At 50.2% G+C, this 57,230-nt stretch carries 60 protein-coding genes (1 of these 60 running past the window's edge); 4 read left to right on the top strand and 56 right to left on the bottom strand.

Features of this window, described 5'->3' with window-relative positions:
• The 4 genes from FGS84_RS07100 to FGS84_RS07085 form a co-directional block, all read right to left on the bottom strand.
• A protein-coding gene (locus FGS84_RS07100; RefSeq protein WP_138307051.1) for a cation diffusion facilitator family transporter crosses the window boundary here: on the bottom strand, positions 1–237 show its start. It extends 669 nt beyond the left edge of the window; only the first 237 of its 906 coding nucleotides appear in the window; it begins with the start codon at positions 235–237; the stop codon falls past the left edge of the window.
• Positions 238–390: 153 nt separating this feature from the next.
• On the bottom strand, positions 391–1,215 hold the full coding sequence (locus FGS84_RS07095; protein WP_138307049.1) for a hypothetical protein: 825 nt from the start codon (positions 1,213–1,215) through the stop codon (positions 391–393).
• Positions 1,216–1,455: 240 nt separating this feature from the next.
• Complete coding sequence (locus tag FGS84_RS07090; protein WP_138307047.1) at positions 1,456–1,917, bottom strand: Hsp20/alpha crystallin family protein; 462 nt, start codon at positions 1,915–1,917, stop codon at positions 1,456–1,458.
• Between the two features lie 84 nt (positions 1,918–2,001).
• Positions 2,002–2,421, bottom strand: a complete 420-nt coding sequence (locus tag FGS84_RS07085; protein WP_138307045.1) for an Hsp20/alpha crystallin family protein — start codon at positions 2,419–2,421, stop codon at positions 2,002–2,004.
• A 655-nt stretch (positions 2,422–3,076) separates the two neighbouring features.
• Here FGS84_RS07085 and FGS84_RS07080 point away from each other — a divergent pair.
• A complete protein-coding gene (locus tag FGS84_RS07080) occupies positions 3,077–3,310 on the top strand; it encodes an HPr family phosphocarrier protein (protein WP_002567698.1) in 234 nt (77 codons plus the stop codon).
• A 69-nt stretch (positions 3,311–3,379) separates the two neighbouring features.
• Here FGS84_RS07080 and FGS84_RS07075 read toward each other — a convergent pair whose 3' ends face one another.
• The 12 genes from FGS84_RS07075 to FGS84_RS07020 form a co-directional block, all read right to left on the bottom strand.
• Positions 3,380–3,586, bottom strand: coding sequence for a hypothetical protein (locus tag FGS84_RS07075; protein ID WP_243129890.1), 207 nt, complete (start codon positions 3,584–3,586; stop codon positions 3,380–3,382).
• A gap of 187 nt (positions 3,587–3,773) precedes the next feature.
• Positions 3,774–4,646: a YitT family protein gene (locus FGS84_RS07070; protein WP_138307043.1), complete on the bottom strand. Its 873-nt coding sequence runs from the start codon at positions 4,644–4,646 to the stop codon at positions 3,774–3,776.
• A gap of 4 nt (positions 4,647–4,650) precedes the next feature.
• Positions 4,651–5,397 (bottom strand): copper homeostasis protein CutC, encoded by a 747-nt coding sequence (locus tag FGS84_RS07065; protein ID WP_138307041.1) that lies wholly within the window; start codon positions 5,395–5,397, stop codon positions 4,651–4,653.
• Between the two features lie 50 nt (positions 5,398–5,447).
• Positions 5,448–6,623 (bottom strand): Sapep family Mn(2+)-dependent dipeptidase, encoded by a 1,176-nt coding sequence (locus tag FGS84_RS07060; RefSeq protein WP_138307039.1) that lies wholly within the window; start codon positions 6,621–6,623, stop codon positions 5,448–5,450.
• A 4-nt stretch (positions 6,624–6,627) separates the two neighbouring features.
• Positions 6,628–7,608, bottom strand: coding sequence for a N(4)-(beta-N-acetylglucosaminyl)-L-asparaginase (locus FGS84_RS07055; protein WP_138307037.1), 981 nt, complete (start codon positions 7,606–7,608; stop codon positions 6,628–6,630).
• Positions 7,609–7,623: 15 nt separating this feature from the next.
• Entirely contained in the window at positions 7,624–8,148 is a 525-nt protein-coding gene (locus FGS84_RS07050) for a GrdB-related putative oxidoreductase (protein WP_138307035.1), read from the bottom strand.
• Positions 8,149–8,221: 73 nt separating this feature from the next.
• Positions 8,222–9,556, bottom strand: a complete 1,335-nt coding sequence (gene celB / locus FGS84_RS07045; protein ID WP_138307033.1) for a PTS cellobiose transporter subunit IIC — start codon at positions 9,554–9,556, stop codon at positions 8,222–8,224.
• Positions 9,557–9,624: 68 nt separating this feature from the next.
• Positions 9,625–9,945: a PTS sugar transporter subunit IIB gene (locus FGS84_RS07040; protein WP_138307031.1), complete on the bottom strand. Its 321-nt coding sequence runs from the start codon at positions 9,943–9,945 to the stop codon at positions 9,625–9,627.
• Between the two features lie 81 nt (positions 9,946–10,026).
• Positions 10,027–10,365 (bottom strand): PTS lactose/cellobiose transporter subunit IIA, encoded by a 339-nt coding sequence (locus tag FGS84_RS07035; protein ID WP_138307029.1) that lies wholly within the window; start codon positions 10,363–10,365, stop codon positions 10,027–10,029.
• Positions 10,366–10,506: 141 nt separating this feature from the next.
• The gene (locus tag FGS84_RS07030) at positions 10,507–12,426 is read right to left on the bottom strand and encodes a PRD domain-containing protein (protein WP_138307026.1); all 1,920 of its coding nucleotides are present in this window, start codon (positions 12,424–12,426) and stop codon (positions 10,507–10,509) included.
• 91 nt (positions 12,427–12,517) lie between these two features.
• Positions 12,518–13,612 carry a MupG family TIM beta-alpha barrel fold protein gene (locus FGS84_RS07025; RefSeq protein ID WP_138307024.1) on the bottom strand — a complete coding sequence of 365 codons (1,095 nt, stop codon included), beginning with the start codon at positions 13,610–13,612 and terminating at the stop codon, positions 12,518–12,520.
• Positions 13,613–13,757: 145 nt separating this feature from the next.
• Positions 13,758–14,015, bottom strand: a complete 258-nt coding sequence (locus FGS84_RS07020; RefSeq protein WP_027642437.1) for an HPr family phosphocarrier protein — start codon at positions 14,013–14,015, stop codon at positions 13,758–13,760.
• A gap of 172 nt (positions 14,016–14,187) precedes the next feature.
• Between FGS84_RS07020 and FGS84_RS07015 the strand changes: the two genes are divergently transcribed.
• Positions 14,188–14,913 (top strand): ATP-binding protein, encoded by a 726-nt coding sequence (locus FGS84_RS07015; RefSeq protein WP_138307022.1) that lies wholly within the window; start codon positions 14,188–14,190, stop codon positions 14,911–14,913.
• A gap of 39 nt (positions 14,914–14,952) precedes the next feature.
• Here FGS84_RS07015 and FGS84_RS07010 read toward each other — a convergent pair whose 3' ends face one another.
• Both FGS84_RS07010 and FGS84_RS07005 read right to left on the bottom strand, forming a co-directional pair.
• Positions 14,953–16,851, bottom strand: coding sequence for an LCP family protein (locus FGS84_RS07010; RefSeq protein WP_138307020.1), 1,899 nt, complete (start codon positions 16,849–16,851; stop codon positions 14,953–14,955).
• Between the two features lie 59 nt (positions 16,852–16,910).
• Positions 16,911–17,312, bottom strand: coding sequence for an NlpC/P60 family protein (locus tag FGS84_RS07005; RefSeq protein WP_347563803.1), 402 nt, complete (start codon positions 17,310–17,312; stop codon positions 16,911–16,913).
• 726 nt (positions 17,313–18,038) lie between these two features.
• Between FGS84_RS07005 and glmS the strand changes: the two genes are divergently transcribed.
• The gene (glmS, locus tag FGS84_RS07000) at positions 18,039–19,865 is read left to right on the top strand and encodes a glutamine--fructose-6-phosphate transaminase (isomerizing) (protein WP_138307018.1); all 1,827 of its coding nucleotides are present in this window, start codon (positions 18,039–18,041) and stop codon (positions 19,863–19,865) included.
• 141 nt (positions 19,866–20,006) lie between these two features.
• Positions 20,007–20,264 carry a hypothetical protein gene (locus FGS84_RS06995; RefSeq protein ID WP_243129889.1) on the top strand — a complete coding sequence of 86 codons (258 nt, stop codon included), beginning with the start codon at positions 20,007–20,009 and terminating at the stop codon, positions 20,262–20,264.
• 98 nt (positions 20,265–20,362) lie between these two features.
• On the opposite strand, the gene FGS84_RS06990 is transcribed toward FGS84_RS06995, so the two are convergent.
• From FGS84_RS06990 to FGS84_RS06805, 38 genes are all read right to left on the bottom strand, one after another.
• Positions 20,363–21,022, bottom strand: a complete 660-nt coding sequence (locus tag FGS84_RS06990) for a cytidylate kinase-like family protein (protein WP_138307016.1) — start codon at positions 21,020–21,022, stop codon at positions 20,363–20,365.
• Positions 21,023–21,192: 170 nt separating this feature from the next.
• On the bottom strand, positions 21,193–22,077 hold the full coding sequence (locus FGS84_RS06985; RefSeq protein WP_347563806.1) for an RluA family pseudouridine synthase: 885 nt from the start codon (positions 22,075–22,077) through the stop codon (positions 21,193–21,195).
• Between the two features lie 93 nt (positions 22,078–22,170).
• Positions 22,171–22,680, bottom strand: coding sequence for a signal peptidase II (gene lspA, locus FGS84_RS06980; protein ID WP_138307012.1), 510 nt, complete (start codon positions 22,678–22,680; stop codon positions 22,171–22,173).
• On the bottom strand, positions 22,680–23,774 hold the full coding sequence (gene aroB / locus FGS84_RS06975) for a 3-dehydroquinate synthase (protein WP_138307010.1): 1,095 nt from the start codon (positions 23,772–23,774) through the stop codon (positions 22,680–22,682). The genes lspA and aroB overlap by 1 nt, the downstream gene beginning before the upstream one ends.
• A 98-nt stretch (positions 23,775–23,872) precedes the next feature.
• The gene (locus FGS84_RS06970; RefSeq protein ID WP_138307008.1) at positions 23,873–24,382 is read right to left on the bottom strand and encodes a cell division protein SepF; all 510 of its coding nucleotides are present in this window, start codon (positions 24,380–24,382) and stop codon (positions 23,873–23,875) included.
• A 47-nt stretch (positions 24,383–24,429) separates the two neighbouring features.
• Complete coding sequence (locus FGS84_RS06965; RefSeq protein ID WP_138307006.1) at positions 24,430–25,110, bottom strand: YggS family pyridoxal phosphate-dependent enzyme; 681 nt, start codon at positions 25,108–25,110, stop codon at positions 24,430–24,432.
• 14 nt (positions 25,111–25,124) lie between these two features.
• Positions 25,125–26,525: an HlyD family efflux transporter periplasmic adaptor subunit gene (locus FGS84_RS06960; RefSeq protein ID WP_138307004.1), complete on the bottom strand. Its 1,401-nt coding sequence runs from the start codon at positions 26,523–26,525 to the stop codon at positions 25,125–25,127.
• Between the two features lie 128 nt (positions 26,526–26,653).
• Positions 26,654–27,073, bottom strand: a complete 420-nt coding sequence (locus FGS84_RS06955) for a hypothetical protein (RefSeq protein WP_002567724.1) — start codon at positions 27,071–27,073, stop codon at positions 26,654–26,656.
• 89 nt (positions 27,074–27,162) lie between these two features.
• Positions 27,163–28,161, bottom strand: coding sequence for a D-alanyl-D-alanine carboxypeptidase family protein (locus tag FGS84_RS06950; protein ID WP_330640936.1), 999 nt, complete (start codon positions 28,159–28,161; stop codon positions 27,163–27,165).
• Positions 28,140–28,535: a methylglyoxal synthase gene (gene mgsA / locus FGS84_RS06945; protein WP_002567726.1), complete on the bottom strand. Its 396-nt coding sequence runs from the start codon at positions 28,533–28,535 to the stop codon at positions 28,140–28,142. Before mgsA ends, FGS84_RS06950 begins: the two co-directional genes overlap by 22 nt.
• Positions 28,536–28,556: 21 nt before the next feature.
• Complete coding sequence (locus tag FGS84_RS06940; protein WP_138307002.1) at positions 28,557–29,678, bottom strand: FtsW/RodA/SpoVE family cell cycle protein; 1,122 nt, start codon at positions 29,676–29,678, stop codon at positions 28,557–28,559.
• Positions 29,679–29,680: 2 nt separating this feature from the next.
• Positions 29,681–29,965 carry a cell division topological specificity factor MinE gene (gene minE / locus FGS84_RS06935; protein ID WP_138307000.1) on the bottom strand — a complete coding sequence of 95 codons (285 nt, stop codon included), beginning with the start codon at positions 29,963–29,965 and terminating at the stop codon, positions 29,681–29,683.
• Between the two features lie 16 nt (positions 29,966–29,981).
• Complete coding sequence (minD, locus tag FGS84_RS06930) at positions 29,982–30,773, bottom strand: septum site-determining protein MinD (RefSeq protein WP_002567729.1); 792 nt, start codon at positions 30,771–30,773, stop codon at positions 29,982–29,984.
• 77 nt (positions 30,774–30,850) lie between these two features.
• Positions 30,851–31,519 (bottom strand): septum site-determining protein MinC, encoded by a 669-nt coding sequence (locus FGS84_RS06925; protein WP_138306998.1) that lies wholly within the window; start codon positions 31,517–31,519, stop codon positions 30,851–30,853.
• Between the two features lie 21 nt (positions 31,520–31,540).
• The gene (locus FGS84_RS06920; RefSeq protein WP_138306996.1) at positions 31,541–34,462 is read right to left on the bottom strand and encodes a penicillin-binding transpeptidase domain-containing protein; all 2,922 of its coding nucleotides are present in this window, start codon (positions 34,460–34,462) and stop codon (positions 31,541–31,543) included.
• Entirely contained in the window at positions 34,455–34,988 is a 534-nt protein-coding gene (mreD, locus tag FGS84_RS06915) for a rod shape-determining protein MreD (protein WP_138306994.1), read from the bottom strand. Before mreD ends, FGS84_RS06920 begins: the two co-directional genes overlap by 8 nt.
• A complete protein-coding gene (gene mreC, locus FGS84_RS06910; protein ID WP_138306992.1) occupies positions 34,985–35,830 on the bottom strand; it encodes a rod shape-determining protein MreC in 846 nt (281 codons plus the stop codon). Before mreC ends, mreD begins: the two co-directional genes overlap by 4 nt.
• 14 nt (positions 35,831–35,844) lie before the next feature.
• A complete protein-coding gene (radC, locus tag FGS84_RS06905; protein WP_138306990.1) occupies positions 35,845–36,540 on the bottom strand; it encodes a DNA repair protein RadC in 696 nt (231 codons plus the stop codon).
• 44 nt (positions 36,541–36,584) lie between these two features.
• Positions 36,585–36,836, bottom strand: coding sequence for a DUF4321 domain-containing protein (locus tag FGS84_RS06900; protein ID WP_002567735.1), 252 nt, complete (start codon positions 36,834–36,836; stop codon positions 36,585–36,587).
• A 93-nt stretch (positions 36,837–36,929) separates the two neighbouring features.
• Positions 36,930–38,225 carry a methionine gamma-lyase family protein gene (locus FGS84_RS06895; protein ID WP_138306988.1) on the bottom strand — a complete coding sequence of 432 codons (1,296 nt, stop codon included), beginning with the start codon at positions 38,223–38,225 and terminating at the stop codon, positions 36,930–36,932.
• 29 nt (positions 38,226–38,254) lie between these two features.
• Positions 38,255–39,214 carry a tRNA (adenosine(37)-N6)-dimethylallyltransferase MiaA gene (gene miaA, locus FGS84_RS06890; protein ID WP_138306986.1) on the bottom strand — a complete coding sequence of 320 codons (960 nt, stop codon included), beginning with the start codon at positions 39,212–39,214 and terminating at the stop codon, positions 38,255–38,257.
• Between the two features lie 16 nt (positions 39,215–39,230).
• Entirely contained in the window at positions 39,231–41,225 is a 1,995-nt protein-coding gene (mutL, locus tag FGS84_RS06885; protein ID WP_138306984.1) for a DNA mismatch repair endonuclease MutL, read from the bottom strand.
• Between the two features lie 82 nt (positions 41,226–41,307).
• Positions 41,308–41,943 carry a YcxB family protein gene (locus tag FGS84_RS06880; RefSeq protein ID WP_138306982.1) on the bottom strand — a complete coding sequence of 212 codons (636 nt, stop codon included), beginning with the start codon at positions 41,941–41,943 and terminating at the stop codon, positions 41,308–41,310.
• Between the two features lie 144 nt (positions 41,944–42,087).
• Complete coding sequence (gene rimM / locus FGS84_RS06875) at positions 42,088–42,600, bottom strand: ribosome maturation factor RimM (RefSeq protein ID WP_138306980.1); 513 nt, start codon at positions 42,598–42,600, stop codon at positions 42,088–42,090.
• A gap of 155 nt (positions 42,601–42,755) precedes the next feature.
• Positions 42,756–42,983, bottom strand: a complete 228-nt coding sequence (locus tag FGS84_RS06870; protein WP_002567740.1) for a KH domain-containing protein — start codon at positions 42,981–42,983, stop codon at positions 42,756–42,758.
• Between the two features lie 19 nt (positions 42,984–43,002).
• Positions 43,003–43,245: a 30S ribosomal protein S16 gene (rpsP, locus tag FGS84_RS06865; protein WP_002583195.1), complete on the bottom strand. Its 243-nt coding sequence runs from the start codon at positions 43,243–43,245 to the stop codon at positions 43,003–43,005.
• A gap of 102 nt (positions 43,246–43,347) precedes the next feature.
• Positions 43,348–44,724: a signal recognition particle protein gene (gene ffh, locus FGS84_RS06860; RefSeq protein ID WP_138306978.1), complete on the bottom strand. Its 1,377-nt coding sequence runs from the start codon at positions 44,722–44,724 to the stop codon at positions 43,348–43,350.
• Positions 44,725–44,769: 45 nt separating this feature from the next.
• Positions 44,770–45,114 carry a YlxM family DNA-binding protein gene (gene ylxM / locus FGS84_RS06855; RefSeq protein ID WP_138306976.1) on the bottom strand — a complete coding sequence of 115 codons (345 nt, stop codon included), beginning with the start codon at positions 45,112–45,114 and terminating at the stop codon, positions 44,770–44,772.
• Between the two features lie 83 nt (positions 45,115–45,197).
• Positions 45,198–46,787, bottom strand: coding sequence for a hypothetical protein (locus tag FGS84_RS06850; RefSeq protein ID WP_207671111.1), 1,590 nt, complete (start codon positions 46,785–46,787; stop codon positions 45,198–45,200).
• Between the two features lie 343 nt (positions 46,788–47,130).
• A complete protein-coding gene (locus tag FGS84_RS06845; RefSeq protein WP_138306972.1) occupies positions 47,131–47,994 on the bottom strand; it encodes a MerR family transcriptional regulator in 864 nt (287 codons plus the stop codon).
• A gap of 80 nt (positions 47,995–48,074) precedes the next feature.
• Complete coding sequence (locus FGS84_RS06840; protein WP_138306970.1) at positions 48,075–48,401, bottom strand: PH domain-containing protein; 327 nt, start codon at positions 48,399–48,401, stop codon at positions 48,075–48,077.
• Between the two features lie 97 nt (positions 48,402–48,498).
• Positions 48,499–48,762, bottom strand: a complete 264-nt coding sequence (locus FGS84_RS06835) for a DUF4177 domain-containing protein (RefSeq protein WP_227146903.1) — start codon at positions 48,760–48,762, stop codon at positions 48,499–48,501.
• Positions 48,763–48,827: 65 nt separating this feature from the next.
• Positions 48,828–50,186, bottom strand: coding sequence for a citrate/2-methylcitrate synthase (locus tag FGS84_RS06830; RefSeq protein WP_138306967.1), 1,359 nt, complete (start codon positions 50,184–50,186; stop codon positions 48,828–48,830).
• Positions 50,187–50,292: 106 nt separating this feature from the next.
• The gene (locus FGS84_RS06825; protein ID WP_138306965.1) at positions 50,293–53,679 is read right to left on the bottom strand and encodes an SbcC/MukB-like Walker B domain-containing protein; all 3,387 of its coding nucleotides are present in this window, start codon (positions 53,677–53,679) and stop codon (positions 50,293–50,295) included.
• On the bottom strand, positions 53,664–54,446 hold the full coding sequence (locus FGS84_RS06820) for a DUF4194 domain-containing protein (protein WP_207739869.1): 783 nt from the start codon (positions 54,444–54,446) through the stop codon (positions 53,664–53,666). Before FGS84_RS06820 ends, FGS84_RS06825 begins: the two co-directional genes overlap by 16 nt.
• An 8-nt stretch (positions 54,447–54,454) precedes the next feature.
• Positions 54,455–55,837: a Wadjet anti-phage system protein JetA family protein gene (locus tag FGS84_RS06815; protein ID WP_138306961.1), complete on the bottom strand. Its 1,383-nt coding sequence runs from the start codon at positions 55,835–55,837 to the stop codon at positions 54,455–54,457.
• A gap of 178 nt (positions 55,838–56,015) precedes the next feature.
• Positions 56,016–56,678, bottom strand: coding sequence for a helix-turn-helix transcriptional regulator (locus tag FGS84_RS06810; RefSeq protein WP_138306959.1), 663 nt, complete (start codon positions 56,676–56,678; stop codon positions 56,016–56,018).
• A 108-nt stretch (positions 56,679–56,786) separates the two neighbouring features.
• Positions 56,787–57,161, bottom strand: a complete 375-nt coding sequence (locus FGS84_RS06805) for a MerR family transcriptional regulator (protein ID WP_138306957.1) — start codon at positions 57,159–57,161, stop codon at positions 56,787–56,789.
• Positions 57,162–57,230 lie beyond the last annotated feature (69 nt).

Here is a 57,230-nt window from a genome sequence, read left to right as displayed (position 1 = left end):
GTACGGATGGAGACTGTCCCCCTTTCTTCCGGCCAGGCGGAACCCCAGTACTACCATCAGGGATTGAATGGAATCCATTAGATTGTCAAAGCTTTCAGCCAGCACAGCTACATTTCCGCATAGGGTGCCGGTCAGGTATTTGCATATAAAAAGCAGAACATTTCCAAGGGCGGAAAAAAGACCGGTCTTCATCCCCAGGTTTTCCCTGGAAATGTTCTGTGTCAATGCCTGTTCCATAAAAATCAACTCCTCTCAACTGCGAATCAGTGAAATCAATTGTGTGCAACAAAATACATAAGGTACCTGATGTAAATATAGCAGGTACCTTATGTATTTGTCAACACTAATATTTTCCTGGCTTATTTACAATAATACCATATCTCCGTTCGTTCATTTATTGTGTTTTTGTCTGCGGGATTTGCGGTCCGAAAACATAAATAGTATCAGGGTGATGAATAAAAGACAGCCTGTTATTACTACGGCCACGGATTGTATGAAGGAAGAAAATTCGTAGTATTGCTCCATCTCCTCTCCTTCTATCCATCCGCTGTATAAATCAAGGGCATTTCCAAGGTATATGTCCTCCGGTACATCCCGGTCTGTTATGCGGTATGCCTTTTTTTCTTTTTCATTCAGAAAGCGGGCTGCCCCCTCGTCCCAGTAATAGCCCACGGGAAGCACCACCCTGCCTCTGGCAGGAATGCGGGTAATTGCATTGTCCACCAGGGCCCAGGTTCTGGAACCATCCTTAAATGTAATCAGGTAATACTGGGCATAGTCCGCATAGGGCCGCATCCAGAAGGTGGTCCACCAGCTCCGCGTAATGGCGGGCGCAGTGATTCCATAGGTACGGCTGCGGCTGCCGTAATAACCGCGCTGGGTGGAAGGCCGTGACCTGTGATTGATTTGTTTATATATGCCGGTTGCTTTAAACATGGATGCATCTGCTTCCCATGCTCCGATGTAGTTTTTCTGCAAATCCGCTGCTGACATCATGTATCCGGTTGGCTCCGTACAGGGGTAACCTGCCCGCTGCAATAAGCCGGAAGTACTCTCCTTGTCTCCTGTCAGCACTTCTTTTGCAGATACAGGTTTGGCAGACTGGTAAAGGATGCCTTCAAAATTCAGCCGCGGAGCAATGGTGAGCCAGAAAAAGAGCATAACAGCCTCTGCCAGAAGCACCCATAAAAGCCTGCATTCCTTTTTCTTTTTCATTTGCCCCATTCCTCCTGTCAGACCTTTTTAGGCATATCCGGAGACAGAAGGCTTATCCCTTTCCCTGCCGGATGGTATTTGTCATTCACATTATACCATATAATGAAAAGACCGGACATAAAAACCGAACCCAGCAGTGCCAAAGATGCGATACGCTGATGCCATATCACAATCACTGGCGCTGCAGGGTCCGGTTTCATTCATGCCGGGGTATCCCTTTTATAAATATGCATTTCAGAATTATCCTTCTATGGATATATATTTTTTCTCTTCTGCCAGGGGTTTTGTTTCCTTTTTCGGAATGGAAAGCCTCAGGATACCATGCCTGAATTCGCCCTTAATGTCCTCGTCGGTCACATCCTCGCCCACATAGAAGCTTCTCTCGCAGGCACCGGCATAGCGCTCCCGGCGTATATATCTGCCGCTGCCCTTATCCTGTTCATCTTTGTCCAATCCCTTGGAAGCGCAGATAGTCAGGTAGCCGTCTTTCAGGGATGCCTTGATTTCATCCTTCTTAAAGCCCGGCAAATCCATTTCCAGCTCATATGCTGTATCCGTTTCACGGATGTCGGTTTTCATCAGGTTTTTGCTTCTGCGGCCATATAATTTCTTTTCCAGTTTTTTCATATCCTTATCATCGAAAAATGGGTTCCTGAAAAATTCATCAAACATATCTTCACCAAACATACTGGGCATTAACATACATCATTCCTCCTTTGCTTTCTGTGCGGCTCCCGGAAATGATTCCGGGAGCCATGTATGTTCAGGTCATCAGCCATATATCTGCTAACCTTCAATTGCAATATACTTTTTCTCTTCCACGGCCGGTTTTGCTTCTTTCTTAGGAATCACCATCTTCAGGGTGCCGTCTTCGAATTTAGCCTTGATATCCTCCTGGGTCACTGCATCACCAACATAGAAGCTTCTGCTGCAGGAGCCGGAATAGCGCTCCCTGCGGATGTAGGTTCCGCCGGAATCCTTTTCATCCCTGGCGGAATCTGTGGTGGCCTGGATGGTCAGATATCCGTCCTTAAGTTCTGCCTTTACATCTTCCTTTCTGACGCCGGGCATGTTCATGGTTATCTCATAGCCGCTTTCCGTATCCTTGATATCTGTATTCATCATATCGAATGTCTTGCGGCTGCCGAATGAGTAATCAAAAAAGTCATCCAATAAATTTTCTCCAAAAATACTAGGCATCAACATATGTCATCTCTCCTTTATTTTATAATCTATGTGGTTGTTATATAGTGTACGGGAACTGGGTGGGGAGAAAGTCAGGAAGCATATGTCATTGCATCCCTTCTTTTCTTTCCTCTTCCTTTGTTCTATATGTAATATAACACGCATTGTTAGCAATGTCAATAGATGAGTGCTAATTTCACATTTTTTTCATAACTTCATAATTGCGTAAATTTTTCTTACGAAAAAGCTGTTTCACCCATCCTCACGGAATCTTTATATATACCTCATGATTTGGATATGGAATCTTTAGGCTGCCTGGTGCTACGATAAAGCCAGCAAAAGAACTGAAACACATGTGAAGGAGGTGTATTATATATGAATAAGGAATTCAGGCGTGATATGGCTGGTATGGGAATCATGTTTTTAATCATGCTGGGAGCAGTTGCGCTCCGCGCATATATCTGGCTGTAGTCTTATCTGTAATGAACGGATGCCATAGGGATTCAATGTTTTTTTCCTGTTTTTTCCTTAAGTCAGACCGAAAACATGAAATATTACAGGAAATCCAAAAATCTTACCATGGAAAAATCCATGCAGGACTCCTATACTTATAACAACACCATAAGACAAATCTGGCATGGAACAGAGCCAGTGATATGCAAAGGAGTGTAAGATTATGACAAGTATGTTAGTTAAGTTTGAACAGCCGGAACAGGTGGTGGATTTTGTAAATACACTGAGCCATTATGACTGTGATGCAGATATTAAGTATGGCAGCCGTATGGTAGATGCCAAGTCCGTTCTGGGGGTTCTCTATCTGGCGGTATCCCGTACCGTGGAACTGATACTCCACATTGATGAGGATGGCTCCGGGGACATAAAAAACAGACTTGCGAAATTTGCCGTATAAACAGAACCGAAATCAGAAAATCAGCCGGCTGTGCCAAAGCCGGCTGATTTTCTGATTATGGGTCCGGAACTATCTGCTCCAGTACAGTATCTCGCCGCCATACTCCATGGTCAGATACTGTGTGTTATCTTCCGATATAAGGTGAAGAGTCAGGCTGTTCTGACTGTCACCATGGTCTTCATAGGGTGTGATGGCGGCCGTTATGGTCCCGCCTGATTCTGCGGACACGTCTGCTTCCGAACACTGCCCCTCTCCGCCGACGCCTATGCCTATCAACTTAACATCCCTTTCATATATCTTAATTTTTACGAAGGGTAGTTTGGAATGACAATCCCTGGCATACCCCTGAACCAAACAAAAACGCAAATAGTTGACATAAAAATTTTATGTCAACTATAAAGGGGTTATGTCAACTCAACGGACATTTCCGGTCAGCCCATACGGTTCTGCTCCACAGCAGCATCTATTCAATGGGTGCCTGGTAAAATCCGCCATAAAAGTTTTCCGTTTTAATCATATTTACAATCACATGGGAATCCTGCTCCCGCATGAGATGTACGATGTCGTTTACCTCATAGGAGGACACCACGGTGTGAAGCAGGTACATTTTTTTATGGCTGTAACCGCCCACTGCATCCACGCAGGATATGCCATGCCTGTACTGTTTTACATACTGGTCTATGATTTCCTGCGCCTTGGTGGTGGTAATCTGCAATGTCACCCGCTCGTACCTGTGATGGAAGGCAGAGATGGCCTTGGTGGATACGAACTGGAACAGAATGGAATAGCCGGCATACAGCCATCCGAACATGTATCCGAAGATACAGAGTATCACACAGTTGCCTGCAAACACATATTCCCAGATAGACCGTCCTGTCTTATTGGATACATAGAGTGCAATAAAGTCCGTACCGCCTGTGGAGGCATTTCCTCTTAAAGCAATGGCAATGGACAGCCCGTACAGGAAACCGCCGAAGACCACATCCAGGAGCACATCGTTAAACAGCGGTTCAAAGCTGCATATTTTAAGAAAAAAGCTGGCCATGAATACCTGAAGCATGGAATAAAAGGTAAAACGCATGCTGATGCTTTTGCTGCAGAGGATGGCCACCGGTATATTGAGGACCAGCATACCAAGGGAGGTGGAAATCGTATGTCCGTAGAGGGATGCAATCCTGTCTATCAGGATGGCCACTCCGGTAAATCCGCTGGACAAAAGGTTAGCCGGCCGTATAAAAGCCTGAATCACATAGGTCTGCAGCAGGGCGGACGCTGTCACGGCCAGGATGGTTATGAGCCTTCTCACCAGCATGTTCTTTTTGTATTTTGCTATCATGGCCCTATCTCCCTAACGCTCCAAGACTGTCCAGGAGCTGACGGACCAGGGCTTGTGACACCACATCATAACTGTTCTCATGGGGCGGCTCTGCAAAGCCGTAGGTCACTCCGTTGGAAGTGGTGGTAGGGTCTGTCATCCAGTCCTTGCAGGAGCTGTGGACCTGCCTTATTCCGGTTTCTTCCATGAGGTTCCTGGCATTGGAGACATTGATGCCGCTTCCGGCCAGAATCTCAATGCTGTTCCCATATGCTGACTGAAGGGCACCCAACAGTGCCTTTCCCTCCACCGCCTTTGGCTTTAACCCGCTGGTCAGCAGACGGTCGGTTCCCAGTTCTATCAGGGTTTCTATGGATTCATAGGGATTGGAGGTGCAGTCAAAGGCACGGTGAAAAACGGCTTCCTTTCCATGGCTGTGGATAATGGATATCATCCTTGCATTCCTCTCCCTGTCAATGGAGGCATCCTCCCTCAGACAGCCAAAGGCAATGCCGTCTGCGCCATGGCGCACCAGGTTTTCACACTCCCTGAGCATTACACTGAAATCCTCTTCGCCGTAACAAAATCCGCCGCCCCTGGGCCGGACCATGGCGATTACCTTTACATTGCAGTGCTCCTTCACAAGCTCCAGGGATGCCAGGGAAGGCGTAAGCCCGCCCATGTGCAGGGCGCAGTTCAGTTCAATCCGTCCGGCGCCTCCGGACGCTGCCTGTAAGGCGTCATAGTAGCTGCCGCAGCATATCTCCAACATATTAAAACCTCTCCTTCTTCCTGTCCGTCCTTACGTTACCTGCCAAAGACCTACAGCTGCGCCAGACGGTACAGGGCCAGTGCATATATTTTTGCGTTGGTTACCAGGTCATCCACGGTCATCCATTCATTGGGATTGTGGCTGATTCCCTTTTGTCCCGGAAAACTGGGGCCGAAGGGGACGATACCGGGCATGGCCTTGGCATAGGTGCCGCCGGTGGTGGTCACCGGAGTGCCGTCCATCCCCGTGACCCGCTCATAGCTGTCCTGCATGGCTTTTACCATAGGCGTATCCCTGGCAAATACCACAGGGTCATAGTTTTGTACCAGCTCTGCCTTCAGGCCGCTGTTCTCCGCCTTTTCCGTTATGGTTTTCATGATTTCCTGAATGGTGGTGCCTCCCGGATAGCTTAAGGTGGCGTCAAATGACACCCGGCCGTCTTTGTCCCCGCAGTCAGCATCTTCGCAGCAAACGTCTCCGCCGGGCCGTAATCCCAGCTTGTAACCGCGCATCTCCATCATACCATATTCTTCATGGTAGTAGTCAATACCCAATCGGTCGCCCGTATTTCCGGCACCGATAAAATAATTGTTTACAAAGTCGAAAAATGTCCCCAGGCGTTCCTTGGTGCCAAGGATGCGGACCACAGCCCTTCCCCGTTCGCTGTAAACCACAGGATATTTACAGTCCGGCGTAAATCCGTAAACAGGAGGTTTTTCTTTTGTCAGATAGTAGGAAAGGTCCTTAAATCCCGTTTCCTCGTCGCATCCGAAAATGATACGCACCGGATGCATGAGAGGAAGTCCCAGCGCCTTGACGGCAGCCAGCCCGTACAGGCAGGCCATAACAGGCCCTTTATTGTCCAATACTCCCCTGCTGTAAATGATTCCGTTTTCCATATGGCCGCTGAAAGGAGGTTCCTTCCAGCCCTCTCCTGCCGGCACCACATCCACATGCCCCATGGCGCAGACATAGTCTTCTCCCCTGCCATAGGAGGCATATCCGATGTATCCGTCCAGATTTATGGTTTCAAACCCCATCTCCCTGCTGATGGAGAGGGCCAGATCCAGGGCTTTCTTTACGCCCGGACCAAAGGGAGCCCCGTCCTGGGCCTCCCTTTCCACACTGTCAATGCGCACCATTTGGCGTACATGTTCAATTAACTGGTTCCGGTTTCCATCAATATAGTCCAGAAGCTTCCTGTCAATCTGATTTAGTTCATCCATATTTCTATTCCTCTATGGGCGCCATACGCGTCTTCATATAGTTTTCCATCCATTCATCCGATGCCTTTTCATAGGTGCAGCGTCCATCCTCCCCACGGCTCACCAGATACACGGTGGGCGCCAGGTCCTCTGTGACCACGGCAAAGGAGAAGCCGTCTATGTTGGTTGCCACGCCCCATTGGCCCTTTGGATTCATGGCTATCAGGGATAAATCCCCTGCCTCGCCCCTGCGCTCCCTAAGCTCTGCGTCCAGGCGGTTGACGGCTGTCTCGCAGGCTTCCTGGGGATGCATGCCCTCGCCCATAAGGCGGACGATTTCATAGGAGATACAGCCCTTCATCAGGTCCTCGCCCAGTCCGGTGGCGCTGGCCGCGCCCTTTTTGCTGTCAGCATAGAATCCGGAGCCGGATATGGGAGAGTCTCCTACCCTGCCCTTTTTCTTCATGAAAAGTCCGCTGGTGGAGGTGGCGGCCGTCATCTTGCCGGTCATGTCCAGGCAGGCCATACCAACGGTATCGTGGCCCGAGTAAGGCTTAAGCTTCTGGGAGGCAGCCTGGAGGGCTGCCTGGGCAGACATCTCCTTTAAACGCTTTCTGTAGTGGGCCCTGGCGCGGTCCGTCAGCATGTTCTTGCGCTCAAAGCCCTCCTTATGGGCAAATTTTTCAGCTCCCTCCGCCACCAGCAGGCTGTTGACCTTTTCATGGCTTAAGCGTCTGGCAATGGAAACAGGATTGGCAAAGTCTTTGATGGCCGCCACAGCGCCTATGTCCAGGGTATTGCCGTCCATAAAGGCGGCATCCATCTCCACTTCCATCTCCTCGTTGGGAAGCCCTCCGTAGCCAACGGATTTATAGTAAGGAAAATCCTCCACCTCCCGGATGGCAGACTCAATGGCGTCCCCTGCGTCCCCGCCGTCCTTCAGCATTTCGGCTCCCTTGGTGATTCCCTCCACTGCCATGCGCCAGGTTGCAATCATACCCCACATCCTACATATCCTCCTCTATCTGAAACAGAATTTATTTTCCAGTTCCTCAGTACTGCTGCCGTCAGCCAGTGCCTTTGCCAGCGTGCACATGTTCTTGAGCGCATCGTTCAGCCCCATGCCGCCCTTTTTCGGGGTTTCCACAATAGCCACCTTATCCTTGTAGGCAGCAATGGTGTCCTGGTTCTCAGCAGACATGGCTGCAAACGCCTTTGCCTTTGTGGTGGCGTTGATATCACAAGCAACCTTGGCGCACATACAGGCATAGTCAGCGTAGTTAAAGGCAGGACCGCACATGACCACATCCGGCTGCAGCTTGTTTACCATGGCGCAGAGCTTGCGGCTGACCTCCTCCGGGTCAGCCAGAAAGGTTCCGTTGCCGCAGCACAGGCAGGCTGTCACATGGCCGTCCACCTGTTTTAAGAAGGGCTCCATCATGACTGCGGGACCAATAGGTTCTTTTTTTCCTGTAAGCGGGACCATGGTATCATCTTTTGTTCCAAGACCAGACTGTATCTGGTCGTATATCATAATAATCTTCATTATCTTCACCTCATATTTGTTGTATCCCCACAGGGATTATCAGAGAATGGCCGGGCCGTTCAGGGCAGCCATCCTACAGGTCATCAAAGGAAAGGTCATCAAAATCAATGTCATCGTCATCGGATTTTTCAGATGCCTTGGCTTCGTCTTCCAGGTACTGCCTATCCATCATCTTAATGAACGGCATGTAGATAAATACGCCCATTATGAGCAGCAGCAGCTGGAGCACAGCTCCCTGCCAGCCCGTGGCCAGGAATCCGGATAATACCACAGGCATGGTCCATGGAATGGCGACGCCCGTGCAAAGGGGAACCAGGCCAATGCTCATGCAGAAATAAGAAATCACGATGTTGATGGTCGGCACCAGCATAAAAGGTATGAGAATCATTGGGTTCAGCACAATGGGAAGGCCGAACACAATGGGCTCATTGATGCCGAACACGCCGGGGATAAATGCCAGTTTGCCCAATTCCTTGATACGCTTGGAATGGCAGAATAAAAGCATTGCAATGAGCAGCGACAGCGTGGAACCGCATCCCCCGAAGGTTGCGAACAAATCCTGGAACTGCTGGGAAATGATGTTCGGCAGAGGCTGGCCTGCCTGGAAGGCAGCCAGGTTGTCGGCAGACAATGTCTGAAGGATGGGATTGAACACAGCGCCTACCACAGAACCGCCGTTCACTCCAAAGAACCAGAAGAAGTGAAGGAAAATATAAGCGATAACCATGGCCGGAAGCGTATTGCCCAGCTTTAAAAGGGGTGTCTGCAAAATGGTAAAGATAAAGTTGAAGGCGTTCTTATAAGGTGTCATTGCAAATACAATGTTCAGGATAAAGAACACCAGTATGGACACGCCGGCGGGAATCAGGGCTGAAAATGACTTTGATACCGTAGGAGGAACACCGTCAGGCATCTTGATGACCCAGCCTTTTTTATTAACCCACGCATAGATATGGACTGACAGGAAGGCCACGATGATTCCCACGAAGATGCCCTTGGAACCCACCCAGTTTAAGGGGATTCCGGTGACCGTGGAACCGCCGTCCACAAGAATCTCATAGGGCATAATGAGAAACCAGCTCACCAGGGCAATGGCTGCTCCGAAAAGCTTATCTACATTCATCTGCTCCGCAAAGGAATAACCGATGCCTATGACGGCCAGAACTGCCATGATGGAGAAGGTGGCGTCCGTGGGCTTGGAAAAATAGGAAGCCCAGTTATCTCCGAAAAACCGGGCCCAGAAATCGGTCCATCCCGGTATCGGGAAGTTGGCAATCAGCAGGAAGAAGGACCCTACGATTAAAAGCGGCATGGACAGCAGGAAGCCGTCACGGATGGCAATCAGATATTTATTTTTTCCGATTTTCTCTGCCAGAGGCATGAGTACGGACTCTAACTTTCTTAACATGATTCATGTTCCCCCATTTCAACTATGATTGTTTTAACGCAGCCGGTCACGGATATTGCGCCGGACCGTTATTTTGCTGATTTCATAAGCTTGATGGCTGATTTCAGCACTTTCTCACCGTTCATCATGCCGTAATCCGTCTGGTCAATCACCTGAATCGGGATGCCCTTGTCGCCGTACTTTTCCACGATTTCACCATAGCGGTATTTAACCTGGGGCCCTAAGAGAATTACGTCCGGATGCTTCTCGTCAATAATCTGGCCAATCTTCCCGTCCGGGAACGCCTCCACTTCGATGGGAAGGTCATGGGAATTGGCTACGCCCTGCATTTTGCTTGCCAGCATACTGGTGGACATTCCTGCGCTGCAAAATAAATATACTCGTTTCATGATTAAATCCTCCTTGATATCTATATAGTTTCCTTTTATTGTTCTTCTTTTATACGGACAGATAAATTACGGCATCTGCCCTTACCGGTTTTCCAGCTTTTTCTCCAGTACTGCAATCCGTTCATAGCTGGCTATCATCTCTTCCGCAATGATTTTGAAGGCTTCCGCGCTCATGAGCTGGTCCTCTGCATGGACCAGAATCAGTGAACCTCCGACCTGCTCTCCCTGGGCCTCCTTCTGAATCAGTTCAAAATGAGCCTCATGCCCCGCCAAGAACATTTCCTGGCCTGTCTTAATACATTCCCCTGCCCCTTCAAAGTCTCCCTGCTTTGCTTTCTGGATTGCTTCGATGTAACTGGAACGGGCACCTCCCACATTGGAGATAATCTTGAAGCAAATCATTTCTAATCCCTCTACCATTTTTGCTGCCTCCTTACTATTTTTCAAAAGAGAAAATGCAACAAAACCATTCTGTTTGCTGCATTTCTTATTAAGTTGCCTTAATTATAAGGCAGTTATTCACTTTTTTTCCTTAAAGGCATTTCCTAGCTGTTAGGAAATTCAACCCATTATTCTGTCAATAAATTCCTCATAGCTGCATGGAGCCACTAATTTTGCCAGCTCCTCCGGCTGGTTCACCACATTGGACACCCAGTCAAAGAAGATTTTTATCATCCTGGCATCCCCCTCGTTGATGGCAAAAAGCATGACCAGACGCACCTCGAAGGCGCCCCATTTTACCGGATTCTTAAGCTGTGCAACGGCAATGGTGGAGTTCCTGGCAAAGGCGCCAAAGGCATGGGGAATGGCAAAGGTGTTTACAAAGGAGGTGGGCGACATCTGCTCCCTCTTTAAGACAACCTCCGTGAATTCCGGCTCCACGATGCCCTCCTTTTCCAGGCCGGCGCACAGCATCCGGATGATATCCCCGGGCTGGTCCATGTCCACCTGGGTGTGATAATGCTCCTTCCGTATCAGGTTTCCGATATGGGAGGTGAATTCCAGCCGGAAGCCTTTCTTGTCCAGCCGGTTGATGGCCTGGAGGATTTTCGACTCTGTTTCCGAGTCCACGAACAGATTGATGGAGACTGTCTCCACATCCAGTCCGTGTTCCAGGGGAAAGGTGCTGAGGAGCAGGTCCGGGTCCAGGGCAGACACCTCGTCCTCCTCAAAATAGCCGAATACCTTTACCACCTCCATCCTCTCCCGGAACATATCGGAAATTTTCTTCACACACATGTCGGAGAAGGACTGGTTATGGGGCAGTATCATCACGGCCCTGTATTTCCGCACGGAATTCATGCGTTCACTGGCAGCGCCCAGGTGAAGGGCTATGTAACAGCTCTCCACATCCGATATGGGCCGTTCCAGCTTCTGCCCCAGAAATTCCAGCACATAAATGCCCATCTCAAATACAAGGGGATATTTGCGTTTGATTTCCTCCACAAACACATCCTCCATACGGACCTGGTTTTTGACCCGCTCAATGAGCCCGTGAACATGCATCTTAAGCCCTGCCATCAGGTCTGCGTCCTGCCTGAAATCCAGGCCGAACAGGGCATAGACCTGTTCCAGGGCCTCGGCCACCAGCTTCTTGGTATTCAGCCACTTTCCATTAAAATTCACGAAATCGCTGGTGTAGTTGGAAGCCCTTCTGCCCATGATGACCAGGGCAAACATGCCCACCTCGCCGTCGTGGACCGTTACGTGCAGCCGCCTGGAGATGCGGTCGAAGAAGGTCTGGGATATCTGGTACTCGATGGTTTCCTCCAGCCCCTGCATCCCCTCCTCCATATTGATATAATTGGCGCAGTTCATCCGCTCTATGCTGGTCCCGGCGTGGAGAATCAGCATGGGAAACATGGACTCATGAATGGAATAGTCATATTCCTCCAGCACATCCACAAAGATGTCCTTGACCTCAATCAGGTTAAAGCTCCGGTAGAGATGGGCCAGGGTGTTCAGGTTCAGGAAGTTTTCCTGCACCTCAGCAACCAGTAAATCCCGGTAGAAACGGCGTTTGCTGGCCTCATCCCCCTTTAAGGAGATACATTCCTTGTTCCGCACCAGCTTCAGGCCGCTGTAGGGCTCCAGCATCTTGCGTATGCGCTTTAAATCATTGTCAATGGAATAGCCGCTGACATAAATCTGGCTCTGGAGCATGGTCAGGTTCAGCTCCTTTACCTCAAAAAGCAGCTTTTGTATCATGTATGCACAGCGGGCGCCGGGGGTCTGGGGAATGTCCGCCTCCCTTGCATCAGCCCCGGACGCCAGGGCAGGCCGTGCGTCCTCGCACAGCCTGTATCCCTGACGCACATTGGACTCGATGGGCGGCGGGTCCGTGTGCTTATTAATGGCCTCCACATCGGAACGGATGGTCCGGTCCGACACCTGCAGAAGGCCGGCCAGCTGCCGGCTGGTCATCCAGTCCCCCCGCTCTGATAATATGGCAAGCAGCTGCTCCTGTCTTTTATTCTGCATGGTTAAAACTCCTTCTCTCTTCTGCCGTTTCTGTCATGGCAGCTTTTCAGGGTACAGACCCTGTATGCGATACAGCCTGTGCGGTTCAACCTTATACAATGCGGAATGCAAATACCTTCCAGGGCTCAACATAGTCCAGGAGCACGTGTTCATACTCCGGCAGATGGCCGATGACATTTTTGCGGCCGTCATTGGGCATTTCTTTTGTGACAATGTGGAGCTCTCCCTTATATTTCAGGTAGCCGTCGTTGAGTATGACCACATCGCCCTTTTTCAGGTCCCTGGTATTGGCGGCCGGAATGGTCCGGTCTGCAAACGTTACCCTGGGCCAGGTGGAGCGAATCATGTATTCACTCATATCGCCTCTCACCACATGTCTGGGCTCATAGTCCAGAATCTGCTGTTCTGTCTCTGTCAGCTCCTTTTCCAGTTCAATGCCAAAGGTAAGGATGCTGGGATTGACGGCCGCACAGACCTTCAGTTCCTCGTCCGCTGCATAGGCGTTGGCTATCAGCACATCATCCACCATTCCCGTTGCAAACATATGGCGCACCTGGAAATCCAGGGGCAGGCCGCGGTGCATTTCCAGGGTACAAAGCCCTTCATTTAAAGGCCATGGACCGTAAGCACCCGGGGCATTGCTGGATACGAACGCGGCCACTGTAAGGCCCAGTGATTTCATCTTTTCATTGCACCTGTTAAAGTGCTTCAGGCTCAGCCCGGTATAGGCCTGCGGATAAAAGTTATGGCAGGTAATCAGCTTTTCGCGGTCAGGATGGTGGTCCATGATATTTTCCACATACACCAGTTTGGTGCTGGCGTTCAGCTCTACCTTCAGGCCCTGGGGATTAAAGGTCATAAGGCTTTCCTTCATGCCGTCAAATCCCTCGTCCAGCCGGATGCCGTCCACATGCATTTCCTGGAACACGGACAAATCCTCATAGGAGATACCCAGCCTTGAAAATACAGCAGGGCTTACATCCGGAATGATTTCCATGCCGCAGTCATGGGCCTCGTCAGCCAGGCGGCGGAACTGTCCGATGATTTCCTCCCTGCTTTTTTCCCCAACGCTTAAAAGGCAGGTAAAAATCCTTTTATAACCCAGTTTACCTGCCTTTCTGATATACCCTATGTCCTGTTCTTCTGTTGAATACTCCGGATAAATAGAAATACCTAATCTTGCCATAATAATAACCCCTCTTTCCTGATTTGAACTGCAAAGCAGTTCTTTGACCTTAACTATAGACTGTCAAGAGGGGATTCGGCGGTAAATCCGTTTCCTAACAGCTAGGAAACGAACCAATTTTATGATGTCTGTCCGCCCTGCCTGTTTATAAAATAGTGCGCATGAGCCCCTGAAGGAAACCGGAAGCCTGGCCCTCATCGGGACCTTCCACCGTAAGCTCCAGGCTTTCTCCCTGGTGCACGCCCAGGCTCATGAGCGCAAGGACATTCTTGCAGTCCGCTGTACCCTTCTGGCTTTTAAGGGTTATCCGGCTCTCATAACCTGCGGCCGCCCTGCTCAGACTCATGGCATTGGTTGCATGAAGCCCCTGCTTGTCAGATACTACATATTTATAACTTATCATTTCATCATCACCCTTAATTTATTCTCCCCCCATTTTAACATAGTTAACTTTTCTTGACAACCAGGTGTGTGGACAGGTAGAATAGAAAAAGCCGCCCGGTACTCCGGCAGAGAGGAACCGCCGCAGGCACTGAACCGGAAAATAGTGATTAGAAAGGATAATTGGAATCTACATGAAATTACAGCGTCTTTTGAGCCTGACACGCCAGGCTCTTGATAAATACGGGCTTATTCAGGACGGGGACCGCATTGCCGTAGGAGTGTCAGGAGGAAAGGACAGCCTGGCCCTGCTCCACTCCCTTCATCATCTGAGAAGGTTCTACCCTAAAAAGTATGAGCTGTGCGCCATTACCGTGGATTTGGGACTGGGCAACATGGATTTGGAGCCGGTGGCAGCCATGTGCCGGGAATTTGAAATCCCATATGAAATCATCCGCACTGAAATCGGCCCAGTGCTTTTTGATATCCGCAAGGAAACCAATCCATGCTCCCTCTGCGCCAAGATGCGCAAAGGCGCCCTTAATGAGAAGGCCAAGGAGATGGGATGCAACAAGATTGCCTATGCCCATCACAGGGATGATGTGATTGAAACCATGATGATGTCACTGTTCTATGAGGGAAGATTTCACTCCTTCTCACCCTATACCTATCTGGACCGCATGGACCTGGCAGTCATCCGCCCCATGATTTTTGTCACGGAGGCAGATGTGATAGGGTTCCGGAACAAGTACCAGCTTCCGGTGTGCAAAAATCCATGCCCCATGGACGGGTACACGAAGCGGCAGTACATCAAGGACCTGATACGCCGGCTTCAGGAGGACAATCCCCATATAAAGGACTGCATGTTCCGGGCAATATTGGACGGCAATATAAAAGGATGGCCCCAGGCATTGAAATAATGCCTGAGGCCATCCTTTTCTTCCGAATCCGCACCGTCCTTATATGCCGGGACCGCCTTCGCCTGAACCGCCCTCAGCTGAACCGCCCTGGGCCTGTCCTGGACCGTTGTCCTGGTTTCCGGGACCCTGGCTTGTACTGCCGAACCCGGAATCAGAACCGGAGCCGGAGCCTGTGTCGGGCTTTTCCGTGTCAGGAGCCTTTGTGGGATGGCTGCCGGATGGCTTTTCAGAGCCGCTGCCGGGGCCGTCCACTCCCGGGCCCTGTTCCTCATCCGGATTTTTCGTACTCTCAGGAGCCTTTGTGGGTTTATCCGAGACGCCCGGGCCCACCTCTTCGGTTTCCTCTGTCTCCCCGGTGCTCTCCTGGGTGGTTTCCTCTGTCTCCATGGTACTCTCCTGGGTGGTTTCCTCCGGGGCAGCTGTCTCAGGCGGAGGTGTCTCTGCCGGGACATTCTGGGCCGGGGCCTTACCGCCTGAAGAGCCGCCGCCTGAGGAACCGCCTCCGGTGGGAGCTGCCTTACCCTCCTCATAAAGCCCTGTTTCTTCCGATATATGGGCGCTGATTTTCTTCACGGAAGAGGAGGGATGATAGGATGTTTCCTCTCCGTACAGGAACTGGTGGAGAAGGATTACATTGCTTTCCAGCGTGGCAGGCACCACACAGTCCATTCTACCGATTCTCATGGTCTGCCTGGAGAAGGGGAAACCAGCTGTTTCTCCGATGTGATACTTGCCAATATCCTTTGCCAGGGGAAGCACATCGTTGACGCCGACGCTGGTGGAAATTTCCTGTACCATGTAACCGGCCAGCGAGGTCAGAGTTGAGATATCAGCCTGCTTTGCCTTTGCCAGGGCAAGCTCAACTACCTTTCTCTGACGCTCCGTTCTCTGGAAATCCGTGTCCATGAGACGCAGACGGCTGTAGGCCACAGCCTGGACGCCGTCTAAGTGGTTCATTCCGGCCTGTTCCAGCTGATAGGAACCAATGCCGGTGGAATTGACGGTTTCCGTAATAAAACCGTTGATATACTTAAATTCCGCGGGCGTGATTTCCAGGTCAATGCCGCCCAGAATATTAATGGCTTCGGCTACTGCCTTCCAGTTAAAGGTGGCATAATCGTCAATCCTGATATCCAGGTTTTCTTCCAGGGCAGACACGGCCTGTTTATGTCCTCCCTTAAAATATGCCTCGTTGATTTTGTGATAGGTTCCCTCTGAATTGATTTTCAGGTATGTATCCCTGTAAACGCTGACAAGGCGGATTTCTCCGGTGGACCTGTCGATGCTGCATATCATCTGTACATCTGCCAGGGCGTTCTTGGTATTTCCGTCCCGGCTGTCCACGCCGAATACGGCTATGTTCCAATACCCGGTGGGTCTGTGAAGAAACAGCCATGCCCCATATCCAATGAGGGCAACCAGAAGGAGCAAAAGGATTCCCTTCCATCTGCTTTTTTTACGCCGTTTGGCCATTTGTCCCTGCTGTCTTTTTCCGGCGCGTCCCTGATTTCTTGAACCAGTCTGAGAAGTTCTGGCCCTGTCCTGATTGGAAGAAGATGCGCTTCTTGCCTGCCGGGATTTACCGCCCGGTGCCGGTGCCTGGCGTCTGCCGCCGGAGTGAACCTGGCGCCGCCCTTGGGGGGAACCGGCTGAACCGGAGGAAGACCTCAGACGGCCTGCCGGTACCGGAGGCTCGTCATCCAGATAGTCTTCCATGGGAAAATCAATCTGCCTGTCCCCTTCCATGTCATATTCTTCGCCGTAATAATACTCTTCGTCATAATCATTGCGGCCGTCATGGGGCTGTCCGGAGCCTCTTCGCTCCCCGGCAGGCTGCACAGGCCTCTGGTATGCCCGGCCGCCGCCCTGCCCTGCGCGGCCTCTTCTGGCACGTGCCCTCATGCGTTCCAGCTCATCATCATTTTCTCTGTTATTCATGATTCTACTCCTCTTTATCTAATTGGTTCCAATGCGTAAATTGGTTCCTGTACGGAATTTTATTCCAGAATACGCCGGTAACTCTCCCAGTCACCTGTAACGCTTCCCACTTCCACATTATTGGAGCTGCCTGTGGTTTCCTGGATACAGAGCATATTGCCCTCAGCTGTCCAGCCCAGAAATACCACCACATGGGCCATGGGATTGAGCCTGATACAGATATCCCCCGGCATCAGTTCATTCCTGGCAACAGGCGTGCCGCTGCCCAAAAGCGTGCTGGTGCTCTGAGCCCCCAGCCCTCTTCCCGTAACAGACCAATACACCCAGTTAATCCAGCCGGAACAATCCAGTCCCTTCAAAAGCCTGCCGTCCTCGTCAGGGACAGTCAGGGAGCCAAACCCATTGCCGGTATAACCGGGCGCCAACGGTTTTCCTCCCCAGTAGTAGGGAATCTTGCCCACGGAAGTGAGGGCATACCGCACAAAGTCCTTCCGCTGCCAGGTAAAGACTGTCTGCCTCCGAAGTGCCTTTGACCAGAGCCAGAACCGAGCCAGTCCACATGGCCCGGTTCACCAGCAGTATGTAATCACATTTTTTCATGTTGTGCGTCCTGTTATCATTCATAAAGCATATAGTTGCACCGTCCCCCATTATATCACACGGACAGGGGAATGAATAGAACAAAAGTCTTAAAGAATCTTTAAAATAGCTCCTGAAACAAGGGGGAATCGGGCCTGAAGCAGGGAGTATACCCGGGGCAGGAGGGGCGTCTCACCCAAAATATGGTTGACGCATAAAATAGAGTGAGCTATAATATTCACAATCTATCACAGGAGGGATAGGGACTCATAGCAAAGCTAAGCGCCATGCACCTTTTGCCGGGGACGTGAACAGCAGGAAGGCCTGCTGCCGGCGGAAAGGTTAACGAGGTGGAGAGAGAATCGAGGAATTCGGCGGGTGCTCTCCCATGCTGTCCGGGCGTGTCACATGCTGGAAAATATGCGGGTAACTGCAAAACAAAACCAGCGTGACCGGATGAATAACACCAGTTGAAATGAAAATGAAATCAATGAAAAATGGAATGTTGAAAACTGCCTGAAAAAGACAGCTTGGTTTTTTGTTGTCTTTTTCAGGAATGACAAATGCAGTTAAAATGACTGCAGCCAACAAAGAAAGGCAGAAAAATTATGTGCGGAATCATTGGATATACAGGTCCTCTGGAGGCAAAAGATGTGCTTCTGAAGGGCCTTGCAGGGCTGGAGTACAGAGGATATGACAGCGCAGGCATAGCTTACTTTAACCAGGATTCCCTGGTCAGAACCATTAAGAAGGTGGGAAAGGTGGCGGCCCTGAGTGAATGTGTAACGTCAACCGATGAAATATCCCACTGCGGAATCGGCCACACACGTTGGGCCACCCATGGAGGCGTCACGGATGCAAATGCCCATCCCCACAGCTTTGGTCAGGTAACCCTGATTCATAACGGTATCATTGAGAATTACCGCCAGCTCACCCAGGAATACGGACTGGAAGGCTGTCTTGTCTCCCAGACCGACAGCGAGGTGGCTGCGGCTGTCCTGGATGCAGCGTATAAGGAATGCAGCCAGGACCCTCTGAAGGCCATTGCCGCCTTTACAGGGAAGCTGGAAGGCTCCTACGGCTTTTGCATCCTTTTTGGTGACCGTCCCGGGGAAATCTACGCTGTAAGGAAGGTAAGCCCTCTTGTGGCCTCCTACACCCATTCAGGTGCCCTGGTGGCCTCAGACCTTACCGCCCTGATTTCCTATACCAGGGAGTACTTTGTGGTTCCGGAAGGCTGCATCGTGCGCATGACGCCATACAAAGTCCGTGTATATGATATGGACTTCAGCCGGGTGGAGCCGGAGGCATTGGAGGTCAGCTGGAACATGGATGCAGCCATGAAAAACGGATACCCTCATTTCATGCTGAAGGAAATCCACGAACAGCCGGAAGCCCTTAAGAATACCATACTTCCAAGGCTGGCGGACCGTCTGCCTGATTTTACAGCCGACAACATACCGGACCGCATATTTGCTGAGTGCTCCCAGGTGCGCATCATTGCCTGTGGCACTGCCATGCATGCAGGCATGGTGGCAAAAGCGCTGATGGAGCCCATGCTCCGGATTCCTGTTACCGTGTCCATTGCATCTGAATTCCGGTACGAGGACCCTCTGATTGATGCCGGCACCCTGGTCATAGTTATATCCCAGTCAGGGGAAACCATTGACACGCTGGCTGCCATGAATCTGGCCAAGAGCCTCGGCTCTCCCACCCTTTCCATTGTCAATGTAAAAGGCTCCACCATTGCCAGGGAAAGCGGCTATGTGTTTTACACCCATGCAGGCCCTGAGATTGCAGTTGCCAGCACAAAGGCGTATTCCGTGCAGCTGGCCGCGCTCTATATGATTGGCTGCCGCATGGCCCTGGTGCGCGGCGCATTCAGCAGGGAGGAGGCCAGGGAATTCATGACGGACCTGCTGGATGTGATACCTGCCATGGAGACTATGATTGGACAGTCTGAATTCATCCAGTCCTTTGTGCGCCACCTGATTCGTGAGAGGGACACCTTTTTTATCGGAAGGGGCCTGGATTATGCCTTTTCCCTGGAAGGAGCCCTGAAACTGAAGGAAATCTCCTATATCCATGCGGAGGCATATGCTGCCGGCGAATTAAAGCATGGGACCATTGCACTGATTTACGACAATGTGCCTGTCATTGCCATTGCCACCCAGGACCATGTGTTTGCCAAGACCATTTCCAATATCCGGGAGGTAAAGGCCAGAGGCGCTTACGTTATCCTTCTGGCCAAGAAGCAGTCTGTGGTGGAGGACGGGGTGGCTGACATGGAGCTTCGGATTCCCGACCTGGAAGACCGTTTCACCGTGTTCCCCATTGCAGTGGCCCTGCAGCTGATTGCCTACTATGCTTCCATCGGCAAGCACCTGGATGTGGACCAGCCCCGGAACCTGGCCAAATCCGTTACGGTGGAGTAACCGTCCATGGCTCTTCCTTTGCCGGGATAAATTACCGGAAGAAGGTTTTTTAGATGTGGTTTAGAGAAACATACGGTATCATACAACCATAACGGTTATTGCCAAGAGTACCGCATCAGAAAACAAAAGGAGATACGAACCATGAAAAAGAGGATTGCTTTATTACTAATTACAGGGATTTGCCTGGTAAATACGGTTCCCTGCTTTGCGTCACAGTCAGTGAAGGTCAGTGCTTCGGATTCCGGGCAAGCTCAATATACCACTCTCCCTGACAGGGATACCCTGCAAAAGGATGTGGGATTCAGGCCCAAGGCACCTCAAGAGCTGGCAGGCGGTTATCTGTTTGGCAGAGGGAGTATCACAGAATCATTTGATTTAGATACTGATGATTTACATTGACGTTAAAAGCAGATGCAGCAACACCGTCTAAACCCGGTATTGCTGCATCTGCTGTTTTACTTACTTATACTGCCGCTGCTCCATGCATGATGCCGGAGCTACTTCCGCTTTCTCCACTCCTGCTTCACTTTTGCAAAATTCAGGATGACATCCACTGCGCCCTCCGGCCCTGTGACGCTGCTGTTGAGGCATAAATCGTAGCTGCGCGGGTCGCTCCACTTCTTATTGGAGTAATAATTATAGTAGCTGGCGCGCTGTTTGTCTGTCTTAATCATGATGTCCTTTGCCTTGGAAGCATCCACCTTGTACAGGTCCTGAAGGCGTTTCAGCTTGTCGTCGTCATTGGCCGTGATGAATACGCTGACCACATTGGGGTAATCCTCCAGGGCGTAATCCGCACACCGGCCCACCATAACGCAGGAGGCCTCCTCTGCCAGCTTCTTGATGGTGTCAAACTGTGCCAGGAATATCTTATGGTTAATAGGCATATCGGAATATCCCGACGCCGTATACCCCATGGAATAGGAATCCATAACCAGTGAGTAGAGGAAACTGCTGGTGGGCCGTTCATCGTGTTTCTCAAACAGCTCCTCGCAAAGTCCGCTGTGTTTTGCAGCCATGGATAATAATTCCTTGTCGTAGCACTTAACGCCCATCTTTTCAGCCAGTAATTCGCCAATCATCTTGCCGCCGCTGCCACACTGCCTGCCAATCGTAATAATAAGATTATTTGTCATTCTACATTCCCCTTTCTGCACTGTCTGTCCTGTAGGTCAAAAGTCATATTTTATCTATTAAGTATTATAACTCAAAAATTCAGAAAAGTATATAGAAATGTACAAAAAAGTAAAAAATAGTATAAAGCTTTGCGACAAAAGTGACAACTTGTCCATTAAAGTATGTTTTTACTGCGCTTTTACATCCTGGTTCAGTTCAATGTACGGAGGAGTTTATCAAAGTATTCCGGCAGGGGAGCTGTGAATTCCATGTATTCACCTGTCCTGGGATGGATGAACCCCAGAACACCGGCATGAAGGGTCTGGCCGCAGAGTCCGCTTATGGGACACCTGGCGGGTCCGTACACAGCGTCCCCCAGGAGAGGATGGCGTATACTGGCCATGTGGACGCGTATCTGGTGGGTACGGCCTGTTTCCAGCCTGCACTCCACATGGGTGTACTGTCTGAACCGGTTCAGGACCCTGTAATGGGTTACGGCATCCTTGCCGTTCTGGTAGTTGATGCTCATCTTCTTGCGCTCCGCCGGATGGCGGCCAATGGGAGCATCCACAGTCCCATCATCCTCTGTAATAACGCCATGGACAATGGCCTGGTACCTGCGGGTAATGGAATGCTCCTTGAGCTGGGCGGCAATGGAGCTGTGTGCCATATCATTCTTGCATGCAATGATAACCCCTGTGGTATCCATATCGATTCGGTGCACAATACCCGGACGCATGACTCCGTTGATGCCGGACAGCTGGTCCCTGCAATGGTACATAAGGCCGTTTACAAGGGTATGGCTGTAATGTCCTGCTGCCGGGTGCACCACCATGCCCTTGGGTTTATTGATGAGGATGACATCCTGGTCCTCATAGAGGATGTCCAGGTCCATGGGCTCCGCGTCAATCTCCGGCTCCACGGCTTCCGGCACCTCCAGCTCAATCCGGTCCTCTTCCTCCACAATATAGCTTGCCTTCACGCCCTGGCCGTTAACCAGGACCTGCCCTGATTTAAGGAGCTTCTGGATGTAGGAGCGGCTTAAATCAGGGCAGGCTTCGGCAAGGTATTTATCGATACGCACATGGTCCTCCATATCCGTGGGATAAAATTCCTGTTTCAAAGGGATATGTCCTCCTGTCTGATGATATTGGTGATTTGTCTGGCAATGTTACTGCTGCTACGCCTGTTAATGTCTTTTAAATGAGAAACATGCCATGTCCTCGTCCTTGTAATAAAACATGATTAAAAACACAAGGCAGGCAGCTCCCACAGTGACATAACAGTCCGCCACATTGAAAATAGGAAAATTAATCAGTTTAAAATACAGAAAATCCACCACATATCCCTGGCTGACCCGGTCAATCATATTTCCCACAGCGCCTGCGCTTATCATCATCAGGCATACAGCCAGGGGGCGGTACCTGCCCTCCGGCGGCATCTTCCATATGAGATAAGCCACTGCGCCCAGCACAAGGACTGCAATGAGAAAGAAGAAGAGCTGCTTCTCCTGCATCATCCCGAATGCAGCGCCCCTGTTCTCCGAATAGTAGAACTCGAATACACCATTCCAGATGACAAAAGGCTTCTGCCCCTTTAAGGATTGGACGACCAGTCCCTTGGTCCACTGGTCCAGTCCCACCAGGATGACGAAGCCAATCAGGAAGCTGATAATCAGGGATTGCTTCTGTTTTGTCATTATGCCTGTCCTCCTATCACATCAAAGCCAGCCTTCATCTCATCTGCCGTGACAGTCTTGTCCACATAGGCCTGACCAATGGACTTAAGCAGGACAAAACGGATGACGCCGGCATCCATCTTTTTATCACTCCGGGTGGTCATAAGGACCTGTTCCCAGGCAAGACCCGGCGCTGCGGCAGGAATCCCGAAGGAAAGAAAGGTGTTTCTGATATCCTCTGCCTCTTCTGCAGTAATCATGCCCCTGAGCTGGGATATCCGAGCTGCCGCAATACAGCCCAGGCCCACGCAGTGGCCATGGTGCATGGTGAAATTCTCCAGCTTTTCAACTGCATGGCCCAGGGTATGGCCGAAGTTAAGAAGAGCCCTCTCCCCCTGTTCCGTGGGGTCCTGCTCCACCACATGCTTTTTAATCATACAGCTCCCGTAAACCATGGCCTGGCACAAATCCAGATTCCTGGCAGCAATGCCCTGGCGGTTTTCCTTCAGCCACTGGTAATACTCCCTGTTCTTAATCAGACCGTGCTTTACCACCTCCCCCATGCCGGAGGAAAACTGTTCCTCAGGAAGGGTTAAAAGGGTGCTCAGGTTTGCATAAACCAGCTTGGGCATGTGGAATGCGCCTACCATGTTCTTATAGGCGTCGAAATCCACGCCGGTCTTGCCGCCGATGCTGGAATCCACCTGGGAAAGCAGGGTGGTTGGAATCTGAATAAAGTCAATGCCCCTGAGGTAGGTGGCGGCTCCGAAACCGCACAAATCACCGACCACGCCTCCGCCCAAAGCAGCCAGCATATCCTTTCTGTCAAAATGCTCCAGAATCAGGTGCTCGTACAGATTCCGCACCGTGTCCAGGTGTTTGTTCTCCTCCCCGGCGGGGAAGGTAAAGACTGTAACAGCCTTGCAGCATCCGGACAGAATGGAGCGGACCTCCTCCAGATACAGAGGCGCCACATTGGAATCCGTTACAATACAAATCTTGTGTTCCTTAACAGGAAGGCGGGATACAGCCTCCTTTAATCCTTCAAAGGACTGGGCAAGCACAATATCGTAGATATCCTTCCCATCCCTGCATACATTTATCCTGTCAGCCATGCCGGTTTCCTCCTCGATATTTTATACAACAAATCGGCAGACACACCAGGTCTGCCGCATACTTGTCCCCCTGCGGGGACCTCTTTTTTCCTTGTAGATTACAGATGGATATTAAGTCCTGAGACATCCATGCCCATGGCGCTGCCTGCGGCCAGGATGTCCTGGAAATCCCCGGACAGTTCCACGGAATCAGGTGTTGCGATGAAGATATAATTGGATATCTTCTGCAGATTGCCGTTCATGGAATAGGTGGCTCCCGATGTAAAATCTATGATTCTCTGAGCCACTTCTGTATGTATACCCTCCATATTCAGTACCACTGCCTTGCCAGCCAGAAGGTAATCACAGATGTCTCTGGAATCCTCCATGGATGTGGGTTTAATCATCGTCACTTCCATGCTGCGTCTCATAGGTACTACTTTGGGATTGGATCTTCCTAAAAACCGGGGCTTGTCCTGCTCCTCTTCATCGTCATATTCCGTATTCTTCTTTGAGAACAGTCCCTTGCGCGGGGCCTCCTCTTCAAAGTCATCGTCCAGGTAGTAATCATCCTCTTCCTCATCAGGATTTAATCTCATGGTATCCATTAACTTACCTAACAGACTCATCTTACACTCTCCAATCTCTATATGCAGTGCTTACCGGGGAAAACACCTTATCGTGCACCGAAAATACCGGTGCCGACCCTGACCATGGTCGCTCCTTCTTCAATGGCAACCTCATAATCCCCAGTCATTCCCATTGAGAGCACACTCATAGTAACATTATCAATGTTTTTGCCACCTATGTCAACAGCAAATTCAAATAATTTTTTAAAAATTCCACGATTTTCCTCTGGATTATCTACAAAAGGCGCAATTGTCATAAGCCCTTTTATATGCACATGAGGGAAATCCTTAATCTGCATAATGGCGTCCTCCACCTCTTCCATAAGGAACCCGTATTTGCTCTCCTCCCGGGCCACATTGACCTCCAGAAGGATGTCAACATCCAGTCCCAGCTTTGCCGCATCTGTCTCAATCTGCCGGGCCAGGCGGATTGAATCCACGGAGTGAATCAGCACTGCCTTGTCAATGACCTGATGGACCTTGTTGCGCTGCAGATGTCCTATCATGTGCCAGCGGATATCTTCCGGAAGCTCCGGCTTTTTGTTCAGTATTTCCTGTACCTTGTTCTCACCAAAATCCCTGGCTCCCCCATCATATGCTTCCATAAGCATGGGAATGGGTTTTGTCTTGCTGACTGCGATGAGCGTCACTTCCTCAGGATTTCTCCCCGCCCTGCGGCAGGCATCTTCAATATGTTTTCTTACTTCTTCCAGCTGATTTTTTATCATATTGTTTTCCTCCCTTACTGGTACAGCAGCTGTCCTTCCTCCACCATGGAGGCATCCAGAACGATATGGTCGTACACGGACAAGCCGTATTTCATGTTCTTCCGCACAGTATAATATTCGCTGTTGGAATCCAGTATATCAATTTGTTTAAAAATAGTATAGCCCTTATTAATATTGTAAACACCCTTCAGGGAAGCAGTCCTTCCAATCTGGTAGCGGTCCGATGATTCGGGCCTGACCACGTAATCCCCTGCTTTAAAGCCGTTTTCTTCACCCATGTCCACGTAATAGAATTCATCGTCCGAATAGTAGACCGTTGTGGGAACGAATACAATGGATGTGCCGTTTTCCGTATAAACTTCCTTATAAAAACCATCCTCTGAGGAATCGCCGCCCTGGGTCATGTATTCCAGAGGTATGAGATAAAAGCTCTTGTCCGTTACCGCACTGACAGGAATCTTGAGACCGTCGGCCTTATCTACTTTTATCTCAAAATCCACAAAGCGGTCTGAGATAAACTGTTCCATATATTTTGAAAAATCCAGTTTTCCATAGGCAGCCCCGTCCTTTCCCGTAAAGGAGGAATAGGCGGCCGGTGTGCTGAGGGAATCGTCGCGGAACAGGACCCGCAAGGTGGTCTTGTCATTATAAAGGGCTGCATCCTCGTCGCTCAGCGGAAACACAATGGACCATTTTTCCGAGGTAACAATTTTATAGGCAGGGGAGCCGCTGTCAATCAGGTCCCCGGATTTATGTACTGTCTTTACGTAGGTGCTCCGGTCAAAATCAGCGGCATCCACGTCTGACGTTGTCATGGATTCAAAGGAATCAATGCCGTAGGATACCACGCCGGATACATCGGAGCGGACCTGCTCAAATACAGCCCCTGACTGCTCCGCCAGCTTGTCCAGCTGGTCCAGTGTGCTGAAACTGGAATACTCCATCACTGAGGCATCCAGGGAAATCCTGGCGTCGTAGATGGTCCCGAAATCCTGGTTCTGGAAGGACAGAACAAAGGATGTAAGCTGTTTTTTCAGGTCCGATAAGCTGTCATCGGAAAGGGATGTACCCTCCTCGGCGTTCTCTTTTAACAGCGCCTCCAGGTTTCCTGTCTCATCCAGGGAATAAATGCGGCTTCCCACGGAAGCACGCTTGCCTTCCCGCAGATAATAGTTGATATAGCCGGAACGGTCTGCTGTCCGCACCTGCTCCTCACGGAGAATCAGACCGTTGTAGATTCGGTTGTTGACAATTCCGCCGGCCACCACCTCATAGAACTGAATCTTCTCCCGCTTCAGGTACGTATAGACGCTGAAAACCAGGTATATAAATATGATAAAGAAGATAATCATTCCCACGTTGATGTTGAGAGGCCTGCGGTAACGTATAACTTTTTTGTTTTTCTTTTTGGCCATGAAACCAGGCCTCCTTTTACAAAATACACATCACTTCACAAAAAGCTGCCCTCCATACCAGGCATTTTAATCCCAGCAGGTTGGCAGCCCATAAGTCCTGTCTGTATTTTATCACAGAAAATGTATCATTACAATGAAATAATCACATCGCCCTTGGCACACTCAGGAAGCTCCGCAGCGTCCATGGAAATACTTAACACAAAGGTTATATGGTACTTTTCACCGATATTTTTCAATGTCATATATGTATCAGAAATGTCGGCTCCCTCCAGGCATGACAGCTTTAAAAAGCTATCCAGGTACATGGTCTCCAAATCGTGGTCCTGGGAGATAATACCGCAGATAAATCCTAAAAATCCATCGCTGTTTGTAAGTGGGAATTCATTGACATTAATGAGACGAATCTTGTTGTTTAATTCATACATATGCTGGGCACTCTTATCCAGATATACGACAGTGCCGTTGGCCCCCTTGATTGCTGCATTGGCCATATCTAACAGATGTTTGGTCTTACCTTTACCTTTTTTTCCTGCAATAATCTGAACCATACCAATCTCCTCCTTGAGTTATATATGTTGTATAAAAAATCAATTAAGATTACTCTAATTATAGTATAAATTCATAGAAAGCGCAATCACTATTTGACGATTTTAGAAATTATATTTGTCATATTATCATATAGGCCGGAACGGCTGTCTGATTTCAGTACAACAGATATATATTCTTTATCATCCCGGTCCCTGGTAGCCATGATGAGACAATAGCCGGCTGCCTGGGTAGTGCCTGTCTTTCCCCCGAATACGGTCAGGCCGTCCGGTGTCTCCCGCTCCCTTGTCATGAACCAGTTTCCGCCCTTCCATGTCTTGGTGACGGCCTGGCTGTCCTTGTCATGGTAGTTGGCCGTGTAGGACGTGGTCCCCACAATCTGCCGGAAAACCGGATATTTAAGAGCCTCATTGAAAATAAGGTACAGGTCGTAGGCCGTGGTATAATGGTCCGGATTGTTGAGCCCGTGAGGGTTCACAAAGTGAGTTCCGGTTGCTCCCAGACTGGCAGCCTCCTGGTTCATCATGTCTGCAAACTTATCAATGCTGCCCGCAATATGCACTGCAATGGCAGCGCCTGCATCATTGCCCGAAGGAAGCATGAGCCCGTATAAAAGCTGTTCCAGTGTCAGGGTATCGCCCGGTTCAATACCGCACAGGGTGGCCCCGGATTCCGTGATGACAGCATCATCCGTCACAACCACCCGGGAGTTTAAATCGCCGTTTTTAATGGCCACAAGAGCCGTCATCACCTTGGTGATGCTGGCCGGATACAGCCGTTCAAAGGCTTCCTTGCTGTAGAGTGTTTCCCTGTCACTGACATCAAAAAGGGCAGCTGCCTCCGATGTCACATAATTGCTGTCAAAGCTGCCTTCATCCTCTACCACACATAAATCCGAAGCAAAACCGTCTGCATAGCGCACGGTCCGGGACAGGCTGTCCTCCATGACCGGGATTCGTTCTTCCAGGCTGTAAGGTTCCTTAATACCTGAAAGACAGCCCGTAGTGGAAAGGGCGACAGCCCCCAGAAGAAGCGCGCACAGAAAGCTGCGCGTCCGTACTGCCTTCATTACCTGACTACCTCTCGCCATTCCATATCGCCTCTGTCAAGCGCCTTGATGAGCAGCTCGGCAGACGCCAGGTTGGTGGCAAGGGGGATATTGTAGATATCACACAGGCGGACCACATCGTTTACATCCGGCTCATGTGATTTCGGATTCTGCGGGTCACGCAAAAAGATGACCAAATCCATTTCATTGTGCTCTATCTGAGCCGCCATCTGCTGCATGCCGCCCAGATGTCCGGCCAGATATTTGTGGATGTTAAGATTAGCCACCTCTTCAATCAGACGGCCTGTGGTGCCTGTTGCATACAGTGTGTTCTTGCTGAGAATTCCTCTGTATGCGATGCAGAAGTTCTGCATAAGTTTCTTTTTTGCGTCATGTGCAATCAAACCAATTGTCATATTAAATTAACCCTCCTTGGATTAGATATGTCTTGTTTCTCTCTGAAGCCCCACATTGAGCACCAGCCCTATTCCCATGAAGATACTGATTAAAGAGCTGCTTCCGAAACTGATGAACGGAAGCGGAAGCCCTGTATTGGGAAAGATACCTGTGGCAACAGCGATGTTGGCAAATGCCTGGAACGCAATCAGTGTTGCCATGCCCACACAGATGAGGCGGCCGGATAAATCCCTGGCCCTTGCAGCCATCATAAGACATTCATAAATTATCAATAAAAATAAGGCGATAACCACCACACAGCCTATAAATCCCAGTTCCTCGCCAATCACGGCAAAAATGAAGTCTGTCTGCTCCTCTGACAGGAAATTACCGTTCTTGACAGAGGCTATGGTGGTATTAAAAAGCCCTTTACCCTTTAACTGGCCTGAACCGATGGCAATGATGGAATTGTTCTGCTGATAACGGGCCTCTCCATACTGGTCAGGATAGAACCAGGCCAGGATACGTCCTGCCTGATAATCCTTTATGAATGGAATCATACCGTGAAGCAGCAGGTAGACAAAGGTGGCCATTACGGGTATGGTAACAGCCAGGGTTCCTGCAATCCACTTATAGCTTATGCCGCTTGCAAATACGATTCCCAGTACCATTACCATAATCACAAGACAGGTAGACAGATTCGGCTGTTCAAATATCAGCGCTGCCGGTATGGCAAACAGCAGGGCTGCTATGGCCACGGTGCTGACCTGGTTAATCTTTTCCTGGTATTTCATGAAATACCAGGAAAAGGTTATAATAAGGCCAATCTTGACAAATTCCGATGGCTGGAGCTGGCCGATGCCGGGAACTTCAATCCACCGCCTGGCGTTGTTCACCACATTGCCCCAAATCAGTACGGCCACAAGGCTTGAAATACACAGGCCGTATATAAGGGTACTGAAATTCAGGATTTTGTGGTAATCCACCAGGGAAAGACCAATGGCCACAGCCAGTCCTATGAACACTCCTAAAAGCTGCTTGTTGACCGCATCTGCGTTCATATTCGTTGCGCTGCGTATAACCAGCACACCGATGACGTTGAGTACAATCATATAAAATATCAGCCGAAAATTAAAATGTCTGAAATCATAATCCAAAAACATATTTAATAAAGCCCCTTGTTCGATATGGAACGAATCGGTATGTTGGCATGAAGCACAGGCAGTGCCTGACAGCCGCCCTTTTGGGGACCGCTGTCCGTATCCATCTGTATCTGGACTTTGTCCTTTTCTATCTCCATATATTTGGAAATGGCGTGTATCACGTCATCTTTTATCATCAGTATCATCTCCGGTGAGCAGCCTGCCTTATCGGATACCAGCAAAAGCTTTAGCCGCATCTTAGCTGTCTCTCCGGAACGCCTGGTTTGAAATCCCTGGAACCATCTCACCTTGACACCATCCCTTCTATGCTCTCTTAAGTATTCCGCGCAGCCTGGCAAAAAAGGTTTCCGTCTCACCGGGATTTGTCATAGGTATGCTCTCTCCCAGTATCCTGCGGCAGATATCAAGATAAGCCTGTCCGGCCGTAGAGCCCAGACCCACCAGAGGTTCTCCCTGGTTGGTGGAAATGACGATGTTCTCGTCATCGGGCACTGCTCCGATGATGTTTACTGCCAGAATGTCCGTCACATCGCTTAAGGACATCATGTCGCCCCTGCGGACCATGTCGGCCCGTATCCGGTTGACAATCAGGTCAATCTCGTCTATCTCCGCATGTTCCAGAAGACCGATGATACGGTCCGCGTCGCGGATGGCCGAGACTTCCGGCGTCGTGACTACCAGTGCCCTGTCAGCACCGGCTATGGCATTGTAAAATCCCTGCTCAATGCCTGCAGGACAATCTAACAGTATGTAGTCAAATTCTTCCCTCAGGTCATCAACCAGCTTTATCATCTGCTCCGGATTCACGGATGTCTTGTCCCGTGTCTGGGCCGAAGGCAGAAGGTATAGGTTTGGGTATCTTTTGTCTCTTATCAGGGCCTGCTTCATACGGCAGTTGCCTTCCACCACGTCTACAAGATTGTAGACAATGCGGTTTTCCAGTCCCATGACCACGTCCAGGTTGCGCAGGCCGATATCTGTATCAATCAGCACTACCCGCTTACCCAGGATAGCCAGTCCTGTTCCCACATTGGCAGAAGTAGTCGTTTTGCCTACCCCGCCTTTTCCAGAAGTAATCACAATGACCTCGCTCATGATGAAATCCTCCTGAAAATTACTTTACCTTCCTATTGTACATTAAATTTCGTAAATTTACCAGTATTTTTTTGGCATTAAGCAAAATTTAACATATTGTTTAGGAATGACTTTTTTAAAGACCGCATAACAATGGCCCCATCTTCCACCAGGGCTATCATGGGTCCCCGCCCCAGACGCTTGTTTCTCTCGTTGAAACGGCTGCTCAAATCCCCAATGCGAATCTGCAGGGGAGCCATGTCAAGGGCCATGACAACGGCCTGGGGATTGCCGGACACGCCGGCTGTCACCGTACCTTTTAATTCACCCAGTACAATGACATTGCCCTTGGCCGTGACCCTGGCCCCGTGGTCCACACTGCCTATGACCACGATGCTGGCCTCGGATTCCAGGCAGTCCCCTCTCTTCAGCGTACCCCGGTAGAACTGCCCTGTCTGGGAGTTCAGCTCCATCAGCTTATCGTTCAGTGCTTTTTCACAGCGTTCAATCCGCTCCGCATCTGTGTCCAGAAGACAGAGAACCTCAATCTGTGAATTCTTCGTAATCGTATCGACAATTGCAAATTCCTGGGCCGCAGTCAGTTCCCGGCCCTCCAGGGTCAGGGTCATCTGGACAGAGCCCCAGAAACGGGCGCTCTCCCTGAACTTCTTCCCGATGGCCTCCAAAAGCTCGCCAAAGGGCAGGTCAGGGTCCAGAATGACAGTCATTCCTGCCTTGCTGCTCTTAATTACAACTGCATTGTGCATACAATCACCTCTTTTGCTGGTTTAGTCACCAATATTTACATTTGATACACCTAAGGCACCGGAGTTTTCTATCTGCTCCAGGGTGGTATATTTATAATAATACTCGTAAACCTTTTTGCCAAGGGTTGCAGCGTTGGTTCCTGCATAACCGTACGGAATATTTACAGTCACGGCAATTTCCGGATGGCTGTAGGGCGCAAAGGATACGAAGAAGGCATGGTTGGAACGGCTCTTGTCCTCCTGGGCCGTACCTGTCTTGCCTGCCACCTCCACCGGGAGGTCTGAGAATATTTTCTTGGCGGAGCTGTCCGTGATAACACGGCGCATACCTGTCTGGACCGCGTCCCAGGTGCTGTCAGCCGCATCCACATGGGAGCTTACGGCAGGGGTATAGTCCTTAATCAGGTTTCCGTCAGAGTCGGTAAGTTTATCCAAAAGACTCAGCTCAAATACATTTCCACGGTTGGCAAGGGCTGCCACATAGCGGGAAAGCTGGACATTGGTGTAGGAATGGGTGCCCTGTCCCATGGCGGAACGCTCCGGGTCCTCCGATGAAATCTGGGGCTCGTTTTCGGAAATCTCCACCCCTGAGGTGTGGTCCAGACCAAAAAGGGTGGCGTATTTGCGCAGGGTGGCAAGGCCCTGGTCCGGCGAATAGGTGCCGTCCGGCTTCATGCAGAGCCTGTGGGCCAGTTCGGCAAAGAAGTAGTTACAGGAATTCTGTATGCCTTCTTCGATGTTTTCGCTGTTGTGGCGGCCTGGCCAAATCCAGCACTTGATGGGCTTGGAAATCTGGTCGTATATACCTGTGCACTCAATGGTGTCCTGGAGGCCAATCACGCCCTCTTCCAGGGCAGCCACAGCCGTGATGGGCTTAAAGGTGGAGCCTGGGGCCTTCTGCGCTTGGGTGGCGTTGTTATAAAGAGGCCTGGACATATCGTCCTGGAGCTGGCTGAAATACGCTGCGTCCACGCTGCCTGACATCAGGTTATTGTCATAGCTGGGATATGTGACCAGCGCCCGCACCTCTCCTGTCTTTACGTCCGTCACCACCACGCCGGCCGTACATGGGTCCAGGGCCAGCTGCGCCGGGGTCAGTTCCAGGTTGGATATCTTTTCCTTGATAAACTGGTAGGTGTAGGTGGAGTCCCCCATCTGGAGGGCTGCTATGGCCTGGGCATCATAGTTTAAGACGCCCTGGGCATAAAGGGCCAGACAGAGCTCGCGGCCTGTTATGACCTCGTCATTAATCAGGTAGCGGAACATGCGTTTCGTAAATTTGTTGTCATTGCGCAGGGACTCAATGACATGGTCCACCAGCTGGGCAAATATATCGTCGGCATCTGAATACTTGCTGGTCACATCCAGGCGGGTGGTGTCTACCCAGCTGCCTGCGATGCCGCTGTAGATATAGTCCCTCAGGCTGATGGTGCCTTCCTTCCACGCCTGGTATTCCGGCGAGGACTGGTCAATCTTATCCTTCTGTATGATTCCCACGGAACCATCGGACAGATAAGAATAGATATAGTTCATATAGGTGGCCATATCCTTGGGCAGGTCGTTCATGGCCAGGGCATGGGAACTGAGAAGCTCGTTGCGTATGGCTGCCAGTATCTGTTCCCTGGAAGATTCGTATTTGCTGTAAATCTGCTTTTCAATGTCGGACGCCCCTTCCTGGGACATGTCCATCAGGGACAGCACATTGTTGTTAATCAGCTGGTAATAGGCATCCTTCACAGGGATGGGAATTTTGGAAGGGTCGTAGGTTTTATCAGGGTCCAAATCATCGTACTGGAGATGGTAGCTGATAATACCGGCCAGCTGCTGCTCAATCAGCTTGTAAATGGCAATCTGTAAATCCCTGTCAATGGTCAGGTACACATCATCTCCTGCCTTGGCATCTGTTTTCTCGATGATTTCCCGGGGACGTCCCATGTTGTCCACGTACATCCTGGAATAGCCCTTTTCTCCCTGAAGCTCCAGCTCCATGGATTTCTCGATTCCGATACGGCCCACTATGTCGTTGAGGTCGTATTTGTCCGGGGCATCCTCCGGCAGGCCGGCAGCCTCATCAGACTGGTGCCACTGCTCGTTCAGGGCGGACAGCTGGTCCTCCTGGACCTTGCCTGTATAGCCGATGATGGGGGCGAAATAGATGCTGTCCTCATATTTGCGTACATAGGACTGCTCCACTGCAACGCCTTTCAGGTCAGCGGCGTTTTCATTGATTTCCACCATGGTGTCCATGCTGATGTTGGTGGCAACTGTGGTTGTCTCGTATTTCTGGTATTCGGTCAGCTTCATGGTATAGATGATGTTAATCATATCCAGGGCAATGTTATCCGGTATGACCAGGGGATTGCCCTTTTCGTCCTTCATCTTGTCCAGCTCATAATCCACCTTCTTGCGCTCAAAGGCTTCCCTGGCCGTGATGTTGGTGGGATGCTTGCCTTTGGGGTCGTTGAGGCCGCTGGTGGAAGAAAGACCGTAAAAGTTCAGAAAGAAACGTGTCCTGGCTGAATCCGAGCTGGATGTATAAAACATCTCCCCGTTCTGGTCCAGCGCCACCTCGAACTTTCCCTCCACTGTCTCGCCCCGGCGGTCCAGTATACGCACCAGATGATACAGCATCTGGTTGCGGGAGGCCGGACGAGGGTAATCTCCTAAATCCTGTATGGTAACGGAATAAGCCAGCTCGTTGTAAGCCAGCCGGTTGCCGTTCCTGTCATAGATATTGCCCCTGGAACCCGGTGTTGTGACGCTCTTTTCCGTCCTCTGCATATAGGTTTCCTGGTATCCGCTTCCGTCCAGTATCTGCATCTGGAACAGCTTGCCCAGAAGTCCTGCGAACATAACGGTAAATATCACGGAAAGGGCAAAGAGCCGTGAGCTGAACAGTTTCTTGAAAAATTCTTTTACTATCTCTAACAGTTCGTCAAACAAGTTTTGTGTCTCTCCTTTTTCCTATATCCTCCACACGTCTGCTGGCGGAAAGGAACAGCCTGTAAATCAAAAGGGTGGTAACTGCGGTGAATATAATCTCCGGAAGCATGATATTCCTGAAATAATATGGAAGATTCAGTCGTCCGCGGATTAAGAAACGGAAAACATATATATACATGCTGTACCAGATTCCGTTGATGATGCTGAGTATCAGCGGAAGGGTGATGTAGTCTTCGTAATAGTACTTGGTAAAAATACCGTTGGCATAACCGATGTAAATATATATAAGGGTATAGAAGCCAAAAGGCCCGCTGTAGAAAAGGTCCAGCAAAAGGCCGGAAAGGACGCCGTAAAACATCCCCGCATTTTTCCCGTGGATAAAGCCAAAGGAAAACGTGAGGATTAAAAGCAGATTGGGGGTTGCCGACAAAAAAGGAAGCAGGGGAAATACACAGTTCTGTACCGTAAATGCCAGCACGATAAACAATATATTGATAAGTACCTGTTTTATCTTAGCTTGAATCACTGAACAGCCGCCTCTCCTGTGTCTTTGATATCCGTTATAATCAGCACCTCCTGCAGATTGTTGAAATCAGCCACCGGAATCAGGTAGCCTGACTGGGTCAGGTGGTCCGGGTCAATGGAGACATCCGCAGCATATCCAACCAGGATACCCGGAAGGAACTTGGTGCTGATATTGGAGGTGACAATCTGGTCCCCGTCCCTGAGGACCGCATCCTTTGAAAAATCCGTAAGCTTAAGGCGTCCTTCCTCATAGAGGGTCAGGTCCCCTGCAACGATACAGTTATAGGAGGAGTCTATCTTCATGCCTCCCACCCGGCTGGAATCGTCGATGATGGAACGCACCGTGGCATAATTGGCCCCCACGTCCGTCACTATGCCCACCAGGCCGCCGTCGGCAACCACATTCATGTCCACAGCCACTCCGTCGGCAGAGCCCTTGTTGATGCGGAACACCTGGAACCATTTTTCAGAGTCCCGGGCAATGACCCTGGCCCCGATTTTATCATACTGCATGTAATCCTGGTCCAGCTCATAGAGTTTCCTTAAGCGGTCCAGCTCAAACTGCTCGGCCTGCAGGCGGTTATTGTCCTCTGTGAGCTGGACAATCTGCGCTTTTAGTTCTTCATTTTCCTGCAGTGCGTCTTTCAGGCTGCCGTAATCCTTCAGCTCGTTATAGATACCGGTACCCACTGCATTGACACCTGTCTGGATGGGAATCAGAAAATACCCAACACCTGTGCGCAGGGGTTCTATGATGCCGTCCTTCAGGGATGTGATGCAGATGAGCAGCACGCACAGTACCGTAAGTCCTGCCAGAATATATTTACTGTGTTTCGTCTCCATGGATAAACTTCCTCTTACATTAGATTCTCTTCGCGGAAACTGAGATAGCGCCTGTCTCCGATTACTACATGGTCAATCAGGGTGATTCCCACCAGGTCCCCTGCTTCCTTCAGGCGTTTGGTGAGGAGCATGTCCGCCCTGCTGGGGGTGGGGTCGCCGCTGGGATGATTGTGAACCAGTATCATGGACACAGCCCGGCACCGGAGTCCCTCTATAAGTATCTCCCGGGGCGTCATGACAGAAGCGTTTACAGTCCCTCTGGCCATAATCTGCTCACGAATCATGGCCTGCTTTGTATTCAGAAACATGACGCGGATTTCCTCCTGCTCCAGATGGCGCATATCTTCCATATAATAGGCAGATATCTCCTCAGGATGTCCAAAATAAAGGGAATGCCCGCTGGCCTTCCGCTTCCAGATTCGTTTTGACAGCTCTCCTATGCAGAGCAGCTGAACGCCCTTAACCTTGCCTACGCCCTTGATTCCTGTAAAGTCATCCAGGGAGTGATGCAAAAGGCCCAGCAGGCCGTCTCCGGGGCTGCCAAGGGCCAGAAGGCTGTCTGCCAGGTCCAGGGAATTTCCCTCCCTGCTTCCTGTCCGCAGGATGACGGCCAGAAGCTCTGTGTCGGACAGGCTGTGGGGGCCAAGGCGCAGACATTTTTCATAGGGGCGGTCCCTGTGGGGCAAATCCTTAATTCTTATTCTTTCCATCTCTCTCCTAACTACGCACCTCTCCAAGCACAAAGTCAGGAAAATTATATATACCGGTAAATGATGAGCGCCACTGCCACGCCGATGATACTGGCCATGGTAATCTTGATGGTCAGTCCGAAGGTGATAACCAGGATGCCGAAATTAATTACCAGAGGCGAATCCAGGCCAAAGGATTGTCCGAAATTCAGCCAGTTCAGCCACGAAATCCCTTCTGCCAGCTGTCCCATAAAGCCTCCCAGAACAATGCCTGCCAGCAGCATGATTAAAAGTATCCAGAAATTCTTGTAATGCATGTGTCTTATCCTCCGGTCGGTCAGGCCGGTCCCTGGCCGCCGGGCCGGGGGTACAGCCTAATTAATATATATTACCATAAGTTTCCTGGGGTGTCATCTTAAGATTTTCAAAACCCCGTCATCCAAAAGCTGCTGCAGAGATTTAAGTATTCCCAGCTTGGCGTGATACCAGGTCAGTCCTCCCTGGAAATACACGGCGTAAGGCGGCTTAATGGGACCGTCAGCTGACAGCTCTATGGATGAACCCTGGACAAAGGCGCCGGCTGCCATGATGACAGGGCTGTCATATCCCGGCATATCCCATGGTTCAGGCGTCACATAGCTGTCAACCGGCGCTGCTGCCTGGATTCCCTTGCAGAAGGATATGACTCCCTCCGGCGTTCCGAAGGTAATGGCCTGGATGATGTCATGGCGGGATTCACTGCCGTCAGGAACCACGCCGCAGCCTAAGCGTTCATAGATATTAGCTGCAAATACAGCGCCTTTCAGGGCTCCCGATACCACCACGGGGGAAAGAAAGAGTCCCTGGTAGAGCTGCTGGTTCAGTCCCAGGCTGGCGCCCACCTCCCTGCCCAGTCCGGGAGCGCTTAAGCGGTAGGATGCCCGGTCAATGCAGTCCTTTCTGCCCACGATATAGCCGCCGATGGGAGCCAGGCCGCCGCCCGGATTCTTAATCAGGGAACCTACAATCATGTCCGCTCCCACGTCCGTCGGCTCCAGGGTTTCCACAAACTCGCCGTAGCAGTTGTCCACCATACAGATAACCTGGGGCTTTATATTCTTGATGAAGGAAATCAATTCCCCAATCCGCTTTACAGACAGGGTGGGCCGGGTGGCATATCCCTTGGAACGCTGGATGGTCACCAGCTTTGTCTTTTCATTTAAGGCTGCTGCAATGCCCTCATAGTCAAAGGAACCGTCCTCCAGCAGGTCCACCTGGCGGTAGACCACCCCGTATTCCTTAAGGGAGCCGGCGGAATCCCTGATTCCTATGACTTCCTCCAGCGTGTCATAGGGCTTGCCCACAGGCGACAGAAGTTCGTCGCCGGGACGCAGGTTCCCTGACAGGGCCACGTGAAGAGCATGGGTGCCGCTCATGAGCTGGGGGCGTACAAGCGCGCTCTCGCCGTGGAATACGCTGGCATACACATCCTCCAGGGTATCCCGGCCCAGGTCATTGTAGCCATATCCGGTGGTGGCGGCAAAGTGTATGTCGCTGACACGGTTGTCCTGCATTCCTTTTATAACCTTCATCTGGTTGTATTCCGCCACTGCATCAATGGCCTCAAAGCGTTCCTTCAGCGCCTGTTCGGTCTCTGCTGCAAATTCCCTTACCTCCCGGCTGATGCCAAGGCTTTCATACATCTGGTTCATTTCATTTATATCCATTGGTTCATAATCCTCCGTTTTCCGGTTTGTTATTGTAGCACGATTCCCTGTTTTTCGCAATCCTCTAATATTCGGTCCAGGACCTTGGACACATCCCCTCCGAAATCAGGAAGATTCAAAAAGCGCACGTCCCGCTCCCGTTTGAACCAGGTCAGCTGGCGTTTGGCAAAATGCCTTGTATCCCGTTTCAGTACATATACAGCCTCATCCAGGCTGCATATGCCGTCCAGGTAATCCAGTATTTCCTTATATCCCAGACCCTGCATGGAGGTATGGCCTCTCCGGCAGCCCAGCTCTTTTAATGCCTTTACTTCCTCCACCAGTCCCTGCTCCATCATCAGGTCAACCCTGCGGTCGATTCTCTCATAGAGCAGGGAACGGTCCGTATTCAGGACATAATAGAGGAAGTTGTAGGGGGACTCCTTCTCACGCTCCTGCTGGTTATGGAGGGAAATCTTCTCCCCTGTCAGGCGGAAGTATTCAATGGCCCGTATAACCCGTTTTATATTGTTGGCATGAATCTGGCCGGCTGCCTCCGGGTCCACCTGGCAGAGCATGGCGTGAAGGACCTGAGGCGCCCGCTCCCCCTCTCTCTCAGCCAGGGCTTCCAGTTCCCTGCGGATAGGGCTGCTGTCCTCATTTTCCTTAAAATCAATGTCGTAGAGCAGGGCCTGTATATAGAAGCCGGTTCCCCCGGCAATGACGGGGATGCGGCCGTGGCCGTATATTTCTCCCAGGGCCTCCTTTGCCATCTGCTGGAAGGTAACCACGTTAAAAGGTTCCCGGGGGTCCAGCACGTCGATGAGATAATGGGGAACGCCGTCCATTTCCTCCGGAGTTACTTTGGCAGAGCCGATATCCATGTGCCTGTATACCTGCATGGAATCCGCACTGATGATTTCCCCGCCAATGGCCTTTGCAAGGCGGATGGAAAGGGCGGTTTTCCCCACTGCGGTGGGTCCTGTGAGGACAATGAGCGGCTGCTTCATATGATAAAAGCTCCTTTCAGACAATGCGTTTAAATTTTTTCTCCAGCTCATACTTGCTCATGGAGATAATGGTGGGTCTGCCGTGGGGGCAGGCATAGGGATTTTCCAGGTCCAGAAGCTGGTCAATAAGCACATTGGCCTCCTGGAAGGACATGGTGTGATGCCCTTTGACAGCTGCCTTGCAGGACATGGATGCCACCTTTTCATATATAATGTCCGGGTTATGTACCGATATATCCTCTGAGAGCCCGTCAATCATCTCTGTCAGCAGTTCTTTCTTGGCAATGGAAAACAGGTTGGCAGGCACGCCGCGCACCGCATATTCCCTGCCCCCAAAGGGTTCTATCTCAAAACCGATTCCCGCGAAATAATCCATGTATTTCTTCAGGAGCAGTTCTTCATTCATGTTCAGTGTAAGAATAATGGGCGGGTCCACCATCTGCATATCATACTGCCGTGTTTTTAAGGACTTTATGGTGTTTTCATAGAGCACCTTTTCATGGGCAGCGTGCTGGTCAATGATGAACAGCTGCTCGTTATACTCCACCATCCAGTATGTGTCAAACAGCTGGCCGATAAGCTTATGCTTCAGCCTGGCCTTGGGGTCCAGAAGCTTGCCGTCAAACAGGTCCAGCTGTTCCGGCTGGATGGGGGTGGAACTGCTGCTGTCACCAATGCCGGTCTCCTTTCCCGGGTCCTGATTCCCTGTACCATGTGTTCCCTTTAAAGGATTAAGGGAGGCCGGAGGCATGGAATGTGTTTCCTGGTCCTTTCTTCTCTCCTTCAGCCAGTCAGGCATCAGTTCGCTGACAAAAGAGGGTCTGGGCGGGGCCTGGCGGGCATAAACAGAGCCGGCGCCGGGTGAAGGGCCGCCGGGCTGGGCTGTGCCGCTGCTGGAAGTTTTCTGTTCCAGGTTTTCCCTTCTGCGGACCTCGAAAGGCTCCGGGCGGGGAGCCAGCTTTTCCGCCAGCTGTCTGGCTTCCTTTTCCTGCTTTTCCTCCAGGCTTACCTGGGGAATCAGCTCCTTGTGGGCCAGGGCACTGCTGACAGCCCGCAACACTGCGTTGTACACCCTCTCACCGTCGGCAAAACGCAGTTCCATTTTGGTGGGATGGACGTTTACATCCAGGGTATCCGGTTCAATGTGGAAATGCAGCATGGTAAACGGATACTTGTGCTGCATCATGTAGGGCTTGTACGCCTCCTCAATGGCCCTGGATATGATGGTGCTCTTGATATACCGGCCATTGATGAAATAATTCTCGTAATTCCGGTTGGACCTGGCTATGACCGGCTTGCCTGTAAATCCGGTCACCGTAATCCAGTCCTCCTTGATTTCCACCGGGAGAAGGTTTCCTGCAATCTCCCTTCCGAATACAGTGTATATCAGGTCCTTCAGGTTATGGTTGCCTGAGGTGTAGAGCTTGTTTTGGTTGTTCTGTATGAACCGGATGGAAATATCCGGGTGGGAAAGGGCAATCTTCTCTACCAGAGCAGCCACATGGGCGCCCTCTGTCATGGGAGTCTTGAGGAATTTTTTGCGCGCAGGCGTGTTGTAGAACAGGTTGCGGGCAATGATGGTAGTTCCCTCAGGTGCGCCTATTTCCTCCAGTCCCTTTTCAATACCGCCTTCAATCTGGTAACGGGAACCGGTAAGGCTGTCTCCCGTCTTTGTAATCAGCTCCACCTGGGCCACGGCCGCAATGCTGGCCAGGGCCTCGCCGCGAAAGCCCAGGGAGGATATGGTAAATAAATCCTCCACTGTCTTGATTTTGCTTGTGGCGTGGCGCAGGAATGCCAGGGGAATCTCTTCTTTTGGAATGCCCCATCCGTTGTCAGTGACACGTATCAGGGAACAGCCGCCGTCCTTGATTTCCACGGTTACGGCAGTGGCATGGGCGTCAATGGCATTTTCCAGCAGCTCCTTTACTACGGAAGCAGGCCGCTCAATGACTTCGCCGGCTGCAATTTTATTGATGGTACTTTGGTCTAAAACAGTTATGTTGGCCATATCCAGGTTCCTTTCTGTCTGTGCTCAGCCAAAAAGTATCTCTAAAAGCCGGCCCCAATCGCAGATGCCGGGGCCGGCTTTATCAGTTGCTTTTTACAGGTATATAATCCCTGACCTGTATCCACTTTACCGACTTGCCGGAACGCTCCGAGAGAAATGTCCGCAGGCCGTTTATGCAGACAGCGCCCATCTGTCTTTTGTCCAGCAGATAGCCGCCGTGGTCCATGGTATACAACACCAGGCAGCGCTGTGTCTCGCATATGTGTGATATCTGGCTGTATGCGTGGACCGCCCTGCCTCCGGACGTCCGGAAGTAATTCCGGTAGAATTCATAGGTCACCGTAAGGGGCTCGCCGTTTTTGACCAGAAAACGCTTCCATGCAGTATCCAGCTGCATCCGGTTGGAACGGTCTGAATTAAAGAGGCCGCTGCGGATGAACCCGGGTCCCAGGGTATGGACCAGGTATGCCAGAATCAGGAAAATAATGGCAGCGTTCAGGGTATGGAGAATGCCGAATATGCGCAAAACAATGGAACTTACACAGCCTGCGCGGCATATCCATAAAAGGACTGTGAATACAAGCCATACCCAAAGGGGGGCAGACGGATTCAAATGTTTATCCACGGAAACCATATGGTACAATGATTCCCGGTTCATCTTCATGTCAACCGTATAGCAGACGGACTGGGGCCCTGTCTGCTGGTCCTCTGTCTTCATATCAGATTCCTTTTCCTTGCTGCACCGGCGGCCTTTCGCCCCCAATACTGCATTACATCATGCAGTACGGTTTATCCCCTCTCTTTATATACAACAAAACCAGGTAAAACACAAGCTCTTTTTACAGAACCATAAACCGCAGCCTTATAAATCCATGAGCCCCTCCAGCACATGGACCTCCATGCGTCCCTGTTCCAGGTCCACATCCAGGATGCAGTCTCCGATGGCGGGAAGCATCAGTTCCTTTCCGTCCTTCATGGCAACCACATACACATCATTGGCCCCTGTTTCCAGCACGTCCTTAAGAGTGCCCAATTCCTCGCCCTGGTCTGATACCACAGCAAGTCCAATCAAATCTGTGATAAAGTATTCATCCGGCTCCAGCGCCACGGCCTGGTCCCTGGTAACCAGCAGGTCCTTTGATTTGTATTTTTCCATTTCATTTATATCGTCATGTCCCTTGAATTTCAGAATGACCATGTTCTTAAAGAATTTCACATGTTCGATTTCCATGGGAATCTGTTCTTTTCCAGTGTCAAGGATGACTTCCTTCAGCTCTTTAAACCGTTTGGCGTCATCTGTGGTGGGGAATACCTTTACTTCCCCTTTGATTCCGTGGGTGGAGGTTATGACTCCCACTCTCAGCATGTTTTCCATACACCTGTCACCTTTCTGTGATGCGTAATTTACCCGGCCGTATTTACCGGGCTATATATACCGGAACAAGTTCCGGGACAATAGTTCCGGAGCAATAAATGAACCGCCAGCCCTGCGGCCAGCGGTCCTTAACTTGTCTGCTTACTGAATCCAGCTTACTGAATCTCAACGATTACTTTCTTGTCTTCCTTGGATGCAGCGGCCTTGACAACGGAACGGATTGCCTTGGCAATCCTGCCCTGCTTGCCGATGACCTTGCCCATGTCCGCAGGAGACACCTTGAGCTCAATCAGGGTGTCCTCGCCCTTCATTGATTCGGTAACAACAACTTCTTCTGGGTTATCGACCAGTGCTTTCGCAATCACTTCGACTAATTCCTTCATCTTAACACCTCATTGACAACTACTGAATGCCGGCGATTTTTAAGAGCTTTCCTACGGTCTCAGTTGGCTGTGCACCTGTTGCTAACCACTTCTTAGCTGCTTCCTCGTCAAACTTGATGACGCTTGGTTCCCTGGTTGGGTCATAAGTACCGATTTCCTCGATGAACTTGCCATCTCTTGGAGACCTGGAATCAGCAACTACGATTCTATAGAAAGGAGCCTTCTTCTGTCCCATTCTTCTTAATCTCATCTTTACTGCCATGTGATTTCACCTCCTTGTGAATTGTTCTTATATTAGACATACAGGAGTATTCCTGTTTGACTAGCTTGATTGGTCTGCGGATGCATCATTTAAATACCTGTCCTAGAAGGGCATCTTCATCTTGCCGCCCAGCAGTCCTCCCAGACCGCCGAATCCGCCTTTTCGTTTGCCGCCGCCCATAAGGCCGGGCATCTGCTTCATCATTTTCTTCATCTGGTCGAACTGCTTGACCAGACGGTTGACCTCGCTGACCTCCACACCGGCGCCTTTTGCAATGCGCTGTTTCCTGGAAGGGTTCATGAGGTTGGGATTGGCCCTCTCCTCTTTTGTCATGGAGAGGATGATGGACTCTACCCTGTGCATGGATTTTTCACCTTCGTCCATATCAGCGCCGGACAGCTGGTTTCCCATTCCCGGCATCATGGAAAGAATGCTTCCCATACCGCCCATCTTCTTAATCTGCTGCATCTGGGTCAGGAAGTCATTGTAATCGAATTCCGCCTTGCGCAGCTTCTGGCTCAGCTCCTTGGCCTGTTCTTCATCCACCTCGGCAGCTGCTTTTTCAATCAGGGACTGGATATCGCCCATTCCCAGGATTCTGGAAGCCATTCTGTCCGGGTAAAACTGTTCCAGGTCGGACAGCTTCTCGCCCATGCCAACATATAGAATCGGTTTGCCTGTGACTGCGCGGATGGAAAGTGCCGCACCGCCTCGGGTATCGCCATCCAGCTTTGTGAGGATGACACCGTCAATGCCTATCTTATCGTTAAATGTGCCGGCCACATTTACTGCGTCCTGGCCGGTCATGGCGTCTACCACCAAAATAGTCTGGCAGACATCCAGATTGTCCTTTATCTCCACCAGCTCATCCATCATGGTTTCGTCGATATGGAGACGTCCGGCCGTATCCAGGATAACCACGTTAAGGCCGTTCCTGGACGCGTGTTCCACTGCTGCTTTGGCAATGTCCACCGGCCTGTTCTTATTGCCCATGGAGAATACCGGAATGCCTACCCGGTCGCCGTTAATCTGCAGCTGCTCTATGGCAGCAGGCCGGTAGATGTCACAGGCAGCTAACAGGGGCTTGCGTCCCTTGGCCTTCATCTTGGCGGCAATCTTGGCCGTGGTAGTGGTCTTGCCAGCTCCCTGAAGACCGGCCATCATGATGATGCTGATTTCATTGGAAGGCTTTAGGGCAATCTCTGTTGTTTCGGAACCCATGAGCTTTACCAGCTCTTCGGTTACGATTTTCACTACAGTCTGTCCCGGGGTCAGGCTTCCGAACACGTCTTCGCCCACAGCCCGTTCCTGTACAGAACCGATGAACTGCTTCACCACGCGGAAACTTACATCTGCTTCCAGAAGCGCCATCTTGACTTCCTTCAATGCGGCTTTTACATCGGCTTCTGAAAGACGGCCTTTACCGCGAAGGTTTTTGAATACATTTTGTAATTTATCGGATAAGCTTTCAAAAGCCATGAAATAATCCTCCTAAGGCTGCACTGCTTACAATGAATCGCTCCATTAAAGCGTGCTGGTGATTTCCGCGGACAATCGCCGGATTTGGTCCACAAGGGCCATGTCCCTGGTGCGTATGCATTCATCAGAGAGACGTTCCAGCTCGCCGGCCATCTCCTTGACTTTCATAAACTTGGCTACCAGATGAAGCTTGGCTTCATAATCCTTCAGTATCTTGTCGCATCGTTTTATCAAATCGTGGACACCCTGACGGCTGATGCCCTGCTCCCCTGCTATCTCGCTGGGAGAAAGGTCGCCGAACACCACATCCTCGTATATCCTGCGCTGATGTTCTGTCAGCAGTTCTCCATAAAAATCATATAACAAACCCTGTTCCACAATCTTTTCCATTTCAACCACCTGTGATATCATACACGATAGAAAAAGGATTGTCAAGCATTTTTACTTGACAATCCGAAAAATCTAAAAAAGAATCAGTCGTCGGTTACTTCTATGGCCTCATAATCCTTAATGGTATATTTTTGCCCTCCAATCTTAACGGTGCCCGACTTTTTCAGCTTGCCATTTTTGTTCACGACCAGGAGGCAATTTTTATGCAGCCTGCTGCTACCTTTTTCTGCAATCTCCAGACCGGGACCAACCTCAATGATTTCATAGGAACCATCCCGGCTCTCCAACCTCAGGCCGTCAAAGTCATACAGGCAGCCGTCAACAATCATGCCGGCGTAGGCCCTGCCGTCATTGCGCAGATAACAGTGGAATCTGTCCCCCTCGCATAGGAAGCTCTGTTTACCGGTCATCATCTGGCCTTCCTTGGAGCCGCTGTCTTCGTTAAAGTAGTAGCTATAGCCCATACCCTGATATTTACTGACGCCCAGAGTGGGGCCGCCTTCACAGTTAACGGATATTAAATAGTAATAGCCGGTCATCATCTTGCCATTCTCATCAAATAGATACGTCTTTCCATGAATTACTTTTGCGGCCATTCCTGTCTCTGATTCACCGAATATCCCCCCGGCGCCAAGCTCTTTTACAAAGCTATTGCCGGAGGAATCCCTTCCCTGGTCATTGAAGGGCACGCCGTTCTTATCCAGATAGTACCAGCCCTCTTCACCAGACTCATCCTTATCCTCCGGACCATACCCATAGTACCATCCTCCTTCCAGACTGCCTTCCTCTTCCCTGTACCGGGCATTGCTGTCATCAGGTAAACTATCGGGGATGGCCGGCCGGCCGCAGAGCCATTTATCCTGCATGACGCCATCCTCATCAAAGGTATAGTAAGAACCGTCAATTTTCTTTCTGGTATCCCTGTATGCTTTTCCGCTGCCGGGATTGAAGTAAAACCATTCCTCCGAATCATCAGACCCCGATGCGTCATCTCCGGGTTCCAGGTTCTGCCAGCCGGTACGGGCCCATCCCTCATCTCCTGTCCCTAAATAGTACAGATTATCATCACCGTCATAGGACTGCCAGCCGGACAGCATCTGGCCGTCCTCATCAAATATGTAATACCTGCCGTCAATCTTTTTTTTCGTATCCTGGTACGAGATGCCGCTGGTTCCAAAATAATACCAATAGGTACCGGGTTCATTTTTATGGGATTCCAGATTCTGCCAGCCAATATGGGCCCATCCTTCGTCTGCGGTGCCCAGATAATACAGATTGTCATTATTTCCATAAGGCTGCCACCCGGATAGCATATGGCCATTTTCATCGAAGATGTAGTATTTTCCATCAATCCGTTTCCTAATATTCCTATATGCCTTACCTTTGGAACCGAAATAGTACCAGGCCGTGGCGGCCTGCGTTCCCACCTGGCTGTTGTCATCGGATATGGATACCCACTGGTTCACCGCCTTTACCCCATTTATATCCACATAGTACAGGTCCCCGTCAGTTTTAATCAGACATTCAGTAGCCATCTCACCCTTCTCATCCAGGTAATAATAGGAATTGCCATGCCTTATCCAACTGTTTGTTATATAGTCTCCACTTTGGCCGGAATATCTCCACGTGCCGTTTTCTTCCGCCCACCCGGCGGCGTAGGACGCAATGTCCATAGTGATGCAACATGCAAGCAAAACACATATTGCCGCGGGATATTTCATTTTTCTTGTATTTATACCCATCTCTGTACCCTCTCTTTCTCCTGCCGCAGCAGACCGCCTGGTTATGCGGGGCTGAAAATGAACAAATCTGTTCATCTTCCTTAAAACGCCGAAATGCAGACACGCTTATCACGGGTCTGCATTTCCAACTGTCTCTATATACCTTTATTATATTCAATTTTTCAACACTTGGCAAGGAGAATCATTCTCTGTTCTCTCCTTTTTCGTAACTGCTCAGAGGCGCCCGAAGGCAATATACATTTCCATAGCCTGTTTTCGGTTCGTATCCGCCATGTCACTGGTAATACACATTTTTATTTACAGATATAAACAGCAGGGCAGCAATGAAGCATCCTATAATAAGCATCCGGTATATCCCGGAAAAACGGGCTCCAAACTGGCTGTCAATAAGGCAGAACAGGATACTGCCGAATATCAGTATGGTGGGCAGCAGAACAAAAAACAGATACTTTCCTTTTGAAACACCGTGGGGAGGAGGCGTACACCGGGTCAGCTTTATGAGAGGCAGCCTGGCCAGGCGGAAACAGGGACCAAATGTGAAGGAAGCCTGGTAGGCAATTCCCTCCAGCCGGACCAGGGCATAGGTGAATTCCAGCCGGATGGTCTCATAATCCAGATTCCGTTTGGCTGCATAGAGGGCTGTCTCCCGGGCAAAGTCCTCCGGCGACAGAACTTCCCCTTCAGGTTCAAAATAGATGAACTGGGAGTGGAGTTCCTTCTGAAACATCCTCCAGTCTTTCCGTATATCCTCAAGCCAGGTATTCCTGCCGTTGTCATGGCTGATTTCCTCCAGGCAGCTTTCCACACTGGAAGGTTTCAGTGTCTGCTGCTCTTCCAGTCTGGTACACATCTGTTCCAGCTTCTTTAACTGCGACATCTCACCGTCAATCCGTTCCAGTCGCATACGCATCAGCTCCCTTAAGGCCAGCCTTCCCTCAAAATATCCGCGTATATCCCGGATGGGGATGCCCAGCTGCCGCAGGAAACGGATTTCCAGAAGACGCTCTATGTCCTCCTCGCTGTAATCCCGGTAGCGGTTTCCCTCGGTGCGCCGGGGAGCCAGAAGTTCCTCGCTCTCATAGTATCGTATATTCTTCCGGTCCAGGCCTGTACGGGCTTCGGCTTCTTTCATCTTCATATGCTCATCTCCTTTCTGTTTCTAATCTGATTGTAAGGTATCCAGCAACTGTACAGTCAAGGGAAATGAGCAAAAATATCTTATTTTAATTTCGACTCGATGAATTCCACCACGGATTTTCGTTTCAGCACTGACAGCTTGTAGGATTTTCCTCCGTTGACGGTTATTTTGATTCCTGTGGGCAGGAACTGGAGCAGGGGGCCCACATTGCAGGTGCGGACCTGTTCAATGTCGCAGTAAGGGATGTCCAGGGCAGCCACAAAACCTCCCCTGAAAATAATCCGTTCATTTGTAAACCAGTATGTGCCTGTCTTCTGGCTGTACATACACAGGGTCTTTTCCCAGTAATCGCCTTTCAGCTCTTTTTCAACAACTTCTCCTTCATGCAAATCCAATTCAACGGCCATGTTATGAATCCTCTTTTCCTAATTGTATAATTAATTGCGCATTATATCATTATACAATATCTGGGAAGGAATTGATATACAAAAAAGGGAAAACAGTTCAGTTTTCCCTTTCAAAGACAATTTCATAATTGCTGTTGCCTGTCAGCACCCTTTTTTCACCGGAAGGACTTATAATCTGGACCAGACGCCATCCCTGGGCAGACTCCTTCCGGATAATATCTTTACACTTTTCAATTGTTTCAACATTGCCATTTTTCAGATTTCCGTCAAATGGAACTTCCACAAAATTATATTCATATTTACCCATATCCATAGCTCTTTCTCTTTTGATATTTGCGTTTATTATAGCGCCTGATATCATAAAGATGCTATTAGAATTTATAAAGGGCATATAAAGATTGTATATAGATTCAGGAATAATTCTTATTATCGGTCGCAGAGAGGTTTGTAATCCTCTTCTTTCATGATGCTTGTATAGGCAGGACGGATGATTTTATCCATATTAATCAATTCCTCGATGCGATGTGCGCTCCATCCCACAATTCTTGCTATTGCAAAGATTGGAGTGAACATTTCTTCCGGAATATCCAGCATGCTGTATACAAATCCGCTGTAGAAATCCACGTTGGCGCTGACGCCCTTGTAGATTCTGCGTTCCTCGGTGATTACCTTGGGACCCAGCTCCTCAATCATGGAATAGAGGGCAAATTCTTCCATGCGGCCCTTTTCCTCTGACAGCTGGCGTACAAAGCGTTTGAAAATCTCGGCACGGGGGTCTGACTTGGAATATACGGCGTGGCCCATTCCGTAGATAAGGCCCTTGCGGTCAAATGCCTCTTTGTGAAGCAGCTTCTTCAGATAAGATTCCACCTCTTCCCTGTCCGTGATATCCTTTACCTCGCTCCTTAAATCCTGCATCATTTCCACTACCTTGATGTTGGCGCCGCCGTGCTTGGGGCCTTTTAAGGAAGCCAGGGCCGCGGAGATGACAGAATAGGTGTCCGTGCCGGAGGATGTAACCACATGGGTGGTGAAGGTGGAGTTGTTGCCGCCGCCATGCTCCATATGCAGGATTAATGCCAAATCCAGTACATGGGCCTCCACCTGTGAGTACTGCATGTCAGGCCTCAGAAGGCGCAGCAGGTTCTCGGCCGTGGACAGATTCTCGTCCGGGCGGTGTATGTACATGCTTCCGTCTCTCTCATAATGGTTAAAGGCATGATAACCATAGACTGCCAGCATGGGCATTACGCTTATAAGCATCATGCACTGTCTGAGCACGTTGGGAACGGAAATATCCCAGGCCTTCTCATCATAGGAAGCCAGGGTAAGAATACTCTTACTCAGGGATATCATCATGTCTTTTGTGGGTGCTTTCATTACTACATCTCGGACAAAATTTGTGGGAAGTGTACGGCTGAATGCCAGGCTTTCTTTAAATTTTGTAAGCTGTTCCGCATTAGGAAGTTCTCCGAACAGAAGCAGGTATGCAATCTCTTCAAAACCATAACGGTTCTCTCTCACTACCCCGCCAATCAAATCATAGATATTATAACCTCTGTAAAATAGTTTTCCTTCGCAGGGGACTTTAACACCATCCACTACTTTGTTGGCTTCGATTTTGGACACCTTCGTCAGTCCCGCTACCACACCGTTTCCGTTTTTGTCACGGAGTCCGCGCTTTACGTCGTACGATTCATACAGCTCCAAATCAATCCTCTCATCACTCAGACAAATGTCTGACCACTGGCTCAAGTTGTCCATAAATTCCTTTGTTTCAATCATGCAAAACCTCTCCTTTCGAATGTTTGATTTTCTCTTATAAAATTCCTCCTGTAAAAGTGGTATTTTTACTATTTTATTCCATTTTTAAGATTTTTGCAAACTTTTTTTACTTTTTTGTATAAATATAAGATTCCGTGTCCTGCATCAGCTCTGCAAAACGCTCCCGTTCAAATTCCTGGATGGAGATGGATTTCTTGTTGGGATTGGCAAATACAAAGGTCTTGTCCACGTTTTCCACGTAGTTCTGGATTTTGTCATTGGTTGCACTGATAATGGCCTGGAATCCCAGTCCGCGGATGAGCTCGATACAGCTGGCCACTTTCTCCCCGTCCATTTTGGAAAAGGCTTCATCCAATACCACCAGACGGATGGTTGGGCTGCGCTCCACCTTGGATGGGACGTTGATGCGGTAGGCCTGGGCAAAGCTGGCCAGAAGGGCCACATACAACGGGTTCTGGCCCTCTCCGCCTGAATTCTTTTTAATCATTTTGCTCAGTCGGATTTTTATAACCTCGTCCTTGTTCTGGATGAGCTGCTGCATATCAAAGGACAGATAGGTGCGGTAATCCGAATACTTATCCATGTTCCGCCTGGCCTCGTCCATCTGCTCCGGTGTGGCGTTTTCCGGGGGGATAAAGATGCTTATGAGTTCATTCATCAAATCCCCGTACTGCTTTTCATGTTCAATGGTAAACAGGTCCATCTGGTTTTCATAGGAATAGTTCAGGTCAGCCGGATTGATGTCCAGGGAGTCATCCATGAACATATCATAGAAACGGCCGTCCGGACCTTTATTGCGGCCAATGACGAACTGGTATTTATCCTTTCCGAAATCCAGGCGGCTGATAATGCGGTTCAGCGCATCCTTGCGAATCAGCGCCTCCCGGATGGCGCTGCGGATTTTATACATGAAGTCATCCCGGAAATGCTCTACCGCGGATTTGGCCTGTTCCGTGGCTTTTTGCTTGTATTCTTCCAGATTATCACATTTCAGTGCGTCAAGAAGGCGGTCATAGACAGCGTTATCCCTGGCGTTTACCGGGAAATTGCGGTTGGGATAGCTTCTGATATAGCCGGCCCTGACAGACAAAAGCTCCTGGAAGGCTGCTTCCCTGGCCTCAGTGAGTCTGCTGCATCTGGCAGCATAGGTATCCTTCTCCCTGTCATAGCGCACATTATCCCTGGCTGAGAGATAGGCTGCCAGCTCATTGTCATAGTCCGTATTCCGTACCAGCTCCCGTTCCTTTGCAGTGAGAATGGACTGGCTGTCAATGGACTTGCTCCGGTAGTCTTCTATCTCCCGCTCCTTGTCGCGGATGAGCACATTCAGGCTGTCCCTCTCCCGCTTTTTGCTGTCGCAGAGCGTGATGACTGCCTGGCGGTCCCGCTCCAGCTGGTCCACATTCTGTTCCTTTAAAAGCTCCAGCTTCTGCGTCAGCTTTTTCTTTTCCCGTTCTTTGGCCTTATAGCTGTTTATATCCTTCAGCCAGTCCAGGTATTCCTGGGGCTCGGCTGAGAGCCAGGGAAGGCCCAGGATTCTAAGGGATTCCCTGACCGTCTCTTCCAGGGGCTTTCTCTTTTCACCCAGGGAAACCAGTTCCTGTTCCAGAAGGCGGATACGTCTGCGGATGCTGTCCTTGCCAATATAGGCGAACTTGGTGTAGCTGTCCGGGTTAATGTGCTGCAGGCGGAAGGTGTGGTAGAGCATACAGCTGCTGGTGATGCCGATACGGCATTCCCTCAGTTCATCTATGGTACTGCACTTGATGACCTTTCCGAGCAGCAGGTCCATATAGGGTCCTAAGTAGGATTCCCGCACAGTCACTTCCTCTGAGAGAGCGCCTTTTAGTACCTGGGGCTGGTTCCGGGATGCTTTTTCCGTGTCCAGCACAGCTACATTGTAATATTCCTTTTTATCCAGTTCACCGTAGATTTCCAGGGCGGTCCCGGCATATTTAGGCGCCACCACCAGATTTAACTTGTTGTTTCCAAGGTAGCCCTCCACTGCGCCCCGCCACTCGTCCCTTTTTACATCCAGAAGGTCGGCCAGCACATGCACGTCCACGCTTTTACCTGTTTCCTCCAGAAGGCGGCGCTGGATGTAGCTCCTGGCATTTTCCAGGTATTTGGGATAGGCTTTGCTGCCGGAACGAAGTTTTTCCAGCTCATCCTTTGTCTGCTTTTCCAGCTTTTTGAGTTCCCTGACAGCGGAGGAAGCGTCCTGATGCTGTTTTTCCGTATCTGAGCGCATGGATTCCATGGATTTTCTCAGGCGTTCCAATGTCTCCAAATCAATGGTGCGGTTTTCAAATTCCTCTATATCCCAAAGCGTCTGGTTGGAGGTGATATCCTCTTCTTCCCAGCGTTTCAGGGCTGCCGTGGTCTGCTGCCATCGGGCCTCGCTTTTTCCCAGCTGCTCCAGCAGCTCATTCAGGCTTTTAAGCTGGTTTTTAAGGTCCTCATATCCGGTGGAGGCAATGCGCCGCAGCAGCTCGTCACTCTGCCGGGTCAGTTCAATGATTTGTTCATCCACCGAGCCTCTGGCCTGTTTCTGTTTTTCCAGGTCCTCCCCTGCCAGCCTGACCTTGTCAGCCAGGGTGCGGACCTCTGACTGAAGCTGAAGAATCTCCAGTTTCTGCACAAAGTAGGAGCATTTTTTGATTTGCAGTTCCTTTTCTTCGTAGCTTTGGAATCGGTCCTTAATCTGCTTCAGGGATTCAATCTCCGCACAGGTATCCTCGATTTTTTTCCGCATCCGGCCGTACTGCATCACGCTTTCCTGCATGTCCTCAATATGGATGTCCTGCTCCATGCAGATATATTCCTTTACAAAATCCTCCAGCTTAATGTTCATTCTGAACGGGATGGCCCGTTTAAACAGAAGGGGGAATTTTTCGGGGTCCAGGCCGCCCAGATAGGAGTCATAGAGTATCCGGCGGAAACGTTCGTTGTGGGAGGTCAGGAAATACTCCTCCCTGCTGTAATTCGTCTGAAGGTATTCCTCTGTCTCTGCGATGGACATGGTCCGCTTTCCGCCCCTGTATCCATTGTCCCACATGGGGCCCTTGTGCCAGAAGAAACGGCGGGATATTTCATTGGTGGCAGTTTCCACGTCAAAGACGATTCCCACGCACTGGCACTGGCCTGTATCGCTGCGTTTCAGCTCCAATACAATGGTGGAGGAAAAATTCTGGTTGCGCAGATAGGAAAACTCGTTGTTATCGCCGATGTTTACCATACCTCTTAGATATTCTATCAGGCTGCGGTCAGAGTCATCGGCTGCCGCCTTGTTGAAGAAGCCCCGGCCGTCCGTGTTGGCGTAGAGCACAATCTGCATGGCGTCTATGACCGTGGATTTGCCGCTGCCGGAATGCCCGGTGAAAAAGTTGATTTCATCGTTAAAGGACAGGGTCCTTTTTGTTATGTAGTGCCAGTTATTCAAACATATCCTGGAAAGGGCGAGAAAACGCTCGTTTGCTATCTTCTGTTCCATGGTTCTCCTTCCTCTGATGTCATTTCTTCCTCTGTTAATCCCTCATCTGTTAATCCCTCATCTGCTCCATCCGCGCCTTCCTCCTCCAAATCAGCCTTCATTTGGATTCCGTTATCACCTGCATCCTCCTCAAAGGATGCCAAAAGCCGGCGCACATCGTCTCCCATGAGCACCACGTTGATGCAGGGATAGATAATCATGCGGCTTTCGCTTTTTAAATCCTCCATCAGGTCCAGGGGTTCAATGACCTGGTATTTTTTCAGAAGGGTGACTGCCCGGCGGATGTCCGTGGCAGCGGGCTGCTTCCTGAACAGTCTGTAGCTGCCCAGTTTTTCATGGATTTCACGCAGGGAGGTATAGACATTGATGCTGGTGGAAACGCTTTCCATCTGTTCGTCGTAAATCAGCTTCAGGACCAGCAGATACAGGGTGGCAAGGCGGGGCAGCTTATCTCCCACCACGTTTTCCCCCTGGATGTACATAACGCCCATCTGGCTGTTTTCACGCAGCTCCACGCCGCTGATGGCAAAATAATGTTTGATGAATTCCAGGTGCTTGCTGCATACACGGTAGTCCCTGTTGTATTGGAATCTTCCGGTACGCTTGTCATATTTATGCTCCAGCAGGAAGGTCTGGCGCCATAGGAGACGGATGATTTCCGTTACCTCCGACTGCTCCGACTGCATCAGATTATCATAGTAGGGGATGCCGTTTCCCGCATATGCGGATGCCGGCGTTATGTCCGTCATGCTGTTTTCCAATTCCATGTTTTCCACTATCTCGTCCTCCTGACAAATACCAGCCGCGGGTAGGTATAGCCGCCGCATCGTACCATTTCCGAATCTTCCTCTTCCACCCTGTAGAGACTCTTTCTCCTGGTGGAATAGTCATAGGCCAGTATCAGTTTTTCAAAGTCCTGGTCTGAATGTATGGTTTGTTCGTCCACCACCATTTTCCCGTCCACCATGTTGTCTCCTATGAACGCTTCAATCTCCTTCTGGCTGTAACGGTTCCTGACCTTGTTCAGGTTCAGGACCTCCTCCATGGAAAGCTCCTCGGATTCTTCCTCATCCTTTAACTGTTCTGTGAAATCAGCCTTGGTTTTACGGCGTTTATACAGGGATTTTTCCGACAGCAGGGTCATCTGGGACAGATTCATCCTGGCGCTCACAGCTGTCAGTTCCTCATCCGGGCAGCCGTATTCCGACAAATGGTTCAGGAGTTTGATTACAAGCCCCTTCATATTGTCCTCCTGGTTTAACAGGTAATTGAGACGCGTGACCGTTGCCTTGACATAACGGGAGTGTTCCTTGTCCATATTGGAAATGCGGTGTTCAATATCGTCAAAACCACGCTCCAGCTGGTCCAGCTTTTCCACGATATCGTATTCGGTCAGGGGAGGCTTTTTCTGGCCCCTGGATGAGGCCGCGCTTTTGGCGCACATCTTATAAATCCAGGAACTGTCCTCCCGCATGGCGGCTATCCAGGATTTGATATCTGTTTTATAGAGATAAAAATTGTCCGAAGTCTTTAATATATGGTATTTCCGGTTGACGATTTCCGTCACATAACCTTCCAGATGCTCCTTTAACAGGGTCCCGTAACTTTTCTGTTCCAGCAGGCTGCCAAAGAACTTATCCATGTTGTGAAGCATGTCCTGAAGGGATTTGTTCAGTTTTTTTGTATTTACGAGAGCCGTATTTAAAAGGCTGACGCTGGAGCGGGGGTCATTTTTCAGAGAAAATAGAATGGCATAGACATTCTGAATATAAACCTGGGTCTCGTCCTCATCGTCGTTTGACAAACGGGAGAATGCCTCAATCATCACTGCGGCGTAATCCGGAATAACGATGTTGACGGTCATACTGGCGTAATCATCCACCTTGCGCAGCCAGCCGGTCCTGAGCAGCCAGTTAAGGACCCTGGTGGCAGGCGGTTCCAGTTCATCCCAGTCATCCTCAGTCTCATCCTGCCATATGACATATTTCTTCTGGGAGAAATATTCGCTTAAAAGCTGGATGCAGACTTCCCGGCTGAGAAAATAATTGCTGTACTCATACTCCTCATTGATTTTAAGAAGGGCTTCTATGTAAGTAGACCGGTTGACAGAGCGGAACAGGCTCCAGAACCGGTCTGGTATTTCATGCATCAGTATCATTTACAAACCTCCGTATTTCCCTATCATTATAACAGGAATCACCGGAAGTGACAATCAGAAATCCATTCGCCCCCATTCGTCCCGTCCTGGCCTGGCCTGCAAAGCCAGGTTTCCAGATATCCAAGAAGGACAGGCTGTATGTCCGGCTGGTTTATAGTTGGAAACAGCGATGATTTATTCACATGTCAAACCCAAGGTAAAAGAGCATTCCAATGAAAAAGAACAGGACATGCGGGAAAATGGAATAGGACAGCCGCCATATCCACAATGGGGCGCCCACAGGCAATGGAAGGGGGAAAAACAGCCACAGCATACAGAGCAGGTAGAGAACGGTAAACAGTCCTCCGGATACCAGGAGTTTTTTTCTCACAGATGGTTCGGATATCCCCACAGAGCCAGGCACATTCAGGACATGCATCAGGCTGATGGCAGCGCCTGCGCTTACAGGGGGTATGACGCAGGTCTGCAGCAGCATATACGGCATGGAATTATAAGTCCGTGTCCTGAGTTCATCCAGATACCTGCCAAGTGCCGCCAGAATAAAATATAGGGCCAGTGTCAGGATGCCCCATGCAGCAGCCTTTACCAGGTGGCGCCTTCTGGCGGCGGACCTGGTTTCCTCATCCTCACCCGCAGGCATCTGCCCGTATATGACAACGAGGATGTCGGTTCCAAAGGCGCCGGCCAGGGCTTCCAGCATATCCAGGCCCGGCTGGCTTCGTCCTGTTTCCCAATTGGACACGGCCTGGCGGGTAACATGAAGCTTCTGGGCCAGCTGCTCCTGGGACATACCCTGTTCCTTTCTTAATTTTACAATATTTTTTCCTACAGTGCTTTTCATAGTGATACCTCCCGGGACCATTTTATCATGGTCTGTCTTCTGCTTTTACATTACATGTTTTTGGTCCCGGTGTCACGCAATAATCGGTTGCATCCTTATGGATGCAGCCTATTTTAAATGTTCCTCGCACTTAAGCATCCGTTCCTCATAACCGTCCAGCTTCCAGTCCAGTCTTGCCAGCACCTGGTTCAGCTCATGGATGCGGGCCGCAATCTGCTCACGCTGTTCCAGCAGGAGGTTCTTCCTGGCCTGGATGGTGGAAGCGCCCTGATGGAACAATGTCACATAATCCAGCAGCGTTTCCACGGAAACGCCTGCGCTGCGCATACACTTGATATACTCCACCCAATGGCAGTCATCCTCCGAATAGTTGCGGATGCCGCCGGATGTACGCCCTACATGGGGAAGCAGGCCGATGCGTTCATAGTAACGCAGTGTATCGGCCGATATGTCATATTGTCTGCTGACTTCTGCTATGGTCAAACCTTCATCACCCTCCTCGTATTATAAAGTAGTAGTGTTTATAGACTCTCTCCAAGGTCTGTATGCTAT

The sequence above is a fragment of the Clostridium sp. 1001271st1 H5 genome (assembly GCF_005845215.1).
Classification (GTDB): domain Bacteria; phylum Bacillota; class Clostridia; order Lachnospirales; family Lachnospiraceae; genus Enterocloster.
Note: the sequence above shows the minus strand (reverse complement) of the source record. Positions and strands in the feature narration are given on the sequence as shown.

What these genes read in the sequence shown, in the direction of transcription:
- FGS84_RS07095 (WP_138307049.1), bottom strand. Translation starts at nt 1,215, where the DNA reads ATGAAAAAGAAAAAGGAATGCAGGCTTTTATGGGTGCTTCTGGCAGAG.
- FGS84_RS07090 (WP_138307047.1), bottom strand. Translation starts at nt 1,917, where the DNA reads ATGTTAATGCCCAGTATGTTTGGTGAAGATATGTTTGATGAATTTTTC.
- FGS84_RS07085 (WP_138307045.1), bottom strand. Translation starts at nt 2,421, where the DNA reads ATGTTGATGCCTAGTATTTTTGGAGAAAATTTATTGGATGACTTTTTT.
- FGS84_RS07080 (WP_002567698.1), top strand. Translation starts at nt 3,077, where the DNA reads ATGACAAGTATGTTAGTTAAGTTTGAACAGCCGGAACAGGTGGTGGAT.
- FGS84_RS07070 (WP_138307043.1), bottom strand. Translation starts at nt 4,646, where the DNA reads ATGATAGCAAAATACAAAAAGAACATGCTGGTGAGAAGGCTCATAACC.
- FGS84_RS07065 (WP_138307041.1), bottom strand. Translation starts at nt 5,397, where the DNA reads ATGTTGGAGATATGCTGCGGCAGCTACTATGACGCCTTACAGGCAGCG.
- FGS84_RS07060 (WP_138307039.1), bottom strand. Translation starts at nt 6,623, where the DNA reads ATGGATGAACTAAATCAGATTGACAGGAAGCTTCTGGACTATATTGAT.
- FGS84_RS07055 (WP_138307037.1), bottom strand. Translation starts at nt 7,608, where the DNA reads ATGTGGGGTATGATTGCAACCTGGCGCATGGCAGTGGAGGGAATCACC.
- FGS84_RS07050 (WP_138307035.1), bottom strand. Translation starts at nt 8,148, where the DNA reads ATGAAGATTATTATGATATACGACCAGATACAGTCTGGTCTTGGAACA.
- celB (WP_138307033.1), bottom strand. Translation starts at nt 9,556, where the DNA reads ATGTTAAGAAAGTTAGAGTCCGTACTCATGCCTCTGGCAGAGAAAATC.
- FGS84_RS07040 (WP_138307031.1), bottom strand. Translation starts at nt 9,945, where the DNA reads ATGAAACGAGTATATTTATTTTGCAGCGCAGGAATGTCCACCAGTATG.
- FGS84_RS07035 (WP_138307029.1), bottom strand. Translation starts at nt 10,365, where the DNA reads ATGGTAGAGGGATTAGAAATGATTTGCTTCAAGATTATCTCCAATGTG.
- FGS84_RS07030 (WP_138307026.1), bottom strand. Translation starts at nt 12,426, where the DNA reads ATGCAGAATAAAAGACAGGAGCAGCTGCTTGCCATATTATCAGAGCGG.
- FGS84_RS07025 (WP_138307024.1), bottom strand. Translation starts at nt 13,612, where the DNA reads ATGGCAAGATTAGGTATTTCTATTTATCCGGAGTATTCAACAGAAGAA.
- FGS84_RS07020 (WP_027642437.1), bottom strand. Translation starts at nt 14,015, where the DNA reads ATGATAAGTTATAAATATGTAGTATCTGACAAGCAGGGGCTTCATGCA.
- FGS84_RS07015 (WP_138307022.1), top strand. Translation starts at nt 14,188, where the DNA reads ATGAAATTACAGCGTCTTTTGAGCCTGACACGCCAGGCTCTTGATAAA.
- FGS84_RS07010 (WP_138307020.1), bottom strand. Translation starts at nt 16,851, where the DNA reads ATGAATAACAGAGAAAATGATGATGAGCTGGAACGCATGAGGGCACGT.
- glmS (WP_138307018.1), top strand. Translation starts at nt 18,039, where the DNA reads ATGTGCGGAATCATTGGATATACAGGTCCTCTGGAGGCAAAAGATGTG.
- FGS84_RS06995 (WP_243129889.1), top strand. Translation starts at nt 20,007, where the DNA reads ATGAAAAAGAGGATTGCTTTATTACTAATTACAGGGATTTGCCTGGTA.
- FGS84_RS06985 (WP_347563806.1), bottom strand. Translation starts at nt 22,077, where the DNA reads ATGGAGGACCATGTGCGTATCGATAAATACCTTGCCGAAGCCTGCCCT.
- lspA (WP_138307012.1), bottom strand. Translation starts at nt 22,680, where the DNA reads ATGACAAAACAGAAGCAATCCCTGATTATCAGCTTCCTGATTGGCTTC.
- aroB (WP_138307010.1), bottom strand. Translation starts at nt 23,774, where the DNA reads ATGGCTGACAGGATAAATGTATGCAGGGATGGGAAGGATATCTACGAT.
- FGS84_RS06970 (WP_138307008.1), bottom strand. Translation starts at nt 24,382, where the DNA reads ATGAGTCTGTTAGGTAAGTTAATGGATACCATGAGATTAAATCCTGAT.
- FGS84_RS06965 (WP_138307006.1), bottom strand. Translation starts at nt 25,110, where the DNA reads ATGATAAAAAATCAGCTGGAAGAAGTAAGAAAACATATTGAAGATGCC.
- FGS84_RS06960 (WP_138307004.1), bottom strand. Translation starts at nt 26,525, where the DNA reads ATGGCCAAAAAGAAAAACAAAAAAGTTATACGTTACCGCAGGCCTCTC.
- FGS84_RS06955 (WP_002567724.1), bottom strand. Translation starts at nt 27,073, where the DNA reads ATGGTTCAGATTATTGCAGGAAAAAAAGGTAAAGGTAAGACCAAACAT.
- FGS84_RS06950 (WP_330640936.1), bottom strand. Translation starts at nt 28,161, where the DNA reads ATGGCGAGAGGTAGTCAGGTAATGAAGGCAGTACGGACGCGCAGCTTT.
- mgsA (WP_002567726.1), bottom strand. Translation starts at nt 28,535, where the DNA reads ATGACAATTGGTTTGATTGCACATGACGCAAAAAAGAAACTTATGCAG.
- FGS84_RS06940 (WP_138307002.1), bottom strand. Translation starts at nt 29,678, where the DNA reads ATGTTTTTGGATTATGATTTCAGACATTTTAATTTTCGGCTGATATTT.
- minD (WP_002567729.1), bottom strand. Translation starts at nt 30,773, where the DNA reads ATGAGCGAGGTCATTGTGATTACTTCTGGAAAAGGCGGGGTAGGCAAA.
- FGS84_RS06925 (WP_138306998.1), bottom strand. Translation starts at nt 31,519, where the DNA reads ATGCACAATGCAGTTGTAATTAAGAGCAGCAAGGCAGGAATGACTGTC.
- mreC (WP_138306992.1), bottom strand. Translation starts at nt 35,830, where the DNA reads ATGGAGACGAAACACAGTAAATATATTCTGGCAGGACTTACGGTACTG.
- radC (WP_138306990.1), bottom strand. Translation starts at nt 36,540, where the DNA reads ATGGAAAGAATAAGAATTAAGGATTTGCCCCACAGGGACCGCCCCTAT.
- FGS84_RS06900 (WP_002567735.1), bottom strand. Translation starts at nt 36,836, where the DNA reads ATGCATTACAAGAATTTCTGGATACTTTTAATCATGCTGCTGGCAGGC.
- FGS84_RS06895 (WP_138306988.1), bottom strand. Translation starts at nt 38,225, where the DNA reads ATGGATATAAATGAAATGAACCAGATGTATGAAAGCCTTGGCATCAGC.
- miaA (WP_138306986.1), bottom strand. Translation starts at nt 39,214, where the DNA reads ATGAAGCAGCCGCTCATTGTCCTCACAGGACCCACCGCAGTGGGGAAA.
- mutL (WP_138306984.1), bottom strand. Translation starts at nt 41,225, where the DNA reads ATGGCCAACATAACTGTTTTAGACCAAAGTACCATCAATAAAATTGCA.
- FGS84_RS06880 (WP_138306982.1), bottom strand. Translation starts at nt 41,943, where the DNA reads ATGAAGACAGAGGACCAGCAGACAGGGCCCCAGTCCGTCTGCTATACG.
- rimM (WP_138306980.1), bottom strand. Translation starts at nt 42,600, where the DNA reads ATGGAAAACATGCTGAGAGTGGGAGTCATAACCTCCACCCACGGAATC.
- FGS84_RS06870 (WP_002567740.1), bottom strand. Translation starts at nt 42,983, where the DNA reads ATGAAGGAATTAGTCGAAGTGATTGCGAAAGCACTGGTCGATAACCCA.
- rpsP (WP_002583195.1), bottom strand. Translation starts at nt 43,245, where the DNA reads ATGGCAGTAAAGATGAGATTAAGAAGAATGGGACAGAAGAAGGCTCCT.
- ffh (WP_138306978.1), bottom strand. Translation starts at nt 44,724, where the DNA reads ATGGCTTTTGAAAGCTTATCCGATAAATTACAAAATGTATTCAAAAAC.
- ylxM (WP_138306976.1), bottom strand. Translation starts at nt 45,114, where the DNA reads ATGGAAAAGATTGTGGAACAGGGTTTGTTATATGATTTTTATGGAGAA.
- FGS84_RS06850 (WP_207671111.1), bottom strand. Translation starts at nt 46,787, where the DNA reads ATGGACATTGCGTCCTACGCCGCCGGGTGGGCGGAAGAAAACGGCACG.
- FGS84_RS06845 (WP_138306972.1), bottom strand. Translation starts at nt 47,994, where the DNA reads ATGAAGATGAAAGAAGCCGAAGCCCGTACAGGCCTGGACCGGAAGAAT.
- FGS84_RS06840 (WP_138306970.1), bottom strand. Translation starts at nt 48,401, where the DNA reads ATGGCCGTTGAATTGGATTTGCATGAAGGAGAAGTTGTTGAAAAAGAG.
- FGS84_RS06835 (WP_227146903.1), bottom strand. Translation starts at nt 48,762, where the DNA reads ATGATATCAGGCGCTATAATAAACGCAAATATCAAAAGAGAAAGAGCT.
- FGS84_RS06830 (WP_138306967.1), bottom strand. Translation starts at nt 50,186, where the DNA reads ATGATTGAAACAAAGGAATTTATGGACAACTTGAGCCAGTGGTCAGAC.
- FGS84_RS06825 (WP_138306965.1), bottom strand. Translation starts at nt 53,679, where the DNA reads ATGGAACAGAAGATAGCAAACGAGCGTTTTCTCGCCCTTTCCAGGATA.
- FGS84_RS06820 (WP_207739869.1), bottom strand. Translation starts at nt 54,446, where the DNA reads ATGGAATTGGAAAACAGCATGACGGACATAACGCCGGCATCCGCATAT.
- FGS84_RS06815 (WP_138306961.1), bottom strand. Translation starts at nt 55,837, where the DNA reads ATGATACTGATGCATGAAATACCAGACCGGTTCTGGAGCCTGTTCCGC.
- FGS84_RS06810 (WP_138306959.1), bottom strand. Translation starts at nt 56,678, where the DNA reads ATGAAAAGCACTGTAGGAAAAAATATTGTAAAATTAAGAAAGGAACAG.